50 protein-coding genes (1 of these 50 only partly in view) are annotated in these 51,287 nt (G+C 58.1%); 36 read left to right on the top strand and 14 right to left on the bottom strand.

Features of this window, described 5'->3' with window-relative positions; genetic code table 11:
* The coding region (locus tag KF767_16370; GenBank protein MBX3019463.1) for a hypothetical protein at positions 1 to 246 on the bottom strand (246 nt) is incomplete at its 3' end.
* A gap of 208 nt (positions 247 to 454) precedes the next feature.
* On the opposite strand from KF767_16370, the gene KF767_16365 reads away from it, so the two are divergent.
* From KF767_16365 to KF767_16350, 4 genes are read left to right on the top strand one after another with little or no spacing between them, the layout of a single operon-like run.
* Positions 455 to 1,447 (top strand): hypothetical protein, encoded by a 993-nt coding sequence (locus KF767_16365; protein ID MBX3019462.1) that lies wholly within the window; start codon positions 455 to 457, stop codon positions 1,445 to 1,447.
* A gap of 11 nt (positions 1,448 to 1,458) precedes the next feature.
* Positions 1,459 to 2,280 (top strand): hypothetical protein, encoded by an 822-nt coding sequence (locus KF767_16360; GenBank protein MBX3019461.1) that lies wholly within the window; start codon positions 1,459 to 1,461, stop codon positions 2,278 to 2,280.
* Positions 2,264 to 2,572, top strand: a complete 309-nt coding sequence (locus KF767_16355; protein MBX3019460.1) for a hypothetical protein — start codon at positions 2,264 to 2,266, stop codon at positions 2,570 to 2,572. Before KF767_16360 ends, KF767_16355 begins: the two co-directional genes overlap by 17 nt.
* 1 nt (position 2,573) lies before the next feature.
* Positions 2,574 to 3,218 carry a hypothetical protein gene (locus KF767_16350; GenBank protein MBX3019459.1) on the top strand — a complete coding sequence of 215 codons (645 nt, stop codon included), beginning with the start codon at positions 2,574 to 2,576 and terminating at the stop codon, positions 3,216 to 3,218.
* Between the two features lie 81 nt (positions 3,219 to 3,299).
* Here KF767_16350 and KF767_16345 read toward each other — a convergent pair whose 3' ends face one another.
* Positions 3,300 to 3,869, bottom strand: coding sequence for a hypothetical protein (locus tag KF767_16345; GenBank protein MBX3019458.1), 570 nt, complete (start codon positions 3,867 to 3,869; stop codon positions 3,300 to 3,302).
* Between the two features lie 395 nt (positions 3,870 to 4,264).
* Here KF767_16345 and KF767_16340 point away from each other — a divergent pair, with 395 nt between their 5' ends.
* Positions 4,265 to 5,005, top strand: a complete 741-nt coding sequence (locus KF767_16340) for a metallophosphoesterase (GenBank protein MBX3019457.1) — start codon at positions 4,265 to 4,267, stop codon at positions 5,003 to 5,005.
* An 8-nt stretch (positions 5,006 to 5,013) separates the two neighbouring features.
* Here KF767_16340 and KF767_16335 read toward each other — a convergent pair whose 3' ends face one another.
* Positions 5,014 to 6,021 carry a hypothetical protein gene (locus KF767_16335; protein MBX3019456.1) on the bottom strand — a complete coding sequence of 336 codons (1,008 nt, stop codon included), beginning with the start codon at positions 6,019 to 6,021 and terminating at the stop codon, positions 5,014 to 5,016.
* A gap of 150 nt (positions 6,022 to 6,171) precedes the next feature.
* Here KF767_16335 and msrB point away from each other — a divergent pair, with 150 nt between their 5' ends.
* From msrB to KF767_16310, 5 genes are all read left to right on the top strand, one after another.
* Positions 6,172 to 6,681, top strand: coding sequence for a peptide-methionine (R)-S-oxide reductase MsrB (gene msrB / locus KF767_16330; GenBank protein ID MBX3019455.1), 510 nt, complete (start codon positions 6,172 to 6,174; stop codon positions 6,679 to 6,681).
* A 24-nt stretch (positions 6,682 to 6,705) separates the two neighbouring features.
* On the top strand, positions 6,706 to 7,317 hold the full coding sequence (locus KF767_16325) for a ferritin-like domain-containing protein (GenBank protein MBX3019454.1): 612 nt from the start codon (positions 6,706 to 6,708) through the stop codon (positions 7,315 to 7,317).
* 101 nt (positions 7,318 to 7,418) lie between these two features.
* The gene (locus tag KF767_16320; protein MBX3019453.1) at positions 7,419 to 8,918 is read left to right on the top strand and encodes a rhomboid family intramembrane serine protease; all 1,500 of its coding nucleotides are present in this window, start codon (positions 7,419 to 7,421) and stop codon (positions 8,916 to 8,918) included.
* Positions 8,908 to 10,749, top strand: coding sequence for an RDD family protein (locus KF767_16315; GenBank protein ID MBX3019452.1), 1,842 nt, complete (start codon positions 8,908 to 8,910; stop codon positions 10,747 to 10,749). The genes KF767_16320 and KF767_16315 overlap by 11 nt, the downstream gene beginning before the upstream one ends.
* A 50-nt stretch (positions 10,750 to 10,799) precedes the next feature.
* Positions 10,800 to 11,351: a hypothetical protein gene (locus KF767_16310; GenBank protein MBX3019451.1), complete on the top strand. Its 552-nt coding sequence runs from the start codon at positions 10,800 to 10,802 to the stop codon at positions 11,349 to 11,351.
* Here KF767_16310 and KF767_16305 read toward each other — a convergent pair.
* The gene (locus KF767_16305; protein ID MBX3019450.1) at positions 11,348 to 12,307 is read right to left on the bottom strand and encodes a hypothetical protein; all 960 of its coding nucleotides are present in this window, start codon (positions 12,305 to 12,307) and stop codon (positions 11,348 to 11,350) included. The two genes, KF767_16310 and KF767_16305, sit on opposite strands and share 4 nt — an antisense overlap.
* Before the next feature lie 126 nt (positions 12,308 to 12,433).
* Between KF767_16305 and KF767_16300 the strand changes: the two genes are divergently transcribed.
* The 11 genes from KF767_16300 (at position 12,434) to KF767_16250 (ending at position 20,135) form a co-directional block, all read left to right on the top strand.
* The gene (locus tag KF767_16300; GenBank protein ID MBX3019449.1) at positions 12,434 to 14,032 is read left to right on the top strand and encodes a peptide chain release factor 3; all 1,599 of its coding nucleotides are present in this window, start codon (positions 12,434 to 12,436) and stop codon (positions 14,030 to 14,032) included.
* 13 nt (positions 14,033 to 14,045) lie between these two features.
* Positions 14,046 to 15,374 (top strand): signal recognition particle protein, encoded by a 1,329-nt coding sequence (gene ffh, locus KF767_16295; GenBank protein ID MBX3019448.1) that lies wholly within the window; start codon positions 14,046 to 14,048, stop codon positions 15,372 to 15,374.
* 60 nt (positions 15,375 to 15,434) lie between these two features.
* The gene (gene rpsP, locus KF767_16290) at positions 15,435 to 15,686 is read left to right on the top strand and encodes a 30S ribosomal protein S16 (GenBank protein ID MBX3019447.1); all 252 of its coding nucleotides are present in this window, start codon (positions 15,435 to 15,437) and stop codon (positions 15,684 to 15,686) included.
* Between the two features lie 159 nt (positions 15,687 to 15,845).
* A complete protein-coding gene (locus tag KF767_16285) occupies positions 15,846 to 16,091 on the top strand; it encodes a KH domain-containing protein (GenBank protein MBX3019446.1) in 246 nt (81 codons plus the stop codon).
* An 84-nt stretch (positions 16,092 to 16,175) separates the two neighbouring features.
* Positions 16,176 to 16,721, top strand: coding sequence for a hypothetical protein (locus KF767_16280; protein MBX3019445.1), 546 nt, complete (start codon positions 16,176 to 16,178; stop codon positions 16,719 to 16,721).
* Positions 16,722 to 17,522 carry a tRNA (guanosine(37)-N1)-methyltransferase TrmD gene (gene trmD, locus KF767_16275; protein MBX3019444.1) on the top strand — a complete coding sequence of 267 codons (801 nt, stop codon included), beginning with the start codon at positions 16,722 to 16,724 and terminating at the stop codon, positions 17,520 to 17,522. It abuts the gene before it with no gap.
* On the top strand, positions 17,519 to 18,103 hold the full coding sequence (locus tag KF767_16270) for an RNA methyltransferase (GenBank protein MBX3019443.1): 585 nt from the start codon (positions 17,519 to 17,521) through the stop codon (positions 18,101 to 18,103). Before trmD ends, KF767_16270 begins: the two co-directional genes overlap by 4 nt.
* 35 nt (positions 18,104 to 18,138) lie before the next feature.
* Complete coding sequence (rplS, locus tag KF767_16265; protein ID MBX3019442.1) at positions 18,139 to 18,603, top strand: 50S ribosomal protein L19; 465 nt, start codon at positions 18,139 to 18,141, stop codon at positions 18,601 to 18,603.
* Positions 18,604 to 18,731: 128 nt separating this feature from the next.
* On the top strand, positions 18,732 to 19,451 hold the full coding sequence (locus tag KF767_16260) for a ribonuclease HII (GenBank protein MBX3019441.1): 720 nt from the start codon (positions 18,732 to 18,734) through the stop codon (positions 19,449 to 19,451).
* The gene (locus KF767_16255) at positions 19,402 to 19,716 is read left to right on the top strand and encodes a hypothetical protein (protein MBX3019440.1); all 315 of its coding nucleotides are present in this window, start codon (positions 19,402 to 19,404) and stop codon (positions 19,714 to 19,716) included. Before KF767_16260 ends, KF767_16255 begins: the two co-directional genes overlap by 50 nt.
* Positions 19,717 to 19,814: 98 nt before the next feature.
* The gene (locus tag KF767_16250) at positions 19,815 to 20,135 is read left to right on the top strand and encodes a hypothetical protein (protein MBX3019439.1); all 321 of its coding nucleotides are present in this window, start codon (positions 19,815 to 19,817) and stop codon (positions 20,133 to 20,135) included.
* Between the two features lie 57 nt (positions 20,136 to 20,192).
* Here KF767_16250 and KF767_16245 read toward each other — a convergent pair whose 3' ends face one another.
* Positions 20,193 to 22,652: an LPS-assembly protein LptD gene (locus KF767_16245; protein ID MBX3019438.1), complete on the bottom strand. Its 2,460-nt coding sequence runs from the start codon at positions 22,650 to 22,652 to the stop codon at positions 20,193 to 20,195.
* Positions 22,652 to 25,543, bottom strand: a complete 2,892-nt coding sequence (locus KF767_16240; GenBank protein MBX3019437.1) for an adenylate/guanylate cyclase domain-containing protein — start codon at positions 25,541 to 25,543, stop codon at positions 22,652 to 22,654. The genes KF767_16245 and KF767_16240 overlap by 1 nt, the downstream gene beginning before the upstream one ends.
* A 134-nt stretch (positions 25,544 to 25,677) precedes the next feature.
* Here KF767_16240 and KF767_16235 point away from each other — a divergent pair, with 134 nt between their 5' ends.
* Complete coding sequence (locus KF767_16235; protein ID MBX3019436.1) at positions 25,678 to 26,115, top strand: anti-sigma factor antagonist; 438 nt, start codon at positions 25,678 to 25,680, stop codon at positions 26,113 to 26,115.
* On the opposite strand, the gene KF767_16230 is transcribed toward KF767_16235, so the two are convergent.
* The gene (locus KF767_16230) at positions 26,063 to 27,289 is read right to left on the bottom strand and encodes a hypothetical protein (protein ID MBX3019435.1); all 1,227 of its coding nucleotides are present in this window, start codon (positions 27,287 to 27,289) and stop codon (positions 26,063 to 26,065) included. The two genes, KF767_16235 and KF767_16230, sit on opposite strands and share 53 nt — an antisense overlap.
* A 159-nt stretch (positions 27,290 to 27,448) precedes the next feature.
* On the opposite strand from KF767_16230, the gene KF767_16225 reads away from it, so the two are divergent.
* Positions 27,449 to 27,952: a hypothetical protein gene (locus KF767_16225; protein MBX3019434.1), complete on the top strand. Its 504-nt coding sequence runs from the start codon at positions 27,449 to 27,451 to the stop codon at positions 27,950 to 27,952.
* Between the two features lie 11 nt (positions 27,953 to 27,963).
* Here the strand turns inward: KF767_16225 and KF767_16220 are convergent, their stop codons facing one another.
* Positions 27,964 to 29,157 carry a DsbA family protein gene (locus KF767_16220; protein MBX3019433.1) on the bottom strand — a complete coding sequence of 398 codons (1,194 nt, stop codon included), beginning with the start codon at positions 29,155 to 29,157 and terminating at the stop codon, positions 27,964 to 27,966.
* A gap of 63 nt (positions 29,158 to 29,220) precedes the next feature.
* Here KF767_16220 and KF767_16215 point away from each other — a divergent pair, with 63 nt between their 5' ends.
* The gene (locus tag KF767_16215) at positions 29,221 to 30,828 is read left to right on the top strand and encodes a ChaN family lipoprotein (protein MBX3019432.1); all 1,608 of its coding nucleotides are present in this window, start codon (positions 29,221 to 29,223) and stop codon (positions 30,826 to 30,828) included.
* Positions 30,829 to 30,923: 95 nt separating this feature from the next.
* Positions 30,924 to 34,163, top strand: a complete 3,240-nt coding sequence (locus KF767_16210) for a DUF4339 domain-containing protein (GenBank protein ID MBX3019431.1) — start codon at positions 30,924 to 30,926, stop codon at positions 34,161 to 34,163.
* Between the two features lie 17 nt (positions 34,164 to 34,180).
* On the opposite strand, the gene KF767_16205 is transcribed toward KF767_16210, so the two are convergent.
* Complete coding sequence (locus KF767_16205) at positions 34,181 to 34,471, bottom strand: HU family DNA-binding protein (GenBank protein MBX3019430.1); 291 nt, start codon at positions 34,469 to 34,471, stop codon at positions 34,181 to 34,183.
* A 279-nt stretch (positions 34,472 to 34,750) separates the two neighbouring features.
* Between KF767_16205 and bamD the strand changes: the two genes are divergently transcribed.
* From bamD to pyk, 4 genes are all read left to right on the top strand, one after another.
* A complete protein-coding gene (gene bamD / locus KF767_16200; protein MBX3019429.1) occupies positions 34,751 to 35,407 on the top strand; it encodes an outer membrane protein assembly factor BamD in 657 nt (218 codons plus the stop codon).
* On the top strand, positions 35,404 to 36,186 hold the full coding sequence (locus tag KF767_16195; GenBank protein ID MBX3019428.1) for a hypothetical protein: 783 nt from the start codon (positions 35,404 to 35,406) through the stop codon (positions 36,184 to 36,186). The genes bamD and KF767_16195 overlap by 4 nt, the downstream gene beginning before the upstream one ends.
* A 107-nt stretch (positions 36,187 to 36,293) precedes the next feature.
* The gene (locus KF767_16190; protein MBX3019427.1) at positions 36,294 to 37,970 is read left to right on the top strand and encodes a hypothetical protein; all 1,677 of its coding nucleotides are present in this window, start codon (positions 36,294 to 36,296) and stop codon (positions 37,968 to 37,970) included.
* A gap of 136 nt (positions 37,971 to 38,106) precedes the next feature.
* The gene (pyk, locus tag KF767_16185) at positions 38,107 to 39,597 is read left to right on the top strand and encodes a pyruvate kinase (protein ID MBX3019426.1); all 1,491 of its coding nucleotides are present in this window, start codon (positions 38,107 to 38,109) and stop codon (positions 39,595 to 39,597) included.
* An 18-nt stretch (positions 39,598 to 39,615) separates the two neighbouring features.
* Here the strand turns inward: pyk and KF767_16180 are convergent, their stop codons facing one another.
* From KF767_16180 to KF767_16165, 4 genes are all read right to left on the bottom strand, one after another.
* Positions 39,616 to 40,596, bottom strand: a complete 981-nt coding sequence (locus KF767_16180) for a Crp/Fnr family transcriptional regulator (protein ID MBX3019425.1) — start codon at positions 40,594 to 40,596, stop codon at positions 39,616 to 39,618.
* 69 nt (positions 40,597 to 40,665) lie between these two features.
* Positions 40,666 to 41,322 (bottom strand): CoA transferase subunit B, encoded by a 657-nt coding sequence (locus tag KF767_16175; GenBank protein ID MBX3019424.1) that lies wholly within the window; start codon positions 41,320 to 41,322, stop codon positions 40,666 to 40,668.
* Between the two features lie 2 nt (positions 41,323 to 41,324).
* Positions 41,325 to 42,023: a CoA transferase subunit A gene (locus KF767_16170; protein ID MBX3019423.1), complete on the bottom strand. Its 699-nt coding sequence runs from the start codon at positions 42,021 to 42,023 to the stop codon at positions 41,325 to 41,327.
* A 3-nt stretch (positions 42,024 to 42,026) separates the two neighbouring features.
* Positions 42,027 to 43,202: a thiolase family protein gene (locus KF767_16165; protein MBX3019422.1), complete on the bottom strand. Its 1,176-nt coding sequence runs from the start codon at positions 43,200 to 43,202 to the stop codon at positions 42,027 to 42,029.
* 113 nt (positions 43,203 to 43,315) lie between these two features.
* On the opposite strand from KF767_16165, the gene KF767_16160 reads away from it, so the two are divergent.
* Positions 43,316 to 44,305 (top strand): hypothetical protein, encoded by a 990-nt coding sequence (locus KF767_16160; protein ID MBX3019421.1) that lies wholly within the window; start codon positions 43,316 to 43,318, stop codon positions 44,303 to 44,305.
* Between the two features lie 49 nt (positions 44,306 to 44,354).
* Positions 44,355 to 45,203: a hypothetical protein gene (locus tag KF767_16155; GenBank protein ID MBX3019420.1), complete on the top strand. Its 849-nt coding sequence runs from the start codon at positions 44,355 to 44,357 to the stop codon at positions 45,201 to 45,203.
* 137 nt (positions 45,204 to 45,340) lie between these two features.
* Here the strand turns inward: KF767_16155 and KF767_16150 are convergent, their stop codons facing one another.
* On the bottom strand, positions 45,341 to 45,823 hold the full coding sequence (locus tag KF767_16150) for a hypothetical protein (GenBank protein ID MBX3019419.1): 483 nt from the start codon (positions 45,821 to 45,823) through the stop codon (positions 45,341 to 45,343).
* Positions 45,824 to 45,957: 134 nt separating this feature from the next.
* Here KF767_16150 and miaB point away from each other — a divergent pair, with 134 nt between their 5' ends.
* The 5 genes in view from miaB to guaA are tightly spaced (at most 13 nt apart) and all read left to right on the top strand, a layout consistent with a single transcriptional unit that may run on beyond the window.
* The gene (gene miaB, locus KF767_16145; protein MBX3019418.1) at positions 45,958 to 47,349 is read left to right on the top strand and encodes a tRNA (N6-isopentenyl adenosine(37)-C2)-methylthiotransferase MiaB; all 1,392 of its coding nucleotides are present in this window, start codon (positions 45,958 to 45,960) and stop codon (positions 47,347 to 47,349) included.
* The gene (locus KF767_16140) at positions 47,346 to 47,852 is read left to right on the top strand and encodes a hypothetical protein (GenBank protein ID MBX3019417.1); all 507 of its coding nucleotides are present in this window, start codon (positions 47,346 to 47,348) and stop codon (positions 47,850 to 47,852) included. Before miaB ends, KF767_16140 begins: the two co-directional genes overlap by 4 nt.
* An 11-nt stretch (positions 47,853 to 47,863) precedes the next feature.
* A complete protein-coding gene (locus KF767_16135) occupies positions 47,864 to 48,382 on the top strand; it encodes a gamma carbonic anhydrase family protein (protein ID MBX3019416.1) in 519 nt (172 codons plus the stop codon).
* 13 nt (positions 48,383 to 48,395) lie between these two features.
* Entirely contained in the window at positions 48,396 to 49,868 is a 1,473-nt protein-coding gene (gene guaB / locus KF767_16130; protein ID MBX3019415.1) for an IMP dehydrogenase, read from the top strand.
* Between the two features lie 2 nt (positions 49,869 to 49,870).
* On the top strand, positions 49,871 to 51,287 hold the 5' portion of the coding sequence (guaA, locus tag KF767_16125) for a glutamine-hydrolyzing GMP synthase (protein ID MBX3019414.1). It continues 125 nt past the right edge of the window; the window shows 1,417 of its 1,542 coding nt (coding positions 1-1,417); its start codon is at positions 49,871 to 49,873; its stop codon lies off the right edge, out of view.

The raw sequence follows: 51,287 nt of genomic DNA, 5'->3' as shown, positions 1-51,287 counted from the left end.
GGCTTCGACGGCGCCTTCGTTGGCGCGTCGGGCGTCGGCGTTCACGCGATCGAGCTGTTCACGCAAAGCGCGTTGCGCGTCCTCATTGCTTCTTCGAATCACATCGAAGGGGCTTGTATCCAAACGTGTTGAACCCCCTTCCAGGGGTAACTCCATCTGCGTGGGTTCTTCGGCGGCTTCGGAAAAGACAACGGGGGCCGCGAGCATTGCGGCGACAAGAAGACAGAACGGACGCACAGATCCCAAGCCAAACCCCCTTTGATCCAACATGTTTAGATTATCAAAAGAGTGGGGGTGGAGGTGAGGAACCTTCGTGAAAGCGCGGCTTTCGCGTGCGTTGTCTCAATCCGGAACACCGTCCGGCAGCCGGACACGCCGGACCGACCCGTTGCGAGATCAGCGTCCGGAACCCGGCCGGGTTTTCGCTACGGCGGCCGGGCACATAGGAGGTTCCATGCTCTCGTTGTTTCTTCGTTCGGTCTCGATGACCGCGGTTTTGACATGCGCTTTCACCGCTCAGGCTTTGCCCCTTCTCTCCGAAAATGCGGCGACAAGGATCAGTGAGGTCTTGACCCTTTATCCGGATTCTCAGGACCCGCAGAAGTTCTACTATTTTCCGAATTCCTCTACGCTCGCGCAGGACCGCGCCGGTCGTCCGCTGTTTTCGCTCGCTTACTACGGGCTGGACAATGCGTCTCCGGATGACGGGGGCGGCCTGCTGAACGCGGTTTTCCGTTTGGACATGAACGCGCCGATGCGCAAAGCGACCGCGGAATTCTTGCAGCAAAATCCCAACGCGGGCCTGGCCGTGATTCCGGTGAAGGCGTCGACGGTGGTTTCGGGTCAGCTCAATATGTACCGCAATCTCGTTCTGCCGCCGCACGGAGGACGTGCCGAGGACGAAATGGGGATGTCGGTCGAGCTCACCGAGATCGGCGCGCAGATCTTCCGCGCGAAAGCGAAATCGGGCACCGGACCGCAGCTCAACTACTGCTACAAAGTGGAAGGTCTGGGCCCCAATATGGACGCCCACATCGTGATCGAGTGGCAGCAGCTTTACGAGTACTTCCGCGCGAGCGCTTCGGCGGGCGCCCTTTGGTGGCGCACGACGATCACCCGCGAGGTCGAAAAGCTCTACAACACCCAGTACGTTTTCGTGACGATCAACGGTGGCGACGCCCAGAAGCAGGACTACGTTTATAAACTGACCGATCAAATGATCGCGAAACTGTTCGAGCCGAAGCTTAACTACAACCGCTCGGCGACGAACGTGATTTTCGACTCGACCCCGCTGCAGTTCGCGTTGAATAGCGTGAAAAAAGAAGAGCTCCATAAATTCGAAGGCCGCATCGTTTTGCGTGATCTTGTCGAACGTGAATTCTGCGTCGACTTGTCCGTCAAAGATGTCGGTCCCTACTACAACGAACTCGTGCTGAAAGCCGACTAAGGAGAATGCCCATGAAATTCCTGACTTTACTCACTTTATTTTTTGCGGCGAACGTTCACGCCGCGCCCACGACCTGGATCGACGAAAACGCGCAGATCGTGAACGTCATGCCGACGTCCGTGCTGACGACCCAGTTGTTGGAAACGAAAATCTCGGCGGAAAACTGGGCCCTTTTGCAATACGAGTGGAACTACTCGATTCCCGACTATCAAGTGGAGCTCGACGGGCTGAAGAAAGCCTATCCGGGCTTCAAGATCGCGCGCGCCAAAATGGACGCCGCGTCTTCGCACGTCGAGATGCTGATCCGGCCTTTGGATTTGCGCGCGAAGCTCGATCTTAAACAGGGGATCGAAGGCGCTTACGGGCAGGGTACTGTCGTATTGACCAAGGCGCAGTACCAGCAGTTGCGGTCCGCGAAGATCGCTCCCGATGCGGCCTTCGCTTTGACCGGCGAAGTGACCGTGAACGTCACCAAAGCCGTCGTGAAAGAGCGCATTCCCTTGAATGCGCAGGTGTGTGAACGCATGACGCTGCCGGGGCGCACGGCCCGGACCCTTATTGAGAATCTGGCGCGCGCGGTCGGCGAACTTGAGCGGCGACCGGAAGGGCTGCGCGACGGCGATCGCGACGCCTGGTTGAAAGGGCTCCTCGACAATTGCTACGCGGATCCCGGACTGACCTGGGTGCGCACGCTCCGTGACGTCTTAAATGTCGAGCTCGAGGTCAACTCGCGCGCCGTCTTGAAAGATTACGTCCGCGTTGAGGAAAGCCTCGTTCAAGAAAGAACCGCACCGACTTGGATCTGGCGGGGAAGCCATGAATCGGTGGAGTAGGCTTCTCGTTCTGGCTTGCGGATTCAATCTCGCCGCCTGTGCGGGCGGTGGCGAGGGCGGGGGGGCCGCCGCGGGCGTGAAACCGTCCCATCAAGGTTGGACCGCCGAGGAGCATCGGGACGGGCTTGGATTAAAAGGCGTGACCCGCGCGGAGCTCTATTTCCGCTTGGTGGGAAAAGCGCGCGCGCCGGGATTTGAAGCGTGGGTGCGCGAGTTCGATCGGCATCTCGACCTGCGCTGTGAAAAGACGTGCGAAGTTTCGGAACATAACACTTTGAAAAGGGAGAACTGAAATGAAGAAGTTGATCGCGGGATTCACGGTTTTTTTGACTTGGGGTTCGTTCGCCACGGCGGCGCCCATTCTGAATGAAAGTATGGCGGCCAGCGGGGTGATCACGGTCTACGGCGATAGCGTCGACCCGAAACTCTTCTACTATGCGCCGAACCACATGGGCGTCTGCCGGGACGAGGCGGGGCAGCCGATTTTCGCGTACAAGAACTACGTGAACAACAGCGGCTACAAACGGGGCCTTGTCATGACAACGATGTGTCTAAAGTACGGGAAAGAAATCGAAAGCGTCATCGCCGAGATCAAATCCCGCGTGCCGGATGCGCGTTTTGCGGGAGTGGCCTTCACGTCGAGCCAGATGATCTTGAAGGATGAGTCGATCGCGGGGCTACTCGCTTCGAACTCTTGCAATCATCCGGGCGGGGTGATCGGCCAAGAGCAGGCGTGCAGTTTCGTTTTCAACTCGAACGGACGCAAGGTCTTCACGGAGCTCATGAAGGTGGGGCTCGGATTGGTTTTGAATTTTGAGTACACGATCCACGGTGTGCGGCGCAATGCCGCGGGTGGATTCGACGATGCCTCCGGGACGTTTTACGTGGCGGCGCGGATCATGAAAGAAGATGCAACTCGGATCCCTGAGCTGCAGTAAGCCTGAGGGAAAATCGGGTCCGCCCAAGAAAAGGGAAAAACTCGGGCGGACCCCCCATATCTCGATTCTCGATTTGACGAACTAAATGCGTTCCAGTTTGAATTTGTAGACGGAGCAGTCAACGGGACGATTGTCGTACGTGCACTCTCCGTAAAGAAACGGAATGTCGATCTGCGTGAAACCCGAAAGGGTTTGGATGTATTTGTACTGCAGGGTCGAACCGGCATTGAAGGTCACGGTGCCGCCGGTGGCGACGTAATGAACGCCCGGCTGCGCGTAACGACCCGGATCTTGCGTGTACTTGGTGTCGTTCGTCTTCCAACGGTAACTGACAGTTTTTCCATCGACGCGGCTCAGGACGACGCGGACCTGACAGTTTTGATGCGAGGTGCAGGTCGGGATCTTCATGGTGATCTGCGGATAGATCACGGGGGTCACGGGTGTTGAGGGGTCGGTGGGATCCGTCGGATCCGGAGTGTTGGTCCCGGTCGCGGGGAGTTCCCCCTCGCCATCACCACCGGTGGTTTCCGAGCCCAGATTTTTGAGTCCGAGTTCGCCTTCACTCGCCGCGCTGAATTCTTTCGGCGCGCAAGCGGTCGAAAGCAGAGCGAGAGCGAGTAGTGAAATCATGGTGAAAGTCTTTGCGTTCATTTTACCCCCGCAAAGACTTGGACCCCCCAAGTGATTGCGAGAATCTTTAAAGCAACGGTCGTGCTCATGCGTTCGTTTTCTGCGTTCTCGAACAGAGCCCCTCGCGGCCGGTCAGGCGTGAACGGGCGGTGAAAGCGGGAACGGGTTTTCACGGATTTTTGGTCGAAGTCGCAAGTCACAGTCTAGGACCTCGACAATGAAAGCGATTACCGAAGGATCCCGCGCGTTTCCGGGCGCGAGGAAAGGGGTGGCGGGGGATTCCCGCACCGGAACTTCGACAATCGTCTGGCGTGCTTCGTTTTGAGGACGATGTTTCTCTTTTCGAAGCACGGGGGCTGGACTTTCTCGGGGTCCACGTGGCGAAGTCGCCGGGATTGAGGCAATCTTAAAAATGGGTGGGGAATCTCAAAGAATTCACGGATTTCGAGCAGGCGGTCGAGGAGTTGGGTGCGCCCGATTCCTTGTATTTCGCCATTCCGGATCTGCACGGTCGTGTCGATCTGTTCGAGAAGTGCGTCCGCATCCTGGCGAAGGCTTCGGGTCACGTGGTGTTCCTTGGTGACTACATCGACCGGCTGCCGTCCTGGAGTCTGGTTAATCAGTTGATTGAACTCGAAGCGCGTCGACCCGACTACGTGATCTTGCCGGGAAACCACGAGTGGATGTGCTTGGAGTGGTATCTCGAGAATCAGCTCAAAATCAAATCCGGTAAACTCGCTGAAGTTCCCGTGCCGGAAGCGACTCTGATGGCCGAGTGGATGGAAAAAAATGAAGTCCCGCGCGAGCACATCCGCTTTTTCGAACGTATTCTGCGCAAACGTTATCATCTCTCCGAAAAGGGCAATCTGCTCTTCGTGCATGCCGGCGTGGAGCGTTCGTTGAAATCTAAAGCGCTGGAAAGTATGGATCCCGATCAATTTCTGTGGTCGCGCCGCATGCCGGTCGACTACCGCGGCCCGACGCTCATTCACGGACACACCTTCGCGGGCTCGGAGCCCACGGTGAGTTTGCGTGAAGTGAATCTCGAGACCCGTTGTTGGTTGAATCCGTCGCGGCCTTTGACCGTCGGCGTGTTTCGCGACGTACCCGAACTCGAAGATCCGTTTCAAGGGATCGTCAAAATCTACGCCGATTGAGGTTTTCGTTAGTCGCGGCCCACGCCTTCGGCGACGACGCTCGGTGCGCTGAGCGCGGAGGCGGGCGCGCGCGAGGTCGTGGATGTCGCCATCGACGCCGGCGCCCTCGCGCCGGATTCGGTGATCGGTGACGGGCCCGTCGCGGTTTCGACGATCAGGCGGCGCGAGGGGCGAGAAACCGTATCCGGTTCCGTCCGCCCGCGCTGTTCCGCGATCGCGCGGCGACAGTCCGTGGTGATCAGGCTGGCGGGGCCCCGTCCGGGGACGTCCTCCAGAATATCCAAACAGCGCGCGCGCGAGCGCTCGATATCGATGAGGGCAAGGAGGGGCGCGATGCGCACGCTGGACTCGCTCGAGCCCGAACCCTCGGCGCCGTTAAGGCCGGCCGCTCCGGACCAACTGACGCCGACCTGTCCGGCCCAGCTCACGGTTGAGCGGTAGAGGATTTCGAAAATGCGAAAGATCGGCAGTCGGCTTTCGTAGCGGTTGCGGACGTCGACGCGGCCCAGGCGGCCGGCGATCGTGTCGAGGCTTTCTTGCAGCGTGAATGGAAACGGACGTCGGCTGATCATTAAAACGCCTTCCTCCATCCGGGTCGTGTTCAAGAGTGACATCGTTCCCGGCGTGCGCACCAGAAAGCTGTCGCGTTCTAAAAACTCGACGCTCGTGCGGTGAAGCGGAACCTGCCGGTGCGTCGAGGCGTACCAAGTTTTCCATTCCGGGGAAGTGACGGAACTCAAGCGGTGGTAAAGTTGCCCCGGCGTATGCGTGTCGTTGAAGGCTTTGAGGTAAGTCGGGAATTTCGATTCGCGCACTCGTGCCGGCAGAACGGGTTTCGCGGGCGCGGCTACGGGTCGCGTGGGCATTTCGTTTTGCGGGCGAAATTCGACGTCCATGCGGCGTGTTTTTCGTTGTGCGGAGGATGCGGTACTGAAGGCGTCCGCCTCGTGTGGTGAAGATGTCGCAAAAAAGGCGGCGACGACGATCATGCCGCCGCGGATTCCCCATTTTTTCATGCCCGATAGTCCCTTCCCAAACCCAGCCTGAGTTGAAAGGAAAGCAAGCGCGGGGCCGGGTCAGCTCGAAATGGCGGGGACGGGAATGCCGCGCCCCATACACCTGTTGTCAGAGTCGACAAGGGCGTCAAAATCATGGAAAGTCCGGGCATGAGTAAAGACAGCGGTCACGCTAATGAAAAAGATCACGCGAATAAAATAGATCAAGCCGACAAAAAGGCTCAATGGGTCAAGCCCACGGACGCGGAACTGAAGCAGAAGCTTTCACCGCTCCAATACTCCGTCACCCAACATGAAGAGACGGAGCCGCCCTTTCGCAATGAGTTTTGGAACCACAAAGAAGAGGGGCTCTACGTCGACATCGTGACGGGCGAACCGCTTTTCAGCTCGAAAGAAAAATACGATTCGGGTTGCGGCTGGCCCAGCTTCACGAAACCGCTCGCGGGCACTCAGCTCAACGAGAAAAACGACTTCAAGCTGCGCGCGATGCGTACCGAGGTGCGTAGCCGCGCGGGGGACTCGCATTTGGGGCACGTCTTTCCGGATGGTCCGGGACCCGAGGGCTTGCGTTATTGCATCAATTCGGCGGCGCTGAAGTTCATCCCGAAAGACCGATTGGAAGCGGAAGGCTACGGCGAGTACCTCGCGCTCTTTCGGTAGATCTTGGTTTGCAGGAGAAGTGCCATGGCTGAACAGCGACTCCCGACTCCGCATCTGAAGCCCCTCGAAGCGCGCACGCGTTTGATCCGGCTGTTGCAGGACGCGCACGCGGGCGAGATGGCGGCGGCGCTCGCCTACGGTGGCCACGCGGCCTCGGTGCGTGAACCCTGGCGGCAAGAGATCCTGCGCATTCGGGCGGAAGAGCTGCACCACCGCGCGCGTTTGGGCGAGATGCTTGAGGCTTTGGGCGCGGCCCCGCGGCCCGCGCGGGAACTCAAGATGCGTATGATCGGCCATTTCATTTCGGCGTTCTGCCGGGTGGGCGGATTTCTGATTCCGATGTACGGGGCGGGCCAACTCGAGCGCGGCAATATCGCCGAATACGAGGTGGCGGCGCGCTTGGCCTTGATGGCGGGGTTACCCGGAATCGTCGATGAGTTGATCGAATTCGGCGAGATTGAGTGGGACCATGAAGCCTACTTTCGCCAAGCGACGCTTGCGAATTGGTTGGGAAAACGAATTCCGTTATGGCCGAAGACCGAAGCGCGCGCCCGGATCGCCGGAGATTTCGAAAGCTTCGCGGTGGAGTTCGCGAAACTCGGCGGCTCGTCTCGAAACGAGACACAAATCTCTTGATGTAAGTCGGGTGAAGCCTCAACTGAAGTCGAGCATTGGCCGAAAAGCTAGGCATGTTCGTCGTTCCTCTTGGGGTAGAAGCCAAAACCAGGGATTTTCCCTTGGCCACACTGACCATCGTCGTGTTGGTCTTCTTCTATTCCGTCATGAACATGCGCGTGTCGACGAACTTCCTCGAAGCCTACATGGAGCTTCCCGAGCGTCGGGCTTACCAGGTGGAGCTGAAGGCTTACCTCGTCGGCGAGTGCCCGAAGTACGTCGACAAGTACGGCTGCCAGATTTTCAATAAAGAGATTCAGCCCGAGCAACTCAGTGACGCCGGTTACGTGCGGCGTCTCCTCGAGAACCGCACGACGGGACCGCGCGAGAAGCCGCTGACCGGAACGCAACTCGATCAGCTCGAAACCCTCGTGAAACCGTGGACGAAAGAACGCGATATCTTGCGCATGAACGAGCCCGGTCCCGCTTTCGAAAAGCTGAAAGCCTCGCTGATCGCATCGGAGAATGCGACCCGCGATCTGCTCAAGAAACATAAGCTTTTTTCGAGCAAGAATTTCGATCCGATCGCGCTGATGCGCGCGCAGTTTCTGCACGCGGATTGGATGCATTTGATCGGGAACATGGTGTTTTTGCTGTTGCTCGCGCTGCCGGTCGAGCAGCGTTTGGGGCTCGGCACCTTCGTCGGAGTTTATCTTTTGAGCGGCACCGCGGGGATCATGAGCCACGCGCTTTTCCCGTCGCAGGGGTTGTACATCCTGGGCGCCTCGGCCAATGTCTTCGGGATCGCGGGAGCGTTCGTGGCGCTCTTCTTCAAACAACGCATGCGACTTTGGGTTTCATTTTTCTTCGTTTCCAATCGCGTGGTGATGATCCCGGTCCTTCTGTATTTCGCGGCGTGGATCGTCGCGGAGGAAGTGCTCGGCGTCGCCTCGATCGACGGTTCGAACGTCGCGCATTCGGCGCATCTGGTGGGCCTCTTCGTGGGCTTTCTGTGCGCGGCCGCTTACCAAAAGTTTTATCCGTTGGCGCCGGGGATCATCTATCCCTACGAGGCGATCATCCAGATCAAAGCGCAGCGTACGCTCAAGCCGCTTCGTTTGTTCCAGACCTATAAGGACTGGATGAGGATGAATCCCTCAAGCCCGCAAGCGGCGACGGGTCTTCTGGTGTCGGGCGCGATGCTCATGAAAGAGAATCCGAAGGATCAAGGGATGGCCGAGTTCCTGAAACACGAGTGGCCCGAAATCCTCGAGCGCAATCTGCAGCACAAAGAGTTCGTGGATAAGGTTCCCCTTGATTGGCTGAAGGGCGATGGACTGAAGATCGACCCGGGGATGCTTCGTAAATCCATGGCGAAGTTCGTGGAAACGGACGAGCGGCGCGCGGAATGGATTTTACTGGTGCACGTGCTGTGGGGCATGGAAGAGCGGGGTTTCCCCGAACTTGAAGAGCGTTTACGCAAACTCTCCGAGTCGGTTCTGCAGGAGCCGGACTTCATCGAGTCGATTCAAAACTCGGCCCTCCGGAACGAAGGGCTCGCGCAGTTCCTCGAGAAAATGGGACTTTGGCTCGCGATCCGGAAGGACTCTTATGCAGGATAAACGTCCTCCGGGCTTGCCCATGAACCCTTCGGGGAATGCTTATCAAGGCTTTATGAGCGATGCGGAACGCGCGAAAGACTATTCCGAGTTCTCGGCGGCGTCGTTTGAACAGCGTGTGATCGCTTGGACCATCGATATTTTGATCTTGGGAATCTTCACGCGGATCCTGGATGCGGTTTTGGGCGATTCGGGCTTCAAAACCACGGCCAATCTGCTGATCTTGATCTCGTATTTCATCTACGGACATCAGAAGTATCAACGGACTTTGGGTAAACACTTGATGGGTCTGCGGATCGTCTCGACCGAACCCGGCGAGGCGCTCTCTGTCGGGCGACTTTTCTTGCGGGATATTCTTGGCCGTAGCCTCTGCGGTTTGACGTTGGGGCTGGGTTATCTGCCGGCGCTTTTTACGGAAGACCGTCGCGCGATGCACGACTATTTCGGTAAAACGAAAGTGGTCTCGTTGAAGCCCGTGCCCGAGGTCGCCCTTGGTATGCAGCTCGCGCGCGGATTCGGGATATTGGCGGGACTGGCTCTGCTTTTGGGGGGCGGATTTTATTACCGCTTGTTCCATACCGCATGGCCGCTCGAACGTTTGCAGCAGGGTTATTACGCCAAGGGAGTCCGGATGAAAGGGATCTCCGGAAACCTCACAAACGGCTTCATGATCAAACGCATCGACTGGGAAGAGAGCGGCGAAAAAATCGAGCTCGAAGATCTTTTCATCGATGTCGAGGCGAGCTTCCGCGCGATGTCGGATGACGACTATCATATCCGCAAGATCTCTATCGCGCGGGCCAACCTGGTGTTTCAGCGGGATGAAAGCGGAATTACGGAAGAAGCGACGATCACGGCGGACGAGGTCGTTCCCGAAAAACGGCCGCGTCGAGCCCGGGAGCGCATCACGGTGCCGCGCCTTCGCGTCGACGAGGTCGACTTGAATAACGTCAAGCTCGATTTGGCGGGGCGTTTGATTGATCTGAAACGTTTCTTTTTGTCGGGGCTCTCGATGCAGGGAAAACGTTTCGCGCTCGAACGGGTCTACGTCGACAGCAAAGACCTTTCGTTGGGGCTTGCGGGGTTCGCGTGGGATGACGGGGTTTTCAAGACGGACGGGCCCGTGCAGGTGGTGCTTCGCCAAGGGCTGTTTCCCGAAGCCTTGCGTGCCGATCTGGATCTGAATTTTGAAATCAACGGCACTTGGCCGGACGTGAATCTTGAAGCCGCGGGCTTCCGCCAGAAGTTGAAAGTGCGTCGTCAGGCGCTGGGAACTCAAGTGAGCGTGAGCGATTGGTCGCCGGGGCACTATCTGCGGGGCTACTGGCCGATTCATCGGTTGAGTCTGCGGTTCGAGGGACGTGGGGACATCAAAACCATGTTGCTGACGACGCCCGTGACGGGACAAATGAATCTGCAGCACATCCCTTACCGCGTGAGCCAAGGCCAGACGTTGTTAACCGTGATGGCTCGAGGCTTGATCTTCGAACACCAGCGCGGCGCTTACACGAGCCAGGTCGCGGTCAATCCGATGCTGATGACGAAAGGGGGTTGGTTCCGCATGGCGAGCACGCTGCAAGCGTCGACGCCCGAAGAGGATCTGGCCTATCTGTACTTTGGTCAGCCGCTCACCGCACTGGATGAACCGCGCCGTAATCGCATTCAGGCGGATCTTCGCTTCTTCAACGATCCGCTCATCAAGCCGGACGCGCTGAGCGAGCTTGCGGGACTCAAAGACTCCCTGGGCGGCCCGGCGGAAGGTCCGACTCCGGTCCTGCCTTACGTCCAGCGCGCGCCTTCGAATGAAACCGAAGCGTCCGGCCTCGACGACTAAAACACGGAATAGGACTTTTCAGCGCCGCGGCTCCATCGTCAAAATGGGGTATGGCGCAAATTTTTCTCGTCATTTTGGTTTCCTTGGGGGCGCAGTTCGCGCGGGCGGGCATTCTTGACTTGAACGTCGCTTACGCGAACGACAGCGTGAAGACGGCGACGACGACCACGAATTCGCTGATGGCCTACGACCTGGCGGTGGGGATCCCGATCGGGAAACGCGATTTGTACGTTTCTTTCGCCTTCGGTGGCTATACCTCAAGCTTTAATCCCGGGACCGCGACCACGTGGAACGGGACGGATATGGGAATCAAGTTCGGTGGATTTTTCGGGCGGGGGAAACTCTTCACCTCGAGCCTGACTTACAATCTGAAATCGACGGTGAAGTACAGCGACGGAACGAATTCCGTCGAGCTGCGCGGGACCAGTCTGCGTTTCGACATTGGCGTGAACTACTGGTTCGCCGACAACGCGGCCGTTTCGGCGAAACTGTTCTATTACTCGCCGACTCTCGGCGAAGAGATCGACGCGACGACGCTCAATACCGTGTCGTACGCGCGGACCACGATGGGCCAATGCATCGGCCTGGCTTGGGTCTTCTAAGTTTTCACGGTTTTGAACGTCGCCCAGTCACGCACCTGACGGCGGCCCTTTTTGAGGGGGCTCAGTCGATGGTGGTGCGCGCAGTTCTTTGAACACGTCGCGTGCGCGGGCGTCTGTTTCTCAAGACACTTCGGACAAAGCTGGGCTTCGGTATCGCAGCGAACGCAGTGGATCTTCAGCTCGCCGGGCTCTCCGCAGTGGGGGCAGAGTTGGTAGACGCTCGACTCTTTCAGATCTTGCGTCAGCGCCACGCGGTTGTCGAAGACGAAACATTCGCCTTTGAAGTTGCGGTGCGGGCGCTCTTTTAAATAATTCAAGATGCCGCCTTCGAGCTGATAGACGTTGGCGTAGCCTTGGCGTTCCAGCTCCAGGATGCCTTTTTCGCAGCGGATGCCGCCCGTGCAGAAGATCAGGATCTTTTTGTCGGGTGCGTAGTTCTGCGCTTCGAAAAATTTCGGGAAGTCGGTGAACTGGGGGATTTGCGGGTCGATGGCGCCCTTAAAGGTACCGATGCGGTATTCGTAGTCGTTCCTCGTGTCGATGACGGCGACGTCTTCGTTTTCCAAAACCTGATCCCATTCCGCGGGCGTGAGGTGGCGATTCTTGCCCGTCGGCGGAAGAACGCCCGGCAGGCCGGCGGTCACGATTTCGGGACGCACTTTGATTTTGATTTGCGGGAAAGGCTGCACGGGACTTTCTGAATCTTTGAAGAAGAGGTTCGGCTGATTGAAGCTTTCACGCACCCAGTTTTTGAAAGCCGCGCAGGCCTCAGCCGAGGGCGCGCCGAACGTCGAATTCAGGCCTTCCGCGCCCAGAATGAAAAGACCTTTGACGCCAAGTCGTTCCGCTTCGGCTTCGAGGCGCGCTTCCCAATCGGGCAGGTTTTCAAGGGGAGTGAAAAAATAGAAGGTCGAAATCGACCAGATCGTCCGGGTGTCGCTCTTGGCGTCTTGCATTTAGCCTCGCTTGGGGTTCAAGCCCAAAAGGTTGAGCCTTCTCATAGCGCCGCGGGCCTTTCTTGTCCACATGACACCGGGCAACAGGTTGCCTTTTCAGGCCCGGTCCTGCATTCTGCGCCGATCATGAACGTTGCACCCCCTGTAGCCGAAGAAATCCTGCGCCGACGCACCTTTGCGATCATCTCCCACCCCGATGCGGGAAAGACCACGTTGACCGAAAAGCTCCTGTACCACGGCGGCGTCATTCACGAGGCCGGCGAGGTCAAAGGCAAGCGCGGGACCAAGGCGGTAACTTCGGACTGGATGGAAATGGAGCGCGAAAAGGGGATTTCGATCACGTCCTCGGTGATGACGTTCGACTATTCCAAGTTGCGCGTGAATCTGCTGGATACCCCCGGTCACAAAGACTTCTCGGAGGATACCTACCGCGTTTTGATGGCCGTGGACTCGGCGTGCATGCTGATCGACGTCGCCAAGGGCGTCGAGGAGCGGACCAAAAAACTTTACGACGTCTGCCGCCTGCGGAATGTCCCGATCTTCACGTTCATCAACAAGCTCGACCGCGAGGGGAAATCCCCTTTGGAACTTCTGGACGAGGTCGAAACCACGTTGAAGATGACCTGCTACCCGTTGACCTGGCCGATCGGCATCGGGCAGCGCTTCGCGGGCATCTATCACCGCATCCGCAAAGAAGTGATGCTTTACGATCAGCGCCGCGAAGGGGACGAGGTCGAGATCATCAAGGTAAACGACTTCCGCGATCCCGTCTGGCGCGACAAGGTCCATCCCGAGGTCTACGCGCAGACGCTGGAAGAGCTCGACCTGATCGAGGGCGTCTTGCCGCCGTTCGATCACGAGGCCTTTCTGCGCGGCGAGATTTCGCCTCTCACGTGGGGTTCGGCGAAGCAGAACTTCGGCGTGAACACCTTCCTGGATTTCTTCTGTCAGTACGCTCCGGGGCCGCAACCCCGGCGCACGAAAGACGGGACGGATGTCTCGGTGCTCGATGCGAATTTCACGGGTTTCGTTTTCAAGATCCAGGCGAATATGGATCGCCGCCATCGCGATCGCGTCGCGTTTTTGCGCATCTGCTCGGGGCGTTTCGAGCGCGGCATGAAGATCAAGCACTCGCGCCTGGATAAGGAAGTGCGGCTCGCGTATTCGAACCAGTTCGTGGCGGCCGATCGGGAGACGGTCGATGAGGCCTTCGCCGGCGACATCGTCGGCGTGAACGACACGGGCAATTTCGCGATCGGCGATTCCGTCGGCTCGGAAACGAAGGTCCAGTTCGAGGATATCCCGAAATTCGCGCCCGAGCTGTTCGCCCGCATGACGGTGCCGGACGCGATGAAGCGCAAAAAAATGCAAGAGGCGCTCTCGCACCTGTCCGAGGAGGGCGCGATCCAGCTCTTCATCGATCCGTTCATCGGCGCGCAAGATCCCGTCATCGGCGCCATCGGGGAGCTGCAGTTCGAGGTGCTCGTGCGCCGGATGCAGGACGAATACAACCTCGATTGCAAGCTGCACCGTCTGGCGCTCACGGTGGCGCGCTGGCCGCGTTTGGACGGAAAGCCCGTCGACCAGCTCAAAGGGAACTTCACGATTTACCGCGATATGATCGACCAGCCCGTGATCCTGCTGGAGCAGGAGTGGGACCTCAACTGGGCGAAAAAAGAAAATCCCGAGATCGAGTTCGCGACGTCGATCTCGCGGGCGAGATAAAAAGGGGACAGCGATGTTCGATCAGCTCCAAGAAAAGATTCTTTCCAGCGTGAAGAAGATCCGGGGTCAGCACAAGATCTCGGAAACCAACATCGAAGACGCGCTGAAGGAAATTCGTCTTTCGCTTCTGGAAGCCGACGTCAATTTCAAGGTCGTCAAATCTCTCCTGGAGCGGGTGAAACAAAAAGCCCTCGGCCACGAGGTTCTGGGGAACGTGAACCCGGGCCAGCAGTTCGTCAAAATCTTCCACGACGAGCTCGTCGCCACGTTGGGCGGGGACGCGGTCGACATCAACTGCCGCGAGAAGCCCTCGATCCTCATGATGGTGGGTCTGCAGGGGGCCGGGAAAACCACGACCAGCGCGAAGCTCGCGCTCTACATCCGGCAGAAGCTCGGTAAAAAACCGGGGCTGGTCCCGGCGGATATCTACCGTCCCGCCGCGATCGAACAGCTCCAGACGCTGGGAAAACAGAATAACATTCCGGTTTATCCCTCGAAGCCCGAGCAAAAACCCGAAGAGATCCTGACCGCCGCGCGCAGGTGGGCGGAGGATAACCTCGTCGACGTTTTGATCCTCGATACCGCGGGCCGTTTGCAGATCGATGAAGCCCTGATGGACGAACTCGTCCGCCTGAAAGGCCTGGGGCAACCGCAAGAGATCCTGCTCGTCGCGGACGCGATGCTCGGTCAGCAGGCCGTAAACGTCGCCGAAGGTTTCAACCAGAAGCTGGGGCTCACCGGCCTCGTGCTCACGAAGGTGGACGGGGACGCGCGCGGGGGCGCGGCGCTTTCGATTCGCGAAGTGACGGGCGTTCCGATCAAGTTCCTGGGAGTCGGTGAAAAAGTCGCCGCGCTTGAGGTGTTCCATCCTGATCGTTTGGCGAAGCGGATCCTCGACATGGGGGATGTCCTGAGCCTCGTGGAGAAGGCCGCGGACGTCGTTTCCGAGAAGGAAGCCCGCGACTCCGCCAAGAAGATGATGAAGAACGAATTCACCCTGGAGGACTTCTTGAGCCAGATCCAAACGCTCAAAAAGCTCGGTGGATTCGAGTCCCTGCTGAAATTCTTACCCGGCGCGGGTCAGCTGACGAAGCAGATGAAGGGCATGGCACCGCCGGACGATGAGATCAAAAAGATCGAAGCCGTCATTCGCTCCATGACCCCCCAAGAGCGGCGGGATCCCCGGGTTTTGAATGCGTCGCGCCGTGAGCGGATCGCGAAAGGTTCCGGAACTCAAGTTCAGGATGTGAACCGCTTGGTACGCCAGTTTGACGAGGCCAAGAAGATGATGTCGGGACTCATGAAAATGGGCATGGGCCGTGGAAAAGGCCTCCCATTTTAATGTATTGCCAAGCCCCGTAAATGCAGTTATCACGTTCTCTCGTTTTTGAAAGGAGTGACCATGGCCGTTGTGATTCGCCTGGCACGCGTTGGATCGAAGCATGAACCTAAGTACCGCATTACCGTTGCGGATTCTCGTCGTTATGTGACTGGTAAATTCATTGAGATTCTGGGTTACTACAACCCCGTTCCCCGTGGCCAAGACAAGAAGGTCGATATGGACCTGGCCAAGGCTCAAGAGTGGATCAAGAAGGGTGCACAACCCTCGGACCGCGTTCGCACGGTGATGAAAATCGCCGAAGCGGCGAAGTAATCCACCGATTCCTCACCTCCGGTTGTCCCGGAAAATCAATTGAAGCGAACTCGGCCGCGAAGATTTTCGCACCGACGAGTTCGCTTCTAAGTTTTTGGGCGAAACTCGGAGTTTGTTCGGTCGTGAAAACGATCCGGCGAAGATCATCTGGAGAAGACAATGAGTGATTCGAGTTTGAAAGACCTCGTCGAGTTCATGGCGAAATCCCTTGTGGATCAGCCCGACGAAGTGGAAGTGACTGAAGTCGAGGGCGAACAAACGACCGTCGTCGAGTTGAAAGTCGCAAAAAACGATCTGGGTAAGGTCATCGGTAAGCAGGGACGGACCGCGCGCTCGATGCGCACCATCCTCAGCGCGGCCTCGACCAAGCTGCAAAAACGCAGCGTGCTCGAGATTGTTGAATAAACGCACGAATAAAGATTCGCGAATTTTTAAAACGCGTTTTATGAAGGGGATCATTCGATCCCCTTTTTGTTTTTGGAGAGCCCCGTGTCTTGGAAGAAAGTCGGCAAGTTCAAAGAAGCCCATGGCCTGAAGGGCGAACTCTGGGCGGTCATCTTCGATAAAAACTTCGAAGAGGTCGAGGACGTCGACATGTTCGGGGTGGGGCCGGGGGACGAGCCGGCGCAGATCTTCGAGGATGGTGACCTCCGCCCGCGCGCGAAGGGTGTGATTGCCCGCACGCCCCAGCTCACCGATCGCAATCAGGCCGAGGCGCTGCTGGGGCAATTTCTTTTCGTCCCCGAAGAGGCCGTGGCGTACCCGATCAACGAGGATCCCGAATACAAATCCCTACTGGGTTTCACGCTGGTTGACGGGGATCGTCCGGTGGGACTCGTCGAATCCTTCACCGAGATCAAAGAGCAGATCATGGTGCACGTGCGTGCGGGCGAAGAGCTCCTCGACATTCCTTTTCACGACGACTTTTTGAACGACATTCTGGACGACGAAAAGAAGATCCTGATGACGCTTCCGGAAGGGCTTCTCGACATCAATCGTAAGTCGGGGGCGACTTCGCCCGGCGAGGACGATTAAGTGGCGTCGCTCTTTCAGGTCATTACGCTTTTCCCCGAGGCGATCGCGCAGTTCGCGGGTTACGGGGTTTTGTCGCAAGCGGTGAAGAAAGAGCTTTTGCAGATCGAAAGCATCAATCCACGCAAGTTCACGACCGACGTTCACCATAGCGTCGACGATCGCCCCTTCGGCGGCGGTGACGGCATGTGCATGACCGTGGACGCCTTGGCGCCTGCGGTGGACGAGGCCCGCGCGCGCGCGCCGGGAGCGCGTTTGATTTACGTCTCGCCCCAGGGGCGCCCGCTGACGAATGCCGTGGCCAAAGAGCTGGCCCAGGCGGGAGATCTGATTTTCCTGTCGGGGCGATATGCGGGCGTCGATCAGCGACTCCTGAACCGCTACGCGTTCGAGGAAATCTCCATCGGCGATTACGTTCTGAGCGGCGGGGAGCTGGCGGCGATGGTCATCATCGACGCGGCGGCGCGCTTTATCCCGGGCGTCTTGGGCCATCAGGACTCAAGCCAGGCCGATAGCTTCGAAGGCGGCGTCCTCGAGGCGCCCCAGTTCACGCGGCCGCGCGAGATCCAGGGCCAGGCGGTTCCCGAGGTTCTGATGAGCGGAAATCACGCGAAGATTTCCGAGTGGCGGGGGCAGGTCTCGCGGCTGGTGACTTTGAAGAAACGCCCGGATCTGTTTCACGCCCTGAAACTTTCGATGAAGGAACTCAAGTCCCTGCGCGATTTTCTGGCGGCGATGCCGTCCGAGGAGCGCGCGGTCTTGGGTTTGACGGAATTGGATTTGGATAAGGAGATTTCTCGATGAGTGACGGGACACAGGCGGTGCAGGTGCCGCGCGTCGCGGTGGGTTTACTTCACTACCCGATGATGGACCGCGAGAAATCGACGGTGGCGACCAACATCACGAACTTCGACATTCACGATATCGCGCGCGCGTGCTCGACCTACGGGATCACGACCTACTACGTGATTCATCCCTCTAAAGAGCAGCTGATGTTCGTGGAGCGGGTTCTCGAGCACTGGAAGGTGGGCACGGGGGCGAAGTACAATCCCAGTCGTCGGCGCGCGCTGCAACCCGTGAAAACCGCGCCCAGCTTGGAAGCCGCGCTGGCCGATTGGGGACCGTCGACGGTGGTGGCGACCCACGCGCGGCCGGTTCCGGGAACGAAGTTTTGGACCTGCCAAGAATACAAGCAGCATGTCCGTGAGCCGGGCCAATCGGGCTTTATCGTCTTCGGGACGGGCTACGGGATGACGGATGAGTATATGCAGGGGATCGGCGGGGTTCTAGAGAGTCTGAAGGGGGCTCCTCCCCAGGATTTCAGGCACTTAAGTGTGCGATCTGCCGTAAGTATCTATCTTGACCGCATTATGGGGCCATGGTAGCCCTGACTCCTCTTATTGAACCGGTGAGGCTAAAGATGGCAAAGAAAGCAGCGCGCAAGGCAGCAGCTCCTAAGAAAACAACAAGCTCGGGTAAAGCTAAAGGTCTGGATTTGATCCGTAAGATCTCGATGGCCGCACCGAATACTAAAATCGGCGATTTCTCGAGCGGTGACCAAGTCAACGTTTACGTGAAAGTGAAAGAGGGCGAGAAAGAACGTCTTCAGCTTTACAAAGGCGTCGTCACGAAAGTTCAAGGTTCGGGCGCGGGTCGCTCGTTCACGGTTCGTAAGATGTCGGCGGGTGTCGGCGTTGAGCGGACTTTCCCTTTCGCAAGCCCCGTGATCGATCGCGTGGAAGTGCTGACGCACGGTAAAGTTCGCCGCGCGAAACTGTACTACCTCCGCGACCGTGAAGGAAAATCGGCGAAGATCGAATCCGAGCTCGTGCAATCGACTCGCGAAGAGGCTTCGGCGCCGACGGCAGAGACCACGGCCGAGTAGGATTCTCGTCGTTGAAATTTCCGTTTCACTCAAAAACCCTGCCGATGAGGCGGGGTTTTTGCGTTTGGATGCCGTGAGCGGTCAATCGTTGTCAGTCGGGGGAAGCCCGTCCACTCTAGTGTTCTCTCATGAAGAAGACGCGCATTCCCCAGACTCAGTTCAGTCGCAACCTTTTGAAAAAGACGCTCGCCGGTTTGCCGGGGCCGATCTTGGGTGTGGACGAGGTCGGGCGCGGCTGTTTGGCGGGACCGGTGGTCGCGGGTGCGGTGATCTTTTCGGACCAAAAAATTCCGAAGGGTCTGACCGACTCGAAACTTTTGTCCGAAAACCGGCGCGAAGAATTCTTCCCGCAAATCATGGAGGCCCACTACTGCGGCCTGGGCGTTGCTTCGGTGGAAGAGATCGACCGGATCAACATCCTGCAGGCGAGTTTTCTGGCCATGCGACGGGCGATCGCGGATTTGGAAACGAAGATGGTCGGCGCGCGCGTGGGCTACGTCTTGGTCGACGGGCATATGGAGATTCCGGGCTGCACTCATCCTCAAGGGGCGGTGATCAAAGGGGATCTGCGGGTTCCCATGATCGCGGCGGCCTCGATCATCGCGAAGGTGTACCGCGATCGCATGATGAAGGGAATGGATGCGACCTATCCGCATTACGGCTTCGGCCAACACAAAGGCTACGCGAGCCCCGTGCACCGGGACGCGATCCGTAAACACGGCCCGTGTTTCGAACACCGGCAAAGCTTCAGCGGGGTCAAAGAGTTCCTGGGCCTCGGGTCGGTGGTGCGAAGACCTTGTGGAACGAAAATTCCGCCGGGCCAATTATCTCTTATGGAAGAAGCGTGAGCGCACGCCTTTCGGCGAAGTGGATCTGTGGTTCAAAAGTCCGGACGGTCGCGAAGATCTGCTCATTGAAGTGAAATCCTTAAAACACGAAGCTCTTTTGCCGGAACGACTGGGCGCGCGCCAACGTCAGCGACTCACGCGGGTCTTGGAGGGGGTGTCGGCGATGTCCGGGCGAGCGCGGTTGATCGTGGTCTTCGTGCGACCCGATGGCTCGATGATCGAATTGGGGCTTGAGGACTTTGTTCCCGTGGGGGCTTCGCGCTAGGCGCGGCGAGCGCCGAGTTGCGGCGCATGAATCCACATCGATGTGGATTCCCGGGGAGCGGAGTTGACCTCGCCTCCAAATCTTTGAACAATTGAAATATGAAAACCGCGCTGCTGACTTTGATTGCCTCTGTGTGTCTGACGACTCCGGCCTTCGCGAGTCCCATGCGGACCTTTTTGGTGAGCTGCGCTTACGGCGCGGGAGCGGGCGCGGTGGTGGGGCTGACGAGCCTCGCGTTCAGCGACAAGCCCAGCGAAAATCTCTCGACCGTGGCCCGTGGCGCGAGCCTGGGCCTGTACGTCGGCATCGGCGTGGGCCTGTACCTCGCCAATCAACCCGAATCCATGAAGAGCGCCTTCGTCCCCTGGATCGCGCCTTCCACCGACGGCGCGCTCGCCGGCTTCACCGCCCGCTTCTAGGCGGTATCATCTACCTTCTGGAAGGTAGATGATACTTTCCGGAAAGTAGCAGGTACCTTAGAAATTCAGGCTGTCGAGGAGGGACTCGGGGAGGGCCGGGCGTTTTTGGCCGTCCCAGACGAAATCGAAATTGACCTTGAAGTGGTTTTCCCCGCCCGTCGTGCGGTACTGGGTGACGTTGAAGTACCAGCAATCGCCCGGGAGTTTGACCTGCGCGCCGTAGCCGTAGGACTTGAAGCGTTGGTCTTCTTTGCCGTCCTCGGGATTCATGTCGTAGGTCAGGCGACCCAGGATATCGCCGAAAGGGAAGCTTTTGCGCAGCGAGAGTGTGTAGTCCTCGGTGCGGCGACCCGGGTCGACATCGAGGCCGGGCGCGATGTTACGGAAGTTCTGGACGTGCGCGACCTGCAGGAAATCGCCCGTCGGGAAATTGTATCGGAGACGGGTCGAGGCGTTCGTTACGCGTTGGTACGGGAAGTAATTCGCGCGCGAGTAGACTTCGAAATTGTCGACCGTCACGCGCAGATCCGACAGGAAGTCCGAAAGCGGCTGACGTACGCTTTGCCCGGGGGCTTCTTGCTGATAGAAGTCGTAACTTTGCGCGAGTTTCCAGAAAAAGATCTGACGGTACTCGGGGGCGCCGCCGCGCCAGCGTTTTTGCGTGATCTTGTTCGTGATGCCGACGGTGACGAGTTTACGGTCGTAAACGCGATCGGTGAAATCGAATTGCAGTCCGTAAGGGTTGTTCAGATCCGAATCCGAGATGTTCTCTTGCGAGAACGCGGGGACTTCCTGTTGAAAGCCGAAGAACGGGTGCGCCGGGTGGCTCAGCCACGGGATCGCGGTCAGCGTCACTTCGGGTTGGATTTCGTGTTTGTAGCGCGTGCTTTGCAGATTCGAAACGTCGCCGAAGACGCGCGAGAAAAGCATTTTGTTCGCGATCTCGGTACGGATGAAACGACGGGTGTTCTGCGGGTTTTCGTCGATATTGAATTGGTAGGTCGTTTCGCGGTAGCTGAGTTTCGGGATGATGTCGAAAAATCCGCCGAAGCGGTAAGAACGCGTGATGCTACCGCGCAGGTCCAGGCGGTTTCCGGCGCGTAGCAGATCCGTATAAGGGTCGAAGACGCCGTCACGGACGCGCACGCAATCCTTGCTGTTGTACCAGTCCGCCGTATCGCAAACCGGATCGGGACCCGCGGCCAAGTGGCGATCGTTCGGTCCGTTCGGATCGTAGCGCGCGTTCATGTCGTCATAGCTGAAATCGCCGCGCGCGAAGTTCGTGGAGTTGATATCGAGGTTGTAGAGCCAATCCGAATCCAGAAGTTTCGCGTAAGTTTTAGCGTAGCGCAGTTCCGGCAAACGCTGGACCGAGTCGTTGTTCGACGAGATGGGGTCGTACTGGAGCAGATTCACGTAGTAGCTGGAGTCCACCGAGAAGTGATGCCCACCGGAGTTTTTCGTGAGCGACATCCGGTTTTCCATGACCGAGTCGCCGTGATTGCGCGTTTCGAGCGGGAAATCCTTTCCGTACTGCAGGTCCGACGCGTTGTTGATTTGCAGACGGTGGATGTATCCCTCGGGAAGGTCCAGATAGTGCTCGTACTTCGCGAACCAACGGTTCAGCGGTTGTCCGGCCTCATTCGGCGCGCGAAAGGCGTTCAGACGTTCGTCATTCCCGAAAACGCGGTCGCGCAAAAAACTCATGTCGAGTTCGCCGTAGGACGTCTCGGACAGCATGTAGCGATAGTTCACGAGTCCCTTGAGTCCCCGACGTTCGTAGTTCTTCAGCGTGAAGGTCGCGTCTTGGCTGCGGTCCATCGCCCAGAAGATGCTTTGCCCGAGCGTGAGTCCCCCGGAGTCCGACGATTCGAATTCGGGAGTCAGTAGCCCCGTTTGGCGGTCGGACTTCAGCGGAACGATCAGATAAGGCAGCCAGAACACCGGAATGCCGCCGATGCGCAGGAAAGAGTTCTTGATGAACGCGTAGCCGCCGAGCTGCGCGCGAATACGTTGGCCGGAATAGCTCCAGGTCTCGGGGCAGTTGTTGCAGGCGGTGAACTTCGCGGAGCTCGCCATGTATTCGGATTCGCCGAGTTTGGAAATGGACGCGCCCTCGAAGCTCACGGGACCGCTTTGGACGTAGCCGTCGAAGATCATGCCGGTGTTCGACTCGTAGTCGAGCAGAATACGCGAGCCGCCCACCGTCGCCTGGGGCGAAGTCAGCTTCACGTTTCCGAGGGCATCGAGGGTACGGGCGCGAAAATTCACTTTCGCGCGCTCACAGGTGAGATGCTGGTCTTTGAAGATGACCTGCACTTGGCCGATCAGATCGAGCGTGTCGGCGTCGGTATCGCGATCGCAGGTTTCGGCCTGGATGACCAGCCCCTGAACGCGGACGGAGCAAGCCACTTGCGCGGTGGCGGTCTCGGCGAAGAGGCCGAGCGCGCCCGCGAGGAACGTCGTGATCGCGCCGATTTTCAAGGTGCGGACGAGTCCCGCGCAGCTTCGCATCATTATTTCGTCTTCATGGTGTAAACGCCGTCCCAGTCTGCTCCTGGTGGATTCTGGATGAAGTCCTCACAGCGTTCAACATAAAGTTTGGCGGGTTCATCGTCGGGAATGATGCGTAGGGCGCATTCGAAATCGAACTTCGCGAGTTCGAACTGCATCGCGTGATATTTTTCGAAGCCGGTACAGAAGTGTTTGATCGCTTCGGCTTGATCATTGGGCAATGCGCCTTCGCCGACGAGCTCGAAAATGCGCACGGGTTTGGCTTTTCCTTTGACCTTCACCCAGTCGACTTCGCGCACGTGGAAACTTTCCCCCAATTCGCTGCGGGTGAACTCGCTGATGATGATGCGGGTGCCGTACTCTTTATTGATGCCCTCAAGCCGCGACGCCAAGTTCACGCCGTCGCCCATGACCGTATAACTACGCACCGTCTCGGAGCCCATGTTGCCGACCGACACCTCGGCGGTATTGATTCCGATGCCGATGTCGATGTGGGGAAGTCCCTCGGCCGCGAATTCTGCCTGCAAGGTTTTGAGTCGGCGGAGACTTTCCAGCGCGCACCGGCAGGCGTGCGTCGCGTGGTCTCCGTACGCGATCGGTGCCCCGAAAAACGCCATGACCGCATCGCCCATGTACTTGTCGAGCGTCCCTTTGTTTTCGAACACGATTTGGGTCATGGGCGTGAGGTAGCGGTTCAAAACGTCCGAGAGGACTTGGGGTTCCAAACGTTCCGAGAAGGCGGTGAAACCGCGGACGTCGGAAAAGAAAACGGACATACGTTGTTTGTGACCGCCGAGCTCGACGTTTTCGGGGGACTTCAGGATTTCGTCGACGATCGCGGGCGAAACGTATTTAGAGAACGTGGAGCGCAGATGTTTTTTCTTCCGCTCTTCGGTGAAATACTTGTAGAGGGTCATCAAGACGTAAATGCTCAAGAACAAAAGTGCGGGCAGCACCGAAGTCGAAATATAACCCTGCCGCAAGAGCAACTGATCGATCCAGGTCAGTGAGCCCACGCCGATCAGCATCACGAAAAAACCAAGGAACGGTCCCGCGACGGCGACCGCTGCCGAAAGCACGATGCCGAGGAGGCCCAGCGCCCACATCATCGCCGTTTGTTCGTCGGGATGGGTTTGGATGAAGTTGTGATTGATCAGGTTGTCGAGGACCGTTAAGTGCGTTTCGGGTCCCGGGTAGTTTTTGTCGAAGGGAGTCACGCGCAAGTCGTAGACGCCGATCGCGGTCGCGCCCAGAATTAGAAACTTGCCGTCGAGGTATTCCTTTTTGTTCACCGTGCGCTCAAGAATACCGGTCTGGCCCGTTTTCGGATCGGTCACCCGTTGACGGACTTTCATCGTGTCGAGATTCGACGCGAGTTCTTTGGCGGGAATGTAGGGGTAGGTCATGCCGGGGCCGGCGTAGTTGATTTTCAAGCGCCCTTGGTTGTCGACCGGGATTTGCGCGACGAACTGATCCTTTTCGTCTTTGTTGATGTCGATTATTTTGAAGGATTTGATGACCTTCTGGTGGTTGTGCGCATCCACGTCGATTTCCACCACCGCCTGGTAGCCGGGGTTCCCCGCCAGATAGGTTTGTAGGGCGATGGAGGGGATGAATGAACCGCCCACGCGGTTTCCCGTGCGGTAGAAAAGGGGATTGCGGCGAATCTTGCCGTCGTCATCCTGGTCGGCGGCGAAGGCGCCCGAATAGATCGCGACGTCGTGGAACTCGGGCAGGTTGATCGTCCACGATTCGTACTGCGGTACGGGATGTGAAAGTACGCTCGTTTTGAATTTATTGATCGCGTCCTCGGCCGAGAGTCCGACGAAATCTTTGATTTCGGCGGTGGCCGAGACTTTTTGCTCTTCCGGATCTGATGATGTGAGATGTCCGAAAAACTTGATGAACGTCGCCCAGTCGCTGAGTGTGTCCTTCGAGGCGGAGCCGGGATCATCCGAGGGCGGGGTCAGCCACTGGTTGCAGTAGTGCATGTAGTGGCGTTCGATTTCGGCCATGATCTGATTCTTTTCGACCGCGGTGAGTTTCTCGGGATCGTCCTTCTGGAAGCGATCGCGCATCATCTGGATGATGGTGGTGTTCCGAATGGCCTGGAAAATTCCGTCGAAGACGTCGTTGAATTTCAGCGTTTCGAAGCGGTCCGCTTTGTCTTCGACCAGGAAAGTGAAATTGTCGATTTTCACGAAGGTATTGCCGTTCACCCGGTTGAAGGCCTCGTTGCGGCAGTAGTCGGTGAAGGGTTTGAGCTCTTTGCGGTTCTCGTCGGTCGGGAAGACGCCGAGCACGATTTTGTCTTTATTCGTTTCGATGACGTCTTTCAGCTTTTGATCCGGCGTTTTCTGCGCACGTTTTTCAGAGATGAACTGGCGTAAGGCCGGCGGTGGGGGTTTGATCGAAGATTCGATTTCGATCAGGGTTTGGAGTTCGGGATTGTCTTGCGGCTCGGACCACACGACATCGAGACCCACGGCGCGCGCGCCGTTTTTAAAGCTTTGATCGAGAATCTCGGCCATCAGATCCCGCGACCAGGGCCAGCGGCCGAGCATACGCACGCTTTCGTCGTCGATCGCGATCAACGCGACTTTGGATTCCGGCTGCGGGATCACCCCGCGGGTCAGAAAGCGCGCGTCGGTGAGGATGAAGTCGAGACCCTGCACGATCTGGAAGATTCCGCCCGTGATGCCCGAGAAGCGTCGTCCCTCTTCATTCTGGCTGCGGACGTCGTAGAAAATCTGCGCGAAAACCATGAAGAGGGCGGTGATCAAAACACCGATCGCGAAGGGCGAAATGAGCCAGTTGATGAGCGCCTGGACCTGCGGGCGTTGAAGAAAACCCTGGTCCTTCACCTTAGTGGTCTTTTTGGAAGACTTATCCATGCTTTCCGTCCTTGGAAATGTTGAGAAATTCTACCAACCCGACCAGCGGAAAGTCAGTGTAAATCTGGCCTTTAGGAACTCTCGTGAGTTCAAGGGGAGTGGCCGAAAAAGAAGAAGACGTTCAAGGAGGATGCATGCGCGCGGAAGTCAAAAAACACGGTGACGTGACGATCATTTCAATCGCCGGGATTCTCCATATCGAAGAGACGCAGCCCTTCCGGGAAATCTGCAAGAAACGTTTCATGGGCGAAAAGATTGTCTTCAATATGAGCGGTGCGAATTTCGTGGGCTCCACGGGGCTGCAAAGCTTCATGGATGCGGTCAAAGGTTTGGACGAGGCGGGCACGCATGGCGTGAAAGTCGTAGGGCTTAAACCCGAGTTCAAGCGCTTGTTCGCGTCCATCGAGAACGCGCGTTTTCAATATTTCGAAGATTTACGTTCGGCGGTCGGTGCATTCTTGCACGCTCCCGCATTGAGTTTCGCGGCGACCGTGAGTCCGGCCGCCGCTGTCGAGCCGACTAACGTGATTGCGTTTCAACGGCCTGCCGCAGTGAAGTCAATTGACGACTGAGCTCGGCGTTGAGTTTCTCCATGGCCGCGAGTTGCGCGCGCGCCTTTTCCAGTTCATCGGATTTCGTCGACCATAGGTAGCGTAGGCTTCCCAGCTGCTCTTCGAGCTGCTGGTTATGGCTTTCCACGCGCGCCTTTTCGCCGCTCGCGAGTTCGGCTTTACGGTCAAGGTCACGGGCCTGTTCGAGGGCCACGGCCAGCTCGCCGCGCAGCTGCCCCAGATCACTCTGTAGCTCCTGATGTTTTTCGGTCGTCTCGCGCTCAAAGTCCAACTTCTGCCGGCGCAGCGCCACCACCAAATTCGAAAGCTCGTCTTCGCGGGCGCGCATCTCGTCGAAGTTTTGGGCGCGCTCTTCCAATCGTCCCATTTGCAGTTGCAGATCCCGAACGTGGGTCGCGGCCTCTTGTTGCAAACGCTCGTAATGACTGACGAGCAATTCTTGCCGGCTTTCAGCCTGGTGGCGGATCTTTTCGATCTCGGTCACGTAGTTCGCTTTGTCTTGGCGCAACTGATCGATGGTCAACTCGCGATCGGCGAGTTCGCCGTTGAGTTTTTGGATCTCGACCATCAGGGAATCCGCATAGGATTTCAGCTGTTGGATGAACGGCTTCACCTGCGTCTTGATGCGCTCATGATACTTTTTGTAGCGGTCGAGCTTTTCGGCAAGGTTTTCGTAATCGGGAAGGCGCGTACGAAAATCGTGAACGACCGACTCGAGTTTTTGTTCTTTGTTGCGCCAGATGCTTTCTTTCTCTTCGAAGACGCGTTTCTCGTCGGACAAAGCGTTGTTTTTCGCTTCGAGCGCGCGGTGGATCTGCCGCAGGCGATCGTTTTCGTTTTCGAGAAGGGTCAGGCGACGCAAATTGACCTTGAGGCGCGCAGCGAGATCGTCGTTTTGTCCGATCAGCGCTTCGACCGTGGCCGAACGTTTGATCTCGAGCGGAATTTCACGGTGAGTTTCCGAATGGTCGGGCACTTCGTCGGGCGTGGGCACGCGTTGAGGATCGTCCTCTTGGAAATCCAGTTCTTGAAGTTGGAATTCCGTATTCCCCAGAAGAGGTTTCGGGTTCGCGTTTTTGAGATCCTGCAACCGGCCGAACTGGACGTCATCGATGTCCGTCTGGTCGGGGGACAGATTCACCTGATCCATGGTGTCCTCCTTGGATTCCGTCATGGAATCCCGACTTCAGTGTTGCAGGTTGATACGGTGGCTGTCAAAAAGCCGGACCTCGGTCCTGGACCGGAGTCTGGCCCTTCATCGAACTCGCGGAACGTCCGATAGGACGTAGGTATGGGCGTTCCCGTCATTATGACCGACAGACCAACCTTTATCGTGGATTCCCGGGATCTGGGGCGCAGTGATTCCCTGCGCCACAAAGTTGTGACCTTGGTCCGCGAAGAGGCTTACGATCAAGCGGTCAAAACGCTCACGGATCACCTCAATGCCCCGACCCCGTTCCCGAAGTATCCGTCACGTATTCAGCGTTTCGTCGAACATGCGGTCGATCTTGTGCGCGCGATCGAGATGAAGCGTAATTTTCCGGGGATTAATCGCCTGACGGCGGCCCGTCAGCAAGATCTAAAACTGAAAGTAAAACAACATGTTGATGAGCTGATCTTCATCCTCAAACGCATCGAGGCGGTGGAAATCAGTTTGCGTGTGGAGGACGTTCGCTCCACCGTGATCGTCATGCACTCGATCGTTCTGAGCGCTTTTGCGCTCGCGGTGGTCGCGTTCGTCATGGAGCTCAGCCAAGGGCTGATGATGACCGGGGTCGTCGTGGTCGACGACCTGTTTCAGGATCTTTCAAATTGGCTCTTCGCGTTCCTCGGGTGAACGCGCACTTCTTATAGACTCTTGTAGACGGCGTCGAGGACTTGGATGAATTGTCCCGCGTCGAGCTTTTTGCCGTTCACGAAGATGCTGGGCGTTCCCGGGACTTTCGCGTTCACGCCCTCGCCGGTCAGGCGGAGCAGGAGCGCGTTCGTGTCGGGGCTGTCCACGCAGGCCTTCAGCTGATCTGCGGGCGCGCCGACGGCTTTCGCGATTTCGTTCAGATCTTCATCCCAACGCGAGGACGACAGCGAGCTCTGGCGCTCGAAAATCCAGTCGTGCGCGATCCAGCCTTTTTGCGTGAGTTGTTCCGAGCAGAGCGTTGCCGCCGCGAGCTTGCAGCGGTAGCCGTCGCCTTTCTGCGTGATACCCGAGTTGCAGGTTCCGTCGAGCGGGAAAGGCTTGAAGACGAGCCGCACGTCTTTGCGGCTTTGCGTGAAGATGTGCAGAGGCGTCGCCGCGGTTTTACAATGCGGGCAAAGGAAATCCGCGAATTCGACGATCGTCATTTTCGCTTGGGCGGGGTCGCCCACCGCATACGAAAGACCTTCGTTCGGGTTGAACTCGTTCGCGGTGCTGGTTTTCCAGAACGAAACGGTCTCTTCGATCAGGTGCGGGGGGATCGAACGCCCGAAGGTGTCGCGGCCCATACGATTCCCCAGCCACGCGATGGCGGGAACCAGGACGATCAGGATCACGATCCAGCGCTGCTCGCGCAGGGCCGGCAGGATATCGAGCCGGAAAGGGGATTTGCTATTTTCCAGTCGGGTGACCTGGAAGGCGGCGAAAGCCTGGACGGCGCTCAGGACGTAAGCGGCGATACAGAACAAACAGTAGGTGGACAGTTGGAGCATCGAGATCGCGCCCATGACCACCGAGGCCGCGAGCACCAGCGCCGACAGACCGAAGGTGAAGCGCGCCACCCGGCCCGTGTCGGCGGACAGGCGGGTCAGCATCATGAGCAGGAAAAAGAGCAGGACGCCGTTGGTGGCGAGTCCCCAGACCGCGACGGGGATGCCGGCCACTTCCGAATAACTGCTTAAGGCGACGGCATCGCAATTGAACTGGCTATTGATGTTGCAAACGCTCTTGGAATCCGCGACGCCGGATTTAAGCCGGTAGTTTTGCGCGGACAGGTATCCGTGAGTGGCCAAGGCGAGCAGGGTCGCGACGATCGCGGTCAAGATCCAGAACTTTTGTGTTTTCATGGTGCTCATTAGAGCCGCTTTCCCATTTGAAATCAATCACCGGAAGTGAAAGGATGTTGAGGATTGGGCACGGCACCGTGGATACGCATCCGACAAGAACTCTACCAGCAGCTGCAAAAGCATGTGCAGTTGCTGCTTGGCCATGAGCCTGCGGATCTGAGCCGTTACCGCGAGGATTTCGAGAGAGAGTTCCAGAAGGCGTGGCGACCTTCGACGCGCGACGTTTTATTTCAAGAGATTGGGACTTCGGACATCATTCTTTTGGCCGACTTCCACGCGTTGGCGCAGAGCCAACGCAGTCAGTTGCGTATTTTAAAGGGGCTGCCGAAAGGGTTATCCTTGGCTTTGGCGGTGGAGTTCTTCGAAGCTCGGCACCAACCGCTGATCGACCGTTACATGGCTGGCGACGTGACGGAAAAGGAATTTTTAAAACAGATCGAGTGGTCGCGCAGCTGGGGATTCCCCTTCGAGCATTATCGCCCCTTGATTCGTTATGCGCAGAAGCATCGCATCCCGGTCTACGGTTTGAACCGCCATTTCAGTGAGCGGACCGGGCGAACTTTGAAGTTACGCGACGACTTCGCCGCCGAAAGGATCTTAGAGATTCGACGCGAGGATCCCGCACGCAAGGTTCTGGTGGTCTACGGAGACTTGCATTTGGCTTCGAATCACTTGCCGAAAAGCATTGAAAAACAGCGCGGCCGCAAAGAAATTCTACGCGTCTTGTCCGTGTTCCAAAACAGCGAAAAAATCTACTTCCGACTGCTGGAAAAAGAACAGGAACTTTCGGTCGATGTCGTGCGTTTAAGTCGCGATCAATTCTGCATCATCTCGATCGCGCCATGGGTGAAGTGGCAAAACTATCTGCTGTTTCTAGAAAAGCATCTGGATAAGGAACTCGCGGGGGAGTCGGTGGAGTACACCGATCACGTCAGCCGGTTCGTGAAAGTGATCGCGACGGATTTCAACCTGCGGATCAGCGAAGGGAGCTTTTCGGTTTACACTCCCGATGACGATTCGTTCTGGCCGAAGTTGGCCGAGCGCTACTCGGGTAAAGAGCTGAAGACGTTCCGTGACCTCATTCTCGAGTCGAAAAGTTTCTACGTGCCGGAGCTACAAGTTGGGTTTTTGGCGCGGCCCTCGGTCAATCACGCCGCCCAGCTGGCGATGTCGGTGATCCATGCGGAAATTTCCGGTTGGCGAGCGTTCCCCCAAGCGACGCCCGAGGATTTTTTGAAGATGATCTGGCTCGAGGCGGTTCAGTACTTCGGATCGAAGTTGATCAACCCGAAGCGCAAGACCGACACGATCCAGGACCTTCGTGCAGCCCTCGCTTCGCGGAGTCCTTTGGATATGGGGGAAGAGGCTTTGAAAATTGCGCTTCATCAGCGGATGAAAGAGGTCCTGTTCTTGACCGGTCAAAACTCCAAATTGACTCCCGCGCGTCCGCGAAGGACCGCGTCTTACCGCGAAGCCGCGCGGCTTCTGGGCGGAATGCTGGGTGAAAAGCTCTATACCGGCTTTCGCAAGAAGCTGATGAGCGGGGACGCGGTTTTAAGGCTGTTCCGTCGCTCCGTCGATGGTCCAGGTTTTACGGAGTTCTACTTCGAACTTCTCGAGATCGTTGAGGGTCTTCCGGAAGCTTTTCTTTCGAAATCCGAAAAAATGTGAAACAATTTTTTAAGGCAACCGATAAGGATTTCGGGCGCTTAACCCCGTTCGCGTGCGTTTTGGGGTGAAGCGATTGTTTCGTCATTGGAGGATTGATGTCCAGCGAAGTTCGCTGTTGGTATTTGAATCAGAAAGGCAAAGCGACCGGACCTTACGCTTTTTCCGATCTCAAATCCATGGCCGCGCAAGGCTCGCTGAAGGGGCACGACCTCGTATTTCGTGAAGGCTCCGCCGAGTGGAAGCGCGCTTACGATTGGCCCGAACTCGTGCAAGAGTGTTTCTCGGATGAGAACCGGTCCTCGCTTTCACGTTTGATCAAACTTCCGGAAGAAGAACGCGCCGTCGAAGATCAGTGGGTGCTTCTCGTTCGTGAAGACGGCGAGAAGGAAGTCCGCTTCCGTCAGAAGGGGCCTTTCCATACGGACGAAATCCGTCGCATGCTGGTCGACGAAAAAATCAAACCGAGCGATCACATCTGGAAAAAGGGCGCCGCACGTTGGGTCCCTTTGTATGACGTGCCCGAATTCCGCGTGCACAATTTGAAAATGACGAAGGCCGCCGAGGCGGCCTTGAATCAAGTGGCCTCGATGCCGGACCTGGCGCAGGCGCATGCGGATCCCTTCGCCGCCATGATGCCCGCGACTCCGGATCAGGCGGGGAGTGCGCCGGTGGCGGCCTCGCCCGCGCCGGTCAAACCTGTCGAAGCGCAACCGGACCCGGTCGCACCGGCCAAGCCCGCCGAAGCCGTGAAGGCTGCGGAGCCCGTCGTGGAAAACGTCGCCAAGAAGACCCCGGCCGTGCGCGCGTCGATTCCGTCGACGGCGCCCGAAGCCGAGGTCCCTGCGAAGGCGCCCGAAGCCAAGGCGGCGACGAAGTTGCCCGAAGATAAGATCGCGGCGAAGACTCCGGAAGTGAAGCCGGACGGCGCGACTCCGGATCGTCAAGCGATCCGCGAATGGGCGCTGGGTTTGGTCGGCAAGGCGCAGAAAGAAGATCTCGAGGCGATCGCTCCGGGAAAAGCGCAAGTTTTCTCTCCGGAAGTCACGAAGACCGATCACGAGATTTCGGTCGTCGCGAATCCCGCACCGTCCCCGCAAAGCCCTTCGCCGCAAAGTTTGGCGAAGCCGACGCCCGAAGCTTCCAATGCTCCGGAGCCGACGTTGGAGCCGATGCCCGTGGACCTCAGTGAGTCGACGCCCGCGCCGGTCATCGCAAGCGAGCCTGAAGTGGCGAGCACGCTTGTGCCCATTCTGAATTTCGAATCGGTGAAAGAAGAGCCTCCGGTTGTTGCCGAGGCGCCGCCAGAGGCCTCGCCGATCTTGTTGGACGACGATGAGCCTGAAAATTTCGTCGTTCAGGCTCTGCGCGCGACGGCCCTTCGGGAAGAGGCGGTCGCTCCCGCGCCGGTGGAGGCGCCGGTTGAAGTCTCGAGCGAAGCATTGATTCAAACACCGAGCCCCGCTCCCATTGAAGCTCAGGCGGAAGCGCCCGCTTCGCGCGAAGCGGAATCGCAAGAGGTCGTGAGTTTGGAGGAGCCGGTACCGGATGAGACTCCGGCGCTGGCCGTCGAGCCTGAACCCGCTCCCGCGCCTGTCGCCATCCCGGTGGTGGCGGCGGCGTCGCCGGTGTCTGTGCCTGAGCCGACGCCCGCGTCCTCGGAAAAGACTCCGTCGACGGAAGCTCCCGCGCCGGAAACTCCGGCGGTGAGTGCGTCGCCGTCTTTTTCGGATGAGCTCACGCCCATTCCGGAATTGCCGGTGGCTGTGCCAGCCGTCGCTCCGCGACCCGCTTTCCCCCAGCCGACGGCTCCGATCGCGACGTCTCCGGTGACCGCAGCTCCGACTCCTTCCGTGGCCGCGGCCTCGGCCGTCGTTCCGCCGGTGGCGGGAGTCGAGAAGGCGGCGATGCCGATCTTTGCGACGAGTCCCGTTGTTCCCGACGATGGAAGTGCGGAAGAGATCATCAATCCCGCTCGCCTGAGCGAAAGTTATTCTTTCGAAACGAAGTCGACTGAAGCGAAGTCGACGTCGGCAAAGCCCGCCGCGGATAAAAATAAAATTCCGGCCGCGAGCGTGCCGGCTGCGCCGATGGCGCCCGTGGCCTCGAAAGCGGGGACTCCCGCAAAAACGCCCGCGGTCGCCGCGACGGCGGCTGGAGCCGTCGTCAACGCGGCGGCGGTCGCGAAAGCTCCGGCCGGCAAAGAGGCCGCTCCGGGCGCCGAGTTCACTTACGATTTCGAGCCGCCCAAAACCTTCTTCAGCAAAGCCGCGCCTTTTTTTGGCGTCATGGTGATTGGGATCTTCGGTGCGGGAGTCTGGGCGACTTTGAACACCGATAAGTCGGTTTTCCAGTCGAGCTCCAGCGCGAGCCAAATTCCTTTCGTCGCGACGAACACGTCGGAGAATTCGGCGACGGAGCCGATCGAGGTCCCGCCGTCCGCGAAGACTCCGCCGCGCCCCGTGCCGCCCGTGGCGAATCCTTCGGCTGCGGCAGTGCATACGCAAGCGCAACCGGCCGCCGCGGCCGCGGCTGTTGCGGAAGATGAGGGTCCCGAAATGATCGTGGCGGAACCGCCGGCGGTCGCCGTCGCAACGCCGACCCCGACGCCGGTGCCGAAAGCGGAGCCCGCCGCGCAGCAGGCGGCCGCCAATCCCGCCGGCGACTTTGACGGAAAAAATCCGATCGTGCGGATCAATACGCAAAACAACTTCCTCGAGATCATGGGGCCGTTCCGCAAAGGTGAACTCTTGCGCATCCGGATCGAAGGTCGCGCCGGTCAAATCTTGGATCTGCCCGCGCTCGTGCAGAAGTACGAAGTGCGTGCGGTCCAGGATCATTACTATCGCGTGTCGGTGAAAGAAGCCCGGATACCCAAGGGTGAGTACTTGGTCGCGGTTCAGTTCGGTATGAATCGTTTCAGCCGGGGCGTGGGGCACGGTAAAGACGGCGGATTCCGCGAGGCGCTTCAAGGTCACCGCAAAGCGATCAGCTACGATCAGCAGCAGGAGCGTAAACGTCTTTTGCAGGCGACGAAGGACTTCGCGCAGTTGCTCGCCAAGGCGGAAACGTCGGCCAAAGATGCGGGCGCCATTAAATCCCTGCAACGTGAACTGGATAAGAAAACGCCCCGCGAGCTGCGTTTGGTGCGCACGAATCGCTACGAGCTGATTTTCTTCGACTACTGGGAGAAACTCGCGGCGCAGTGGGAGCGGGTTCAGGTCACGATGAAGGACAACCCGGGCCGGAATCCCGCCTCGGTAGGAGAGTTCAGTCGGGCACGCAAGATGGCGGCGTCACTGGAAAATGAAGTGCGTTCGTCTTCGATCTGGAACTGATGGAGGGCGGGCGCGGGTCAGTCCCCGCGCTCTCGCGACGGCATCAAACTCTTAAACTCTTTACCCGGCTTGAAGCGCGGGACTTTGCCCCCGGGGATATCGACGGTTTCTCCGGTTTTGGGGTTGCGCCCCTTGCGTCCTTTGCGATGCAGGCGGCTGAACGTGCCAAATCCGACGAGCTTCACTTCTTCACCTTTCGCGACGGTCTTCTGGATGATCTCCAAAGTCGCGTCGATCAGGATTTCGGATTGAGCCTTGGTCATTGAAGTTCGCTGAGAGATCTTATCGATGAGTTGCGCTTTGTTCATGTCTGACGATCCTCTTCGCTGCAAAGGAGCCATAACCTAGGTTTGACCCGCAAAAACCGTCAACGGGCTTAGCGGACGCGCTATCGAAATTATGGAATCCCGTCCCCATGTTGTTCGCGGAAGTAGCAATAATGCGGCGAAGTTTCTGACAGAATTCGTCAAAAATTGAGATTCTTGGGCCTTGACAGAAATTTCTGTTGGTAAACCCCGCGGATCGCCCTCGACCTAAATCGGGAACCTGCCGATAGGTCTAGCATGAAGAGCGAAAATCTATTTCTGGTGCTGATCCTTTCTCTGACCGCGGCGGTCTTGCTGGTTTCGGGGGAAGCCAAAGTTTTTCTGGGTGAGGCCGGAACCGTCACGTCGCTCGAGATCGAGTCTCTGCGCCGCGATTTGAAGTCGTCGGAGTTGCGTGAAACGCTCGCGCGCGAACAGATCTACGATTACCAACAAAGCGTTCTGAAAACCCTTGCGAAAGACCGTGGTCCGAAGAACTGGCAAGAGCTGTCCCTGGTCAGTCAGGCCCGCGCGTTGGCGTCGGTCGAAGAGGTGGATCTCTCGGCGTCGATGCTCGCCGCCGGGAAAGATGAATTCAACGCGGGAAAATACGTGATCGCCGCGCAGAAATTCCTGGCCGTCACGGAAAAATATCCCGCGTCGCCGTCCGCCCTGGAGGCTCGCTTTCTGCGGGCGGAGAGCCTTTACCTTTCGGGACAAATGGATCCGTGCGTAGAGCAAATCGACGAGATGATGACGCAGTTTCCGGATCACCCGATGACCGGATATCTGATGCTGCGTCTGAGTCAGATCATGAAGAGCCGCAGCCGGACGCTCGAGGCGCGGGAAATTCTGCAGATGATTCCTCTCAGTTTCCCGAAGGAAGTGCAACTCATCGAGCAAGCTCGATCCCTGGAAGGGGATATCCGAATTCTATGAGTCGCGCGCGTGCGGGCATCGCCCTCTTACTTCTGCTCTTTCTGCCGGCGGTGGCTTTGGCCAGCGAGGGAGAAGTCACGCAACATAAGGATTTGGCGGCCGGGCCCGCGCTTCTTGTGGATTTGCCGAAGGGCTGTTTCGCGAAAGCGGAATATCCGTGCGCGATCCGTGTTTCCGAGCGCGGCGAATTGCGCTTGGGTTCCGCGAAGTTTCTGGCGACTCCGGAAGCGGAACTTCGAATCACGAATGTGCACGAGATCCTGATTTTAAGTGGGACTTGGTGGCTTCAGCAGACCGAGAATCTGACGGTTAAGTTTGGAGAGATTCGTCTCGTGCTCGCGGGGGATGCGTTGATCGAACGCGGTTCCGAGGGGCTGCAAGTCGCCAATCTCAATGGCCAGATGAAACTGAAGAATGGGGATGTGGAGGCCTCCGTCGTGCCGACGGGCTTTCGTAGCCTGGTCGCGGGACTGGACGGCGAGGGTCGCCTGGTTCAGCGCGAGCTGCGCGCGAGTGAGCCCCTAGAGCTCATGAACCGACTTCTGCATGTGACGGGCGCGGGTTACGCCGACGTCCGAGCGAAGGCGCCGGAGTACCGCGAGTTCGCCAAAAAGGCGGTCGGGGAGTCGGCGGCGCTTTATCAGTCCACGATCCAAAATCGTCAAATTGCGAGCGAGGCGGCGGCCGCGAAAGCCGCGCAAAAGCGGGCGGCCGTGGAGGCCGAGCGGCAACGGTTCCGAACGATGTTTCGGGAACGTTTTTATGGTGAAGCCGACTAGGCGTACGTCTTAACCCCAAAGCCCAGATTCCGGGTGGCGCCTCGTTCCCCATCCGTCCCGTGGATTCCTTCGTGATAGCCTGAAGACAGTCTATCAGGAGGAAAAAGATGTCCTCAATCAGCAGCTCCGATCGTTCACGTCACACGGACGAACTCCGTCGCACGCGCGAAGAATATGAAAATCGCGAAGCCGAAGGGGTCAAGAAACAAAAAAAGGAACTGCGCCGGGTTCAAGAGAAGCACAGTCAAGAAGTGCAGGACATCACGGACAATTACGAGGGCCGGATCGATGCCGTGCAGGCGAAGTCCCGTGAAACGATCACGAAACGTGATGAAGCGCATCGCGAGCAAGTCGATCAAATTCGCAATATGTATCGCGAACAGCTTCGCCGGAAGACGGAAGACAACGAATCGAACAGCAAAGTTCTGCGTCAGACCCTGAACGCGGAAATGAACAAACAAGAAGCCATCAAAGATCAGCAACGTTCCGAGCTGGAGCGTAACTTTCGTGATGCTCTGAATGAGCGGGACGCGCAGTTCGCCGAACATAGCGAGCGCTCGCGGACCCAGATCAAGGATTCCTTGGTTGATCGCACGGATAAGCTGAACCAAAAGCACGACCGTGAAATCGAGGCGTTGGCGCAGGATCGGGATCGCAAGATCTTCGATATGCAGAAAAACCAAGGCGATCAGAAGTCGCACTACGAAGCCCGCCTGCGCGATCAAGAGCGTCGGGCGCGTTCCGATCGTGAGCGGGTTGATAGCAACTGGCGCTCCATCGTTGAAGACCAGGCGGCGATCAACTCCACCGTGCTGGAAAATCGCAATCAGCTGCTGAAGGCCGAGCGCGATGCGCTTCGCGAGGACTTCCGCGTCCGCGCGGATGGGGAAGCCTTGAAGAACGATCAGATTCGCGACAACATAAAGGCGGAGGTCGGGGAGCGTTTGGACCGTCAGGTCCGTCGCGCGAATTACGATCTGCGCAAGGCCAACAGCGAAAAGATCCAGGCCGATCTCGTGCATAACCGTCGCTCCAAGATCGAGCGCGACAACATCGTGCAAAGCTACGAGGCGCGTATGCGCGATCTGGAAGGGCAGGTTCAAGGATCGCAGGAGCAATCTCGCGAGCTGACCCGTCGTCGGATCGGGGATATGGCCGATAAGTCCGAGAAGCTTTTGCGCGAGACCAATCGTCGCAATCGGGGCGATCAGGATTTGCAACAGTCGAAGTACCGTGAGGATCGCGCGCGCCTGATCGCGGAAGGGGAAGCGAAAGTGAATCGCGCGGAGGAACGCGCCGACACGATCGTGAATCGCGTGAAGAAGGCGACGAACGACAGCCAGGTTGTTCAGAGCAAGTACTACCAAACGAATTTGGAGCAGCTGAAGGACAGCTACGCCGAGCAGCTGGGAGCGCAACGTGAAGCGCACTTGGATAGTTTGGCGAAAATCCGGATGGGCATGGAAGCCAAAATGCGTTCGCAGGATGCGAAGGCCCAAGCACGCACGGAAGCCCTGGTGCAGAACTACGAAGCTAAAATCAAAGCGATGGACGAGCAGCACGTGGCCGAGTTGAAGCGGATCAAAGACGCCAGCGACAGCCGTATTGAGCAACGCGACAAAAACCATCGTTTTGAGACCGAAGCGGTGGCTCAGAAATACGAAGTGAGATTGTCGCAGCAGGCGGAATCCCACCAAAAAGAGATTGAGCGCGTGCAAAAGCGGCATGAAGAGACCATGGCCGACATCGGCAACCGCATGAGCTATCTCAAAAAGAAGGCCTAAGACTCCTGGTGCCTCGGCCGGGGGCGCTTAGCCCGGGGCACCTCGCCGGCCGCACCTAGCCGGCCGCACCTAGCCGGCCGCACCATAGCGGAACTAGGGCTTGTCGAGTGTAGGGACTTCTGACAATCCTTAATGCATGCTTGCAGACCGCCGTACGAAAATCGTCGCCACCATTGGTCCCGCCACCCGTAGCCCCGAGAATTTGAAAAAGGCCATCTACGCCGGAATGAACGTGGCGCGCCTGAACTTCTCGCATGGCACCCACGAAGAACATCTGGAAGTCATCCAGTCGATCCGTCAGCTCTCGAAAGAGCTTCAGGCTCCCGTGACCATTCTGCAGGATCTGCAGGGACCGAAGATCCGCGTGGGGCGTTTCGAGGGCGGCGGCGTGCAGCTCGATCCGGGCGAGGTCGTCACCATCACGATGAAGCCCGTTCTGGGGAAGAAGGGGCTGATCCCTTCGGACTTCCCGGAGCTCGCGCGCAGCGTGCGCGAAGGTTCGAAAATCCTGATCGACGACGGCCTCATGGAGCTGAGGGTTCTTTCGCCGGCCGCGCCCGGAGCGGATGAATTCACGGCTGAAGTTCTTTACGGTGGATACCTGAAAGATCGCAAAGGCATGAACTGCCCGGGCGTCACCCTTGCGGTCGATGCGCTGACCCCCAAAGATCTGAAGGATTTGGATTTCGGCCTCGCGCAGGATGTGGATTACGTGGCGTTGAGCTTCGTCCGTTACCCGAAAGATATCCGGCGCGTGCGCGAGATCGTCGAAGCCGCGGGGAAGAAGACGAAGATCTGCGCGAAAATTGAAATGATCGAGGCGGTCGAGAATCTGGAAGAGATCGTCCGCTTGAGTGACGCCGTGATGGTCGCGCGTGGCGATATGGCCGTCGAAATCGGTCAAAGCCGCATGCCCGGCGTGCAAAAACAAATCATCCGCGTTTGCAACGAAATGAACAAGCCCGTGATCACGGCGACCCAGATGCTCGACTCGATGGTCGAAAATCCGCGACCCACGCGGGCCGAGATCACGGATGTCGCTAACGCGGTCCTGGACGGAACCGACGCGGTCATGCTTTCGGCGGAAAGCGCGAGCGGGAAGTATCCCTTCAAGTGTATTCGGACCATGCACGAAATCATTCGTGAAGTTGAAATGGGCGAGAACTACTACAAGATCTCTCTCGATCGGGAGTACCTGAGCGTCGCGGCGTCGATCGGCGCGAGCGCCTCGCTGAGCGCGTTCAAGATCGACGCGAAAGTGATCGTTTGCCTCTCGACCACGGGGCGGACCGCGCAGCAGATTTCGAGCTTCCGTCCGCGGGCGCGCTTGATCGCGGTGACCGATGAGTTCGACGTCTTGAACGGTCTGGAGCTCACGTGGGGACTGCAGACCCTCGTGATCGATCCGTACAAAAACATCGAAGATGTTTTGGCGAGCGTACAGCGCTCACTGATCGAAAACGGCCTGGCGAAGACGGGGGACAAGGTCGTGCTGACGTGGGGTTATCCGATGGCTTCGGGTTCGAAGACGAACTCGATCCACATTTACACGCTCGACAACTCGTCGCTCAGTCGGCGTGCCGATCTCGAGATCCCGCTCCGCTGCCAGACGGAAATGGAATTCTAAGACTTCGTCCGGTGCGGACTATTTGCGGACTTTTTTGAGGGCGTAAACGATCTGCCAGTTCGGCGTGATCTTTTCGAGTTCGTCGATCGGGACGTCGCTGAAGACGCCGGTCGCCTCCATGAGCTGATCGGAGATGAGTTTTTTCTCGACGAGGGGAAGCAGGTCTTCCACCTTCACGAGGTAACCGAGCTCACGCATCGAATCGTTCTGCACATCCGTCACGTTGAGCTTCACGATGCCCTTTTCGTTTTTCGGAAGCTTCCGGGCGAAGTGAAGAACCGCGTTCATCAACTTGAGGTCATCTTCCTTGATGTGGATGCGGTCTTTTTCCTGTTTGAAGAGCCAATCGTTGTACCACTCGACAAAACCGAAAAGAATTTCGGCCTTGTAGATGCAAATCCGTTGGCGGCCCTCGCCCATGTCTTCGACCTTCATGAGTTTCAGCTCGCTGAGGGCATTCATGAGCTTCTGCATTTTGTGCGTGGGCTCTTGAAAGATCTGAATCGTATAGTTACGCAGGACGCCGCCGGGAAGAACGAGGCCGTCTTCGGCGGGCTTCCCGTACTTGTGACCGACCAGATTTAAGATCGAAATCAGTTTGTTCGTCTGGTGGGGAGGGAAAAGCTCTTCGTCGTCGGACGTGGCCTTTTCGATCTCTTTGATGCGTTTGTTCGCGGCGCGCAGGTGCTCGTTCACGGTGCGCATGATCGCTTTCGCCCACTCGGGCATGGTCGCGAACTGGGCGTGCAGCGCTTTGTAGGGAAGGATGATGACTTCGGAGTCCTTGGTCGCGCGAACGCTGGCGGAGCGAGGTTTGTTGTCGAAGAACGCCATCTCGCCGACCAGCGCTCCGGGGCCGACCTCGGCCAACACGATTTCGGAATTCTGTTTGGTTTTGACGACGTTGAATTTACCGCTTTTGACGACGTACAGCGCGTCGGGCGCGTCGCCTTCGCGAAACAGGTAGTGATCGCGCTCGATTTTTCGGGTCCCCGACATGCACCCATTCTAAAGGGGGACTTGGCCCCTTGTCGAAGCTTCTTGGGAGAAGGTCTAGGTGACCGGGGACTAAAGCACCATCGGTTTGCAGTCCGGAGCGATCACGCAGCGACCGGCGGTCGCGGCCTTGACCTTTTCGGGAGTCAGGTCGGGGGCGTATTCGCGCAGGACGAAGCCTTCGCTCGTGATATCGAGGACGCCGAAATCAGAGACGACCTTGTTGATACACTTACGGCCCGTGAGCGGCAGGTCGCACTCTTTCATGAGTTTCGATACGCCCGCCTTATCGGTGTGCTGCATGGCCACGATCACGCGACGTGCGCCCGCGACGAGGTCCATCGCGCCGCCCATGCCCTTCACCATTTTGCCGGGAATCATCCAGTTCGCGATGTTCCCCATCTCGTCCACCTGCATGGCACCGAGGATGGTCAGATTGACGTGCCCGCCACGAATCATCGCGAACGAATCGGCGGACGAGAAGAAGCTCGCGCCCGGAAGCGCGGTCACGGTCTGTTTGCCGGCATTGATCAAATCGGCATCGACTTCGCTTTCGGTGGGAAAGGGGCCGACTCCGAGCAGGCCGTTTTCGCTTTGGAAGAAGACGTTCTTGTCCGAGGCCACGTAGTTCGCGACGAGAGTCGGGATGCCGATTCCGAGATTCACGACGAAGTTGGGTTCGACCTCTTTGGCGATACGGGCGGCGATTTGTTCACGGGTCAACGGCATGGCTAACTCCTCACGGTCCGCTGTTCGATGCGTTTTTCGAACGAGGCTTGGAAGATGCGCTGGACGTAAACGCCCGGCGTGTGGATTTGGTCGGGTTCGAGCTCGCCGATTTCGACCAGCTCTTCGACTTCCGCCACGGTGATTTTACCCGCCGTCGCGGCCATCGGGTTGAAGTTACGCGAGGTCTTGCGGAAAATGAGGTTTCCGAATTTGTCGCCCTTCCACGCCTTCACGAAGGCGAAGTCGCCGACGATCCCGCGCTCGAGCACGTACTCGCGCCCGCCGAATTCGCGGACCTCTTTGCCTTCGGCGACTTGGGTGCCGACACCGGTGGGCGTGTAGAAGCCGGGGATGCCGGCGCCGCCCGCGCGCATCCGCTCGGCCAGCGTCCCTTGCGGGCAGAACTCGACCTCGAGCTCACCCGAGATGTAGAGCTGTTCGAAAAGCGCGTTCTCGCCGACGTAACTTGAAACCATTTTCTTAATTTGGCGATTTTGCAGCAGAAGTCCGAGGCCCGCATCGTCCACGCCCGCGTTATTGGAAACGCAGGTGAGGTTTTTCGCGCCCAGGTCGCGGAGCGCCTTGATGGCGTTCTCCGGAATCCCGCAGAGGCCGAAGCCTCCCAGGACCAGGGTCATTCCGTCTTTCACGCCTTCGATCGCGCTCTTCGCGTCGGCGAAGACCTTCGGGTGCTTCGTCATGACTTACGCCTTCTCGATGATGAGGGCGACCGCTTCGCCGCCGCCGATACACAGGGTCGCCAGGCCATACTGTTTGTTGTGCGTCTGCAGGGCATAGACGAGCGTCGTGAGGATACGGGCGCCCGAAGCGCCGATCGGGTGACCGATCGCCACCGCGCCGCCGTGAACGTTCACGCGGTCGGCGGGGATTTCCAGTTCTTTCATCGCCACTTGCGTGACGACGCTAAAGGCTTCGTTGATCTCCCACAGGCCGATGTCCGCGACCTTGAGGTTGGCCTGCGCGAGCGCTTTTTTGATCGCGCCGACGGGGGCCGTGGTGAACCATTTCGGATCTTGCGCGAAGGTGGCCGAAGCGACGATCTTCGCCAGCGGCTTCGTGCCGCGCTTTTTCGCTTCGGTTTCGCTCATCATAATAATTGCGGCGCCGCCATCGTTGATCTTCGACGCGTTGGCCGCGGTGATGGTTCCGTCTTTGTCGAAAGCGGGACGAAGGCCGGGCATTTTATCGAACATCGCTTTCGTCGGTTCTTCGTCGGTCTCGACTTTCACGACGCCTTTTTTACCCTCGATCTCAACTGGCGCGATTTCATTTTTGAAATGTCCAGCGGCGGTCGCGGCTTGCGCCTTTTTGTAAGAGTCGATGGCGAAGGCGTCTTGCTCTTCGCGCGTGACCTTGTACTCTTTCACGCAAAGTTCTGCCGCCGTTCCCATATGCCAATTGTTGTAGGGATCCCACAGACCGTCTTTGATCATCGAGTCGACGACGGTCGCGGGGCCCATGCGGTAACCGGTGCGCGAGTTTTCAAGCAAGTGGGGGGCGAGGCTCATATTCTCTTGGCCGCCGGCGACGACGACGTTCGCGTTGCCGAGGCGGATGGAGTCCGCGCCGAGCATGACGGCCTTCAGGCCCGAGCCGCAGACTTTGTTGATGGTCATGCAGGGAACCGAGGGGGCCAGTCCGGCGTAAAGAGCCGCTTGACGTGCCGGAGCTTGGCCGACACCGGCGGTCAGGACCTCACCGAAGACGAGTTCATCCACATCGCCGGGCTGCAGAGCGGCCTGGGCGAGGGCACCTTTGATGGCGGCGGCACCAAGACGGGGTGCGGGCAGAGCCGACAGGGCTCCTTGAAAACTTCCAACGGGGGTGCGTTTAGCGGCGACGATGACGACGTTCTCCATGAGATCATCCCTTCTGTAGATGGCTTGAATTGATGCAGCGGCATCAAAGCAGACTTTTTCTAGCAATTCAACTCGCGCTCGTGGATCATGGGAGCCTGAAACGGGGGTGCTTCATGAGCGGATTTTCGACGACGCAAGTCATTTCGCCGATCACGTCATCGATCTTTTCGCGAAGTCTGGGGCTTTTGCTCTTGCTGGCGACCGCCGGCCCCGTTCAAGCCGAAGAGTTCTCGGCCGCCGGTTTCGAGAAGGTCGTGATCGTGGCGCCCGCAGGGCAAGTCGTGATCGGCGCGGGGGCTCAGCCGCTGATCCGCACGAGCTCCGTCCCGCAGATTTCGTGGTCCGCGCGCGAAGAGGGGAAAACACTGCGGCTGACCGCGACGACATCGCTCGGCGCGCCGCGGACGGGAGCGATGCCGAAAATTGAAATTCTGGGAGGAGCCTACGCTCTTGATCTGCATGTGACCGAGGGGCAGGTTCAGGCCTCGAAGTGGACTCGGCCCGTCTTGATCGATCTGCAAAAAGGCAAAGTCACGGCGAAAGAAAATCGCGCGGGACTTTCGGTCCAGGTCGGGCAAGGGCAGATCGTCGTCAGCGATCACGCCGGTCCGCTGCGCCTGGATTTATTCAAAGGCGACATCAACGTTTCGGCGTTGCAGGGGAATCTCCATCTGTCGGGACATCAGTCGGATGTGAAGCTCGATAAGGTCACGGGCAGCTTGCACGTGCAGCTTTATCAGGGCGCGGTCGATCTGAAAGGTTCGGGCGGAAGTTTGCAGTTTCAAACCGGCAAAGCGAGTTTGAATGCCAATGGATTTAAAGGGCGCATCGAAGGCGAAGCGGATGAGGGCGGCGTGACCTTGGGGCTCGTCAACGAAACCGAGGCCGCGGTGAAAACGGGCAGCGGTCGGGTCACGCTCGATACGAAAAATTCCGGTTCGTTGCTCGTTCTGCGCAGTGAAGAAGGCGACATCACCGGAAGCCGCACCCTGCGTGCGGGAAAGGACCGGGGCGCGCAGGTTCTGCGCGGGCGGGTGAAGGGCGGCGACGGCGGTCGCGTCGAAGTCGTCGCGACTCGCGGGAACATCGTCGTTCGAGAATAGTGATTTCGCCCTATTGACAGAGGTCGTGAAATCGTCCAACGATGACCGCATGGCAAAACCCACGAAGAAAGCTCCCGCGAAAACTGCCGCAAAACCGAGCGTAAAGTCGAAAACTCCGGCTAAAACGCCCGTCAAGGCGGCAAAACCTGCTAAGGCGCCTGCGAAAGCGGCAAAGCCCGCTCCTAACGCGAAGCCCAAAAAGGCAGAGGCCGCATCCGCGGCGGCCCCGAAAAAGGGAATCTTCGATAAGGTTTTGACGAAGCTCGGCGTGAAGGCGGCCGCTCCGGCCCCTGCGGCGGGGGCTAAAGCCAATGGCGGCAAAAAGGCCAAAGGCGCGAAGGCTCCCAAGGGCCGTCGCGACGAAGAAGAGTATCTCCCCGAACCTGAAGAGGGGGGCGGTGAGGACCTTCCCGATCTTGAGGAGTTCGACGAAACCGAAGAGGTCGCCGAAGAGGAAGTCGCTGAAGAAACGGATGTCGATTCGGATGATGTGGAGGCCTCAGCGCCTCCGCCCGCGGATGACGAGATCATTCTGACCGATGCCGAAGGCCGCCGTTACTGCAAAGTGAAAGAGTGCGACCAGGCCGCGATGGTCGATGGCTACTGCCGTTACCACTATCTGCTGCTCTGGAAGCGCATCCAAGTCCGTCGCAAAATTTTGGTCGACGGCAAACTCGAACGTTACGTTGAGGAGTTGACCGCACGTTATCCGGATAAGTTCCTCGAGATGATCCGCCGTGATCTGAAAACGGAGAAGGACTTCCAAGCCGCGATTGCGGAGCTCGAAATCGACGAAAGTGCGAACGAGAACGAGTTCGAGGACGAAGCACAAACCTACATCGACGAGGTCCGCGGCGTCACCGAGGCCGGGATGTCGACCGAAGAGGAAGAGTTCTAAGGTCGCCGGGGGCGCCTAGCCGCTCACTTGTTGAAACGCGCCGCGGCCCACGGGCGCAGTCACAATTCGAAAAATAAAAAGCCCGGGTCTCCCCGGGTTTTTTATTCGCAGCGCGTTTCAACAAGTCAGCGGCTACCTCAGTGCAGGACTTCGGGGTCTTCGCCTTCTTCGTCGTTGTAGAGGCTGACCGAGGTCAGGCCCAAGAGGCGGTCCGCTTCGTTTTCCAGGTCCGTGTTCACGGTCGAGAATTGGAAGTACAGGACCTGCTTTTCGAATTTGAAGGGTTTCCAGTCGACCGGGAGTTTTTCGCGGGCTTCGCCCTCGAAATAAGACGCCAAAAGTGAGGCGGCGCCATCGATGCAGCTGTAGATTTTTTCGATCGCGTTTTCGTGCGCGGGATCGAAATCCGCCGAAATTTCGAAGTTATTTTGGCGCAAAGTCTGCGGCTCGCGAAAGCCGACGCGCAGGCAGATTTCCTCGGGGAAAATGCGGCCTTCCACCACCAGCTTGGACTGGCCCAGTTCGTGTCCGAAGGCCTCTTTGAAGACGTTCGTGATTTGGCCCAGATACTCTTCCGGGAAGGGGGTCCACTTCTTCGAGCTCGATTTTCTAGCATCCATGGAGCGGCAATCTAGCCCAAATGACGGAAAGCAGCAATGGGCTTCGAGCAAAAAAGAAATGACCGTGCCGGACGGGGTTTGACCCCCCGAAAAAGCTGTGTGAGATTGCGCCCTTAACAGAATCAGGAGAAGTCATGACGGATGTTCCTGGAACCCCCGAAAATACAGTCGGTGCGGTGACCCCAGCGCAAAACTCCAAATCCCTGACTCCCGCGATCGAACGTGGCGTTTACGTTTCGACCTACGGGTGTCAGATGAACGTGAACGACACGGAACGGATGTACTCGCTGCTCGAAATGCAGAACTACACGCCGGTCACGTCCCCCGAACAGGCGGAGCTCATCATCATCAACTCGTGCTCGGTGCGTGAAAAGCCCGTTCACAAGGTCTACTCCGAGGTCGGGAAATTCCGGAAACTCAAAGAGCGCAACCCCAATGTCAAAGTCGGCGTCGGCGGCTGCGTGGGCTCCCACGAAAAAGAAAACCTGATCAAGTCCGCACCCATCATCGACTTCGTTTTCGGGACCGACAACATCGACCAGCTTCCCGAAATCATCGGACGCCTGGAGTCGGGGAAAGTCGTCGAGACCCGCTTTCAGCACCGCGCGCCCTATCACGTCGAGACGCTCGCGCGCGCGCCGGGGGTTTCGACCTTCGTGAACATCACGAAGGGCTGCGACAACTTCTGCACCTTCTGCGTGGTTCCTTATACCCGCGGCCGCGAAAAAAGCCGTCCGCTCCAGCACGTCATCAACGACGTGAAAGCGCTCGTGAAACGTGGCGTGAAGGAAGTGACCTGCCTGGGTCAGAACGTGAACTCCTACGAGTCCGAGTGCGGGGCCGACTTCGCCGACCTGCTCGAGGCCTTGGCCACGCAAACCGAGATTGAGCGGATCCGTTTCACGACGTCGCATCCGAAAGACTTCGACCAAAAATTGGTTGAGGTTATGTATCGCAATCAGCCTAAGGTCTGCGAGTATGTCCATCTGCCTTTTCAGAGCGGGAACTCGCGCATCTTGAACCTCATGAATCGTGGCTATACCCGCGAAGAGTATCTGGAAAAAATCGCGATGATCCGTAAAGCCATCCCGAACGTGGTGCTGTCGACGGACATCATCGTGGGCTTCCCCGGTGAAACCGAAGAGGAGTTCCTGGACACCATTTCGCTGGTCGAAGAGGTGGGTTTCGAGACGATCTTCGCGTTCAAGTACTCCCCCCGTAAACTCACCAAGGCCGCGCGTTTTGACGGGCAGATCGATGAGGACACCAAGTCCGACCGTCTGGATCGTCTGTTCAAAGCGCACGACGTCTGGGCGAAAAACGACGCCGAGAAATACGTCGGGCAGACGCTCGACATCCTGGTCGAGAAGATGGATGAGAACCGCGGAAATCTTTCCGGTCGTTCCACGCAGAATAAACTCACCTACTTCACCGGTCCCAAAGAGCTCATCGGTCAGACCATTCCGATCAAGATCCTGCGCGCCTTCCCGGCGGTCCTTCACGGGGAAAGGGTGTTGAACGGATGATGAGGGCTCGCGAATCGAAACCCATTCAACTGAAACCCCTCGGCGTCCAGATCATGGGCGAAGGGCTTTTGCCGGTGCTCCTGTTGAAAGAGAGCGCGTTTGAGGGCTTCGGCGATCTGTCGCTGCCGGTGCCGCTCAGTCCGCTCGAGGCGGGGCTGACGCTCGGACAGTCGCAGCCCCATCTGGAGCTCACGGGACCGCACAAAGGTGCGGCCGCGATTTTTGAAAGCGTCGGGATCAAAATCAAAAAAGCGACCTTCGAGGATATTCAGGGGCAGAAACAACTTCTGCGGCTGACGTTTGAAAATCACCCGCATTTGAAGACGCTGCTTCTGCCCGCGGCGGGGGCTTTGTCTTTGTGCTTGGCGCTGAAGGTCCCCATCTACGCCTCGAAAGAGTTCATCCTGCGCAGTCAGGCCATGGCCAATGAGCTGCAAGGCATGGCGGAAGATCTGAAGCGGGCCCAGGTGGGCTTGAAGAAGAATCACGAATTTTTGCAGTAAAGGATCGTTCAATGTCTTGGATACGCACAGTGCGCGGTTTCACTCCCCGGATTCACCCCTCGGTGTTTCTGGCCGAGAACGCCGCGATCATTGGCGACGTCGAGATCCAGGAAAAATCGAGCATCTGGTACAACGTCACGATTCGGGGTGACGTCATGCCGATCAAGATCGGTCGCGAGTCCAACGTCCAAGACGGCAGCGTCATTCACGGCACCTACGGGAAGTTCGGCACGACCCTCGGGAACCGCGTGACGATCGGGCATATGGTGATGCTGCACGGGTGTTCCGTCGGCGAAAACGGCCTGATCGGTATGGGCGCGGTCCTCATGGACGGCGTCTCCATCGGCGCGGATTCGATCGTAGGGGCGGGGACGCTCGTCACGGAAGGCAAAAGCTTTCCGCCGCGCTCGTTGATCCTGGGGCGCCCGGGGAAGCTCGTGCGGGAGCTGACCGATGAGGAGCTCCAGCGACTGCAGCATTCGGCGGACAATTACTTACTTTATCAAACTTGGTATCAGGCGGAATCTTAAGAAGGGTGTGGGTATGGCTCTAGAGAGTGGAAAGATCGAGTACGCGCTGACGTTCGACGACGTCTTGCTTTTGCCTCAATATTCGGAAATCGTTCCCAGCGAGGTGCAGACCGAATCGCACTTCGCGCGCGGTAAAAATCTGCGCGTGCCGATTCTTTCGGCCGCGATGGATACGGTCACCGAAAACCGCATCGCCCGCATCATGGCGCAACTGGGTGGTCTGGGGATCATCCACAAGAATCTCACCATCGAAGAGCAGGCTTTCGAAGTCGAGAAAGTGAAAAAATACGAAAGCGGCATGATCACCGACCCGATCACGCTGCCGCCGAATGCGCTCGTGAGCGAGGCGCTCGAGCTGATGAAAAAATATTCGATCAGCGGCGTTCCCGTGACGGTGGATCGTAAGCTTGTCGGGATCCTGACGAATCGCGATCTGCGTTTCGAGACCAACGTCAATCAGCCGATTTCGAATCTGATGACCAAGGAAAAGCTCGTGACCGCGCCGGTCGGCACGACGCTGCTGCAGGCGAAAACGCTTCTGCAACAACACCGCATCGAAAAACTTCCCGTGGTCGGAAAAGAGGGCCTTTTGATGGGCCTCATCACGATCAAAGATATCGAAAAAGCGCAGAACTATCCGCAGGCGACGAAGGACTCGCAGGGGCGTCTGTTCGTCGGCGCCGCAGTCGGCGTCGGGAGCGACAGCTTTGAACGTGTGGGCGCGCTCGTGAAGGCGGGGGCGGACGTGATCGTGATCGACACGGCCCATGGCCATTCCAAAAACGTGCTCGAGATGGTGAAGCGCGTGAACTCGACGTTCAAGGATACGATCATCGTCGCGGGGAACGTCGTCACCGCCGACGGCACCGAGGCGCTCTTTAAAGCGGGCGCGGACGTCGTGAAAGTCGGCGTCGGTCCCGGCTCGATCTGCACGACCCGCGTGGTCGCGGGCGTGGGGATGCCCCAGATCTCGGCGATCATGGAGTGCTCGAAGATCGCCAAAAAGCACGGCAAGACCATCATCGGCGACGGCGGAATCAAGTTCTCGGGCGACGTGACCAAAGCTTTGGCGTTGGGCGCGAACTCCGTCATGATCGGCAATCTGCTCGCGGGCGCGGAAGAATCCCCCGGCGAGACGATCCTGTTCCAAGGCCGGACCTACAAACTTTACCGCGGTATGGGTTCGCTCGCCGCGATGAAAAAGGGCTCGAAGGACCGCTACGGACAAATGGACGTGGCGGAAGAAGACAAACTCGTCCCCGAGGGGATCGAGGGGCGTGTTCCTTATAAGGGCGCGGCTTCGGCGATCATTCACCAGCTGGTGGGTGGGCTGCGCGCGGGGATGGGTTACGTGGGGGCGACGAACGTCAGCGAACTGCAAGAGCGGGCGCGCTTCGTTCAGATCTCAAGCCAAGGTCTTCGCGAATCCCACGTCCACGATGTCAGCATTTTGCGTGAAGCTCCCAACTACCGGATGGAAAACTAAAAATGAGCACTCAGACTTCCGCGGAACGTCCGTTTTTGATTTTGGATTTTGGGTCGCAATTGACCCAGCTGATCGCGCGCCGTTTGCGCGAGTTGAACTTCTACAGCGAGATCGTGCCGTTCGACGAACCGCTCGAAAAGATCAAGGCGCTGAAACCTCTGGGGATCATTCTGAGCGGGGGGCCGTCGAGCATCTACGATGAGAACGCGCCGAAACGCGATATCGATGAGTTGCTTGAGCTCGCGCCGCTGCTGGGCGTGTGTTACGGCATGCAGCTGATCGCCGCGCACATGGGCGGGATCGTGCAAAAATCCGAACACCGCGAATACGGCTTTTCGAAAGTGTCCTGGAAAGAGCCCTTCGGAAACGTTCCGAAAGAGCAAAAGGTGTGGATGAGTCACGGTGACGTCGTGAAGGTGCCGCCCGCGAATCTGAAGATCGTGGGCACCTCGGAAGGCGGTCACCCCGCGGCGCTGAAAGGGCATCGCGTCTGGGCCGTGCAATTCCACCCCGAGGTGGCGCACACCGAAAACGGCATCGAGATCCTGAAGGCGTTCGCCACCCAGGTCGCAAACGCTCTGCCGAACTGGAACGCCCCGCACATCATCGAAGTCTTGCAGCAACGGGTGAAAGCCCAGGTCGGAAACGATCACGTCCTGTGCGCGCTTTCGGGCGGCGTCGATTCGACGGTGGTGGCGACGCTTTTGACGAAGACCCTCGGGGCCGAGCGCGTTCACTGCGTTTTTGTCGACAACGGACTTCTGCGTAAAAACGAATTCACGAGCGTGCTGACGAAGCTTCAAGCTTTGGGGCTGAACGTGAAAGGGGTTGATGCGAGGAAGGAATTTTTGACCGCGCTGGCGGGAATCTCGGATCCCGAGCAGAAACGCAAAACCATCGGGCGGGTTTTCATTGAAGTTTTTGATGCGAACAAACCGGCAGGGGTCGAAATCAAGTGGCTGGCGCAAGGGACTCTTTATCCCGACGTGATCGAGAGCGTGTCGTCGCGTGGGGGGCCTAGTGTCACCATCAAGTCCCACCACAACGTGGGTGGGCTGCCGGCCAAGATGAATTTGAAGCTGGTCGAGCCGGTGCGGGAGCTCTTTAAAGACGAAGTCCGCGAGATCGGGAAGCGTCTGGGGCTGCCGCAGGATATGCTCATGCGTCACCCTTTCCCGGGGCCGGGCTTGGCGATTCGGATCTTGGGTGAAATCACGGCCGAGAAAATCGAAACGATGGTGGCGGCCGACGATATTTTTATCTCGAAACTGAAAGAGAAAGACCTGTATCATAAAATTTGGCAGGCGTTCTGCGTTCTGCTTCCGGTGAAAACCGTGGGTGTGATGGGCGACGGCCGAACCTACGAAAATGTGCTCGCGCTGCGTGCGGTCACAAGTTCCGATGGGATGACGGCGGATT

This window comes from Pseudobdellovibrionaceae bacterium (assembly GCA_019637875.1).
Classification (GTDB): domain Bacteria; phylum Bdellovibrionota; class Bdellovibrionia; order Bdellovibrionales; family Bdellovibrionaceae; genus JAHBUW01.
Note: the sequence above shows the minus strand (reverse complement) of the source record. Positions and strands in the feature narration are given on the sequence as shown.

Bases quoted from the DNA above. Each gene is read 5' to 3' on its own strand.
- KF767_16365 (MBX3019462.1), top strand. From the start codon at position 455: ATGCTCTCGTTGTTTCTTCGTTCGGTCTCGATGACCGCGGTTTTGACA.
- KF767_16360 (MBX3019461.1), top strand. From the start codon at position 1,459: ATGAAATTCCTGACTTTACTCACTTTATTTTTTGCGGCGAACGTTCAC.
- KF767_16355 (MBX3019460.1), top strand. From the start codon at position 2,264: ATGAATCGGTGGAGTAGGCTTCTCGTTCTGGCTTGCGGATTCAATCTC.
- KF767_16350 (MBX3019459.1), top strand. From the start codon at position 2,574: ATGAAGAAGTTGATCGCGGGATTCACGGTTTTTTTGACTTGGGGTTCG.
- KF767_16345 (MBX3019458.1), bottom strand. From the start codon at position 3,869: ATGAACGCAAAGACTTTCACCATGATTTCACTACTCGCTCTCGCTCTG.
- KF767_16335 (MBX3019456.1), bottom strand. From the start codon at position 6,021: ATGAAAAAATGGGGAATCCGCGGCGGCATGATCGTCGTCGCCGCCTTT.
- msrB (MBX3019455.1), top strand. From the start codon at position 6,172: ATGAGTAAAGACAGCGGTCACGCTAATGAAAAAGATCACGCGAATAAA.
- KF767_16325 (MBX3019454.1), top strand. From the start codon at position 6,706: ATGGCTGAACAGCGACTCCCGACTCCGCATCTGAAGCCCCTCGAAGCG.
- KF767_16315 (MBX3019452.1), top strand. From the start codon at position 8,908: ATGCAGGATAAACGTCCTCCGGGCTTGCCCATGAACCCTTCGGGGAAT.
- KF767_16310 (MBX3019451.1), top strand. From the start codon at position 10,800: ATGGCGCAAATTTTTCTCGTCATTTTGGTTTCCTTGGGGGCGCAGTTC.
- KF767_16305 (MBX3019450.1), bottom strand. From the start codon at position 12,307: ATGCAAGACGCCAAGAGCGACACCCGGACGATCTGGTCGATTTCGACC.
- KF767_16300 (MBX3019449.1), top strand. From the start codon at position 12,434: ATGAACGTTGCACCCCCTGTAGCCGAAGAAATCCTGCGCCGACGCACC.
- ffh (MBX3019448.1), top strand. From the start codon at position 14,046: ATGTTCGATCAGCTCCAAGAAAAGATTCTTTCCAGCGTGAAGAAGATC.
- rpsP (MBX3019447.1), top strand. From the start codon at position 15,435: ATGGCCGTTGTGATTCGCCTGGCACGCGTTGGATCGAAGCATGAACCT.
- KF767_16285 (MBX3019446.1), top strand. From the start codon at position 15,846: ATGAGTGATTCGAGTTTGAAAGACCTCGTCGAGTTCATGGCGAAATCC.
- KF767_16270 (MBX3019443.1), top strand. From the start codon at position 17,519: ATGAGTGACGGGACACAGGCGGTGCAGGTGCCGCGCGTCGCGGTGGGT.
- rplS (MBX3019442.1), top strand. From the start codon at position 18,139: ATGGCAAAGAAAGCAGCGCGCAAGGCAGCAGCTCCTAAGAAAACAACA.
- KF767_16260 (MBX3019441.1), top strand. From the start codon at position 18,732: ATGAAGAAGACGCGCATTCCCCAGACTCAGTTCAGTCGCAACCTTTTG.
- KF767_16250 (MBX3019439.1), top strand. From the start codon at position 19,815: ATGAAAACCGCGCTGCTGACTTTGATTGCCTCTGTGTGTCTGACGACT.
- KF767_16245 (MBX3019438.1), bottom strand. From the start codon at position 22,652: ATGATGCGAAGCTGCGCGGGACTCGTCCGCACCTTGAAAATCGGCGCG.
- KF767_16240 (MBX3019437.1), bottom strand. From the start codon at position 25,543: ATGGATAAGTCTTCCAAAAAGACCACTAAGGTGAAGGACCAGGGTTTT.
- KF767_16235 (MBX3019436.1), top strand. From the start codon at position 25,678: ATGCGCGCGGAAGTCAAAAAACACGGTGACGTGACGATCATTTCAATC.
- KF767_16230 (MBX3019435.1), bottom strand. From the start codon at position 27,289: ATGACGGAATCCAAGGAGGACACCATGGATCAGGTGAATCTGTCCCCC.
- KF767_16220 (MBX3019433.1), bottom strand. From the start codon at position 29,157: ATGAAAACACAAAAGTTCTGGATCTTGACCGCGATCGTCGCGACCCTG.
- KF767_16210 (MBX3019431.1), top strand. From the start codon at position 30,924: ATGTCCAGCGAAGTTCGCTGTTGGTATTTGAATCAGAAAGGCAAAGCG.
- KF767_16205 (MBX3019430.1), bottom strand. From the start codon at position 34,471: ATGAACAAAGCGCAACTCATCGATAAGATCTCTCAGCGAACTTCAATG.
- KF767_16195 (MBX3019428.1), top strand. From the start codon at position 35,404: ATGAGTCGCGCGCGTGCGGGCATCGCCCTCTTACTTCTGCTCTTTCTG.
- KF767_16190 (MBX3019427.1), top strand. From the start codon at position 36,294: ATGTCCTCAATCAGCAGCTCCGATCGTTCACGTCACACGGACGAACTC.
- pyk (MBX3019426.1), top strand. From the start codon at position 38,107: ATGCTTGCAGACCGCCGTACGAAAATCGTCGCCACCATTGGTCCCGCC.
- KF767_16180 (MBX3019425.1), bottom strand. From the start codon at position 40,596: ATGTCGGGGACCCGAAAAATCGAGCGCGATCACTACCTGTTTCGCGAA.
- KF767_16175 (MBX3019424.1), bottom strand. From the start codon at position 41,322: ATGCCGTTGACCCGTGAACAAATCGCCGCCCGTATCGCCAAAGAGGTC.
- KF767_16170 (MBX3019423.1), bottom strand. From the start codon at position 42,023: ATGACGAAGCACCCGAAGGTCTTCGCCGACGCGAAGAGCGCGATCGAA.
- KF767_16165 (MBX3019422.1), bottom strand. From the start codon at position 43,202: ATGGAGAACGTCGTCATCGTCGCCGCTAAACGCACCCCCGTTGGAAGT.
- KF767_16160 (MBX3019421.1), top strand. From the start codon at position 43,316: ATGAGCGGATTTTCGACGACGCAAGTCATTTCGCCGATCACGTCATCG.
- KF767_16155 (MBX3019420.1), top strand. From the start codon at position 44,355: ATGGCAAAACCCACGAAGAAAGCTCCCGCGAAAACTGCCGCAAAACCG.
- KF767_16150 (MBX3019419.1), bottom strand. From the start codon at position 45,823: ATGGATGCTAGAAAATCGAGCTCGAAGAAGTGGACCCCCTTCCCGGAA.
- miaB (MBX3019418.1), top strand. From the start codon at position 45,958: ATGACGGATGTTCCTGGAACCCCCGAAAATACAGTCGGTGCGGTGACC.
- KF767_16140 (MBX3019417.1), top strand. From the start codon at position 47,346: ATGATGAGGGCTCGCGAATCGAAACCCATTCAACTGAAACCCCTCGGC.
- KF767_16135 (MBX3019416.1), top strand. From the start codon at position 47,864: ATGTCTTGGATACGCACAGTGCGCGGTTTCACTCCCCGGATTCACCCC.
- guaB (MBX3019415.1), top strand. From the start codon at position 48,396: ATGGCTCTAGAGAGTGGAAAGATCGAGTACGCGCTGACGTTCGACGAC.